Origin of the sequence: Streptomyces sp. NPDC049837 (genome assembly GCF_040674455.1) — a bacterium.
Taxonomy (GTDB): domain Bacteria; phylum Actinomycetota; class Actinomycetes; order Streptomycetales; family Streptomycetaceae; genus Streptomyces.
On the sequence record NZ_JBFAMP010000016.1, the window covers coordinates 110845 to 151542 of the forward strand.

A 40698-nucleotide genomic window follows, 5' to 3' on the forward strand; every position below is an offset into this window, starting at 1 on the left:
ATCCACAGCCGACCACAGCAGCGACCGGTAAGCATCTGAGGGAGCGTCAATTCCGGCTGTTAGACAACAAGGCGTACGCCGTCTTATACGAGCCGGTCTCCTCGCAATCGAACATCGAGGTAACGCTCCGCGACCGCTCCCCAAGATCTGTGCCAGAACCCACTACTACTCGGCAAAGCCACCACGGTCAGCTCCTCCGCGCGGCACGCCGCGCCCACCACGACAACCGCGGCGCAGTGGCCGCGTTGACAGCTCGACCGAGCGCCTCCAGGGTGGCCTCCAGGCGCGCGGTGTCCTCCAAGGCGCTCAGGGCATTCAGCAACTGCTCCGTGGCGGTAGCCACGGCAGCGCATGAGCGGGGCGGCGGCGGTGGCGGCCCGGGTGAGCGGCTCGCGTATGGCGGCCGCGGTCTGCTTGCTCGCCATCCGCTCCCGGCTCAGCAGCTCAGCCGCGCGTCCGAAGCCCACCAGGCCGCTTTGCATGTCCGTTCCGCCGGCGATCCGGGCCCGGACGGCGCCACCGGCGACGGCGAGCACCGTCAGCAGGAACGTCCGGCCGCGCTCGGCCGGCCCCTCCCACAGCAGCCGGTTGGCGGCCGCCGCGCCCTGCAGTTTCAGGACCGCCACCGTCATCGCATCCGCCTGCACCCGCAGCGCCCCGACCTCGGCCTGCTGCTCCTGGCGGTTGCGGGCACGATTGGTCAGCCACGATGCCAGGACGGCAATGACCGCCCCGGAGAAGAGCGTGCCGGCCAGCTCGATCAACTTGTCCATCCCCGCAGGCTGGCCGTGCACCCGGCTCCACCGCCCGCTCGTTGCGCACCTGACGCACAACGCAGACTCTCCTGTGGCCGAACGCATCCGGCTGCGGGATGAGGACGATATCGGCCATCACAAGCTGCGAATCGGGCAGTTCTGCCCATCAACGGCGTGTCCCCGAACCAGCACCGTGATGATCGGCGGCGCCGGTCCGGTTCAACCCCAACTTCTCGGAGGCAGCCGCCTGTGACCGAACCAATCACTCTCGCCGACGACCCTGACCTCGCCCACCTGATCGACCTGCTCGACATGCTCAGAGGGCCGGAGGTTACCTCCCTCTGGGTCGAGGGCGACCACAGCATCGGAAAGAAGTTCGCTTCCCGGCTCAGGCCCATCCTCAACGGCCAGGGCCGCGCGCAGGACGTGGACTACCTCGCGGTGTACGTTCTCAAGTACCTCGGCAAGGACAACCCGCATATCCCACAAGAGCAGATCACCAAATGGCTGCGCGGAGTGAACGGCCTCCCCGCTGCGGGGCACGCATGGGTGGAAGATGCCACTCGGACCGCGTGGACCCTGGTCACCCGGTACAGCCTGCCCCGCTGGCGTGGTCACCGCGGCACCCCGGGGAGCGCTGGTTGCCGGCCCCGTAGCTTGCGACGTACAGGCGAACCCCGAACCCGAACCGCGCGCCGGTTCGGGGCTCGTGACATGCTGACAGATCAGCCGGAAGCGGCTTTCCGTTCGGCCAGCATCTTCTTGGCCTGCCGGCCAGAGGTCCCGGGGGTCGCGCCGCAGCGTCGTGAGCGCCGTGCGGGACGACCGGGCAACTGCCGACCTCGGCATGTCGGGTGAATCACCCGACATGCCGGGCATTCTGTGCTGGCGTCAGCATATGTACAGGATAACCGTAATTATCCTGTGCATTTGTGCTCGGGGTCCGGACGGGTGGAGGTTTGTACGCGTACCGGTGCCGGTCCGCGCGGCCGACGGCGCCGTGACCGTCGTGGCGATGCCCGAGTGGGTCCGCTTGCACGAGGGCCGGTCAATCTGGGAACACACCGGCTGGCCGGTGGACGCGCCCGCCCGGATCGTCGACCCGCCGCAGCGGTTCTCGCCGGCACCCGGCCTTCTCTGGCAGATCACCGCCTGGCTCGACACGGCGCGCGACGGCAAGGTGCTGGGCGAGGACTACGGCGGCAAACCGGCGGATGGCAGACCGTCGGCTGGTGCACGAGCCGGACGACGCCCGCGCGTTCACCGCACACCGCGGCTCCTTCGCTCGCGTCGACATCATCGAGCACGGCACCGACAACGGCGTAGTCTCCCTCACCACGGACACATTCGTCATGGCCCCGGACGCCCCCGCCCCCAGCTCGCCGAAGGCCCGCGTCCGGCGTCCCCGGACAGATCCGGGGCGACGGCGCCCCCGTCCAGGGGTAACTACCAGGGCCGTTGATCGTTCGCGGGGGTATGGGCACTCGCAAGGTAATGGGTCCTGTCATTGTCACGGCAGCGCTGTCAGTGGCGACGGCAACACCCGCAGCGGCGGGTGGTGTCGGTGACTTCTTGTCTCCAGCGTTCGGGACCGCTTGCGTGAATCATCACGCTGCGGACACGCAAGGCAGCACCGCACACGGCACAGGAGCCGCCAACGGCAACCTTGCCGGACTCCCCCTCGGCAGCCCGGTCAACCAATGCGGCGGCGCGGATCTGCCCACGATCAACCAAACTCCCCCAGTCCACCGCCCGCAGATCATCCACCCATGTGATATCGGTATCGTTTCTGATATCAGTCAGTCCGATCTCAACCCGGATGCGATTCAGCTTCCTGACCACCTTCGCAACATGCTTAAGCAGGCGCTTGCTGACTGCCGTAAACGTGCTTGAAATCACGGCTCGTAGACACTGTTCTCCCGAAGCTACGGCGAAGTGACAAGTAGTCCTCGCCGCCGTCGAGCACCTGATGGACACCGACGCCACCGACGCTGAACGAGCCGCGGTCATCGGGCGCAAGGCGAACCTCCTGCAGCGGATCGCCGTGGAGGATGGAACCCCCGGGGTAGCCGAGCAAGCGGCGGAGGCCCGCGCATACGCTGCGCGGCATCCGCCGGATAGCCACCCGCCGGAATCCCGTCCCTCGACCACAACCGGACCCCGGAGCTCCGGGACTTCAGCGGCGTCAGTCCGCCTCGATCACGTCGGGGGCGTTGGTGGCAACGGGGATGTCGGCAAGCTTGAGGAGAGAGAAACCAGCAGTGGCGGTGGGCGACGCGTCGGCGCCGCCGCAATGGTTGAGCGGGCTGCCGATGGGAATGCCGGCGAGGTTGCCGCCTGCTGCGCCGGTGGCACTGGTTGCGGTTCCGTTGGCGTGGGCGCCGTTGTTGAGGTTGCCGCACAGGGTGCCGAAGGCAGGGGAGAGGAAGTCGCCGACGCCGCCGGCCGAAGCGGGGCTGGCGGTGGCGAGGCCCGCGCCCAGCACTGTGGCGGTCCGGGACAGGGCTGTAAGCCTCTGACGTGTGATCACGCCCGGAAAACGACCGATGCCGAGACCCGTCACACACCCGTGGTCCGTCCACGCCTCCCGGACGGTCTCAATAGCTGATTTCCGAACCCCTCCACCCTTGCGCCGCCCTCGATCGACCCAGTGCTAGTTGATCACTTGCGGATCTGATTGCACCGGAAGGTTCTGTCTTCATCGAGTACTTCAACGGTGAGGATATCGATGTCTTGGAGGGTGGGGCAGACATCCCGGATGATGTTGGTGTTGAGGTCTGCGCCGCCGCACTGATTGAGCGGTGAGCCGATGGGAATGCCGGCGAGGTTGCCGCCTGCTGCGCCGGTGGCACTGGTTGCGGTTCCGTTGGCGTGGGCGCCGTTGTTGAGGTTGCCGCACAGGGTGCCGAAGGCAGGGGAGAGGAAGTCGCCGATCCCGCCGGCGGCGGCGGGGCTGGCCGTGGTGAGCCCCGCCGCCATAGATGTCAGGGTGAAGGTGGCAGTTGCGACTGCCCGGCGCGTGATCACGTGTGGGGAACGACAGGCGGCGAACTGAGGTCACGCGAATCAGCGCCTGCCCGTTGGCGACAGTCGATCAAGTTCCAAGCAGTCAAGCTCCCAAACGGCCACTCAGGTTCAGAAGCCCCCGCTGGCAGATACGCCGACGGGGGCTTCGTGCCGATCCGGCAGGCTGATCAGGCGACGGACAGCCCAGGGACACCGTGGGCCGAGCCGGGGTGGAGGACGCCAGGGCCCTGCGCGCGTACAACTGCGCCCCGTCCGAGAAGTGCGCGTCCGGGCCGGTGGCCGGGTAGGCGTGCGTGAGGTCGACAACCCAGCCGGCGACCTCGCTGCGGCGCTCCAGCGCGTCCAGGGCCTGGCGCATCCGCAGCCGCTCATCCCCGTCCGCCGCCCGGCGCGCTGTGTTCAGGGCGCGGGCGACGCAGGCGGAACCGGCCTGGAGGAAGCTCCGGTAGGCGTCACCGCCGACCCGGAGCCGTTCGGTGACCTGCGCGGCGGTGAGGGCGCCCCGGCTGCGCTCGGCGAGCGCCGCGACGAGACGAGCTTCCCTCTCCTGGTGGCGAGCGTTGGAGCGGGCGGAGCGTTCCGCGTAGGGCATGTCCGGGTGGTAGTCGGTCAGCACGCGACCTTCCTGTGTCCAGTCGTGGGCCCAGGCGTCGGGGGTGGCGCGGTCCCCAAATCTCGGCGAACGCGTACGGGCCGCCGGTACCGACCCGCAGCAGCGTCGCCGCGAGGCTCCCGCCCGAGCGGCTGCCGGTGACCCAGGCGAACGAGGTCCACCCGGTGTCCTCGCGCCACACCTTCAGTTCGTAGGTCGGCGGGTGCTTCTCGCCCGGGAACCAGGCCGGTTCCGGCGTGGGCTGGGCCGACTGCGGCCGCCCGGGCGGCCACGTGTCGAACGGCAGCCGGGGCACCATCGGCCGGTCCCAGGCGGCGTCGGCCCGGTGGACCCGGGACGGCAGCACACCCAGGTCGGTGGTCACGTGCTCCCAGACCTCGGCCCGCTGGCGCCCGCAGTCTCCGCCGGCGGGCCGCTCGATGGCGCTCAGCCGGTAGGCGACCAGCGCGTCGGCGAGCTCCCGGGCCTTGTCGAGGTCTGTGCACCAGGCCCGCGTCCACCAGTCCGGTGCGCCGCCGAAGTGGTCCTCGCCCAGGACGCCGTCCGGGACGTCGTACGTACGCACCTCGTACGGCAGATCCGGGCTCGGACACATCGGGTCGAGGCCGTCCGGGAACTCGCCCGGCCGCTCGATGGACCAGCCGTTGCGCACGAACCGCCAAAACGGCTCGTCGCTGGACAGCCACACGACCGGCCACACCGCGGCGACCTCCACCCGGCCGTCGAGCAACCGGCGCGGCACGGGCACCCGCATGCCCTTCTCCACCGCCCTCATGCAGTCGGCGACTTCCCGGATGACGTAGCCGTCGACCGCAGCCTCGACCACGCCCCACCGCACGCCGCTGTCCCGCTGGGCCATGGTGCTGCGGACGCTCTCGTCCCAGATCTCCCTCACCGGCACGACACGCTGCTCGGCGACGATGGCCGACAGCGCGTCCACGGTGACCTGCGCCCACCCGTAGCGGGCCACGTCGGACTCCGGTGCGGGCTCGGCGGCCGCCAGCAGCAGCCGGCGGGCGGCGGTGTAGGAGATGCCTTTGGCTTCGGCGAGAGCGCGGCCGTCCTTCTTGAATTGCTTGTTGCTGGTCACGAAGGTCCCTTCGGCCGGTGGAGACCCCACGCATCCCCACCGTGGACGACGTGACCACAGGCAGATGGATGCGGCACGTGAGGCGCAGCCCCTTGTCCTCGGTCGCCGGTTCCCCCCCGGCGTGGGAAGGGACCTGGCTCGGAGTCAGGCCGACGCACGGCGGCCAACGTCAACGGTAGCGAGAACCACCGACAACGGTTCGAGAGATGAGGAGTGCACTGTTACGCGCGCTTGCCACATCCGGTCAATTTCGTGACCTCTGTGACGGCTGTGGCTGCGGGGCGCCGTGGCACCGCGCCATGGCGCGCAGCTCCCGACCGCTCGCCGAGGCGTGGGACTCTGGGGCCAGCGGCTGGACGCCAGCGCGGCGCCAGGCGTACGCCAACGACCTGGACGCCGAGCGCTCCCTGATCGCCGTCACGGCGAAGACCAACCGGTCGAAGGCGGACCAGGACCCGGCCCAGTGGATGCCGCCGGCCGCTGGCCAGCACTGCGCGTACGTCGCCGACTGGACCGCCACCAAACTGCGCTGGCAGCTCAGGCTGGACGACGCCGAGCGCCAGGCCCTGGCCACCGCGGCCGCTCGCTGCCCGGGCGCCACGGTCACCTACGAGCCGGCACCGTAACCGCCCACCGCGACTACCCTCGCTGGTGCGTGCCTTGTCACGCCCGCCACGTGCCCCGCATCCGCGCTCTGGAGCGGGGCACCGGCGCGCATGGCCGCACATCAGGGGTCAGGCGAGGGTCACGCAGGCCTGTGGCCGGTGGCCCTTGAACTGGATGCACACCTTCGTGCCCTTGGGGACCTGCGGGCCGGTGTGCCCGTCGCGTCCCCAGTGCGTTTCCACGAAGTCCCCCTTGGACACCGCCCGCTTCCACCCGGAGGCGGCCTTGACCGGCTTGCCCGGGGCCTTGTACGTCCAGCGGGCGCGGTACGTCGTCTTCTTGTTCACCGGGGACTTCGAGGCGTACACCCAGCCCACGCCCCGCTGGCTGGCTGCACCGGCGGGGTACCAGTACTTCACCACGATCCCCGTACCGCACCCGCCGCCCGCCTTCGCCACGCACATGTTGGCCCGCTTGTCGACGTACGTCGCACCGGCCGCCGGGGTGGCGGCCGCCGCGGCGGTCAGCGCGATCGTCAGGGCGAGAACCACGGACCGGCAGGCGGCACGGCCGGTCGCTGAAGGAGTCGTCATGCGGCGTTCAACGACGCCGCTCAGCCGAGGGGCACGCCTGGGCGGGCCCGGCGTTCAGCTCTGCTCCCCACGGCGGCACCACGGGGAACTGCTGGGACGACTCTTGCTGTCGAAATCCGATGATCACCGGGGGATCTCGGCGCGTTCCCTCCCGCCCATGGGCACCCAGTCGCCCGACGTCCGTACCGGGCGGGTTGTCCACCACTTCCCTCCGGGCGTGCGACGTAGGCAGACGCACCTCCAGTTCCACCGCCACTCTTGCCAGTCCAAGGACTCGACCTCAACACGCTCCCCGCACTCCCTATACGGACGCAGGCGGGTCCAAAAGATCTCGACGTAGACTTTCGACTCCGTCTTATCCGGAAGCCAGACATCGAAGACGATGGGCTCCGAACCAGCGCCCATGTACGCCTGGAACATGGTCGAGTCGGGCTCTGGCTGAACGCCCAGGGTTCCGGGAACCCTGACCTCCACGTTGTGCACGACGGCAGTCCCTACTGCGCGTACGGCGAAGGTCATCTTCAGCCTTTTGTAGGTTGCGCCCTTTTCGGTCTGCTCGTCCATCCCGGCGTCGCGTGTCCTGCGGACATTCCACCCGTGCTGAGGGCGATCGACCCAGCCCCAACGGGCCACGACAGTGGAAGCAACCGCTGCGATGGCAGCGAAGCCGAGAGTCCACCAATCCATCCGCAAACCGTAGTCGTAAGGCCACCGACCAGGCCGCCGACACTCCCGGTACCCCGCATTCGGCATGCCCCCGCCTTCCGTTGGAGGGTCGCGAAGCCTCAGCCCGAAGGACTTCGTACTCGCCGATCCCGCCGTGCAGGGCGGGCGAGCGCGGCTAAGGTCTCGTCATGAGCACCCGCGACTGGCACGTCCTGTGCGTCCCGCCCATCGACCGCTTCGAGGGCATGACACCGCTGACCAGCTACGTGTTCCCCGCGACGGCCGCGGGCGCCCTTGCCGATCCGTACGACGCCGAGTACCTCATCGGCGAGCGCAAGGAGCGCCTCGAGTGGGCTGGCGGTGCTCTGGACGCCCTCCGGCGCGCGGGCAGCAAGGTGCACTGGGACGGCGACTTCCGACATGAGCCGTACGTGGGGGCGCTCCTTTGGGGGAGCGACGGGGCCCTGTACCTCGTGGCGAAGCAGGAGAACAACGGTACGTGCTTCATCGTCAGCCAGGGCTTTGCCGTGCCCCTGCCGCCGACGGAAACCATCTTCTTCTCAACCGTCGTCAGGGAGTCCCGAGCCGAAGCCGCCGACCTCCGATTCTGACGGCTGCCACTCGCACCGACGAAGACGTTGTCACCCTGTCGAGCGTTCCGGCGCGGCCGGCGGTGACGCGAAGGCCGCCCGGCGGCTGTCGTGTCGCCAGGGGGCTTCGCGCTCCGGAACCGGGGTACGACAAAGGCCCGGGCCGATTGGCACAGGCCCTGGCCGTAGGCGGCCGGCAAGGGACTGCCGCGAGGTCATCAGCTATTGGCTAGTTCCGCTCCATCAAGGTCACTGCCCCGCTGGAGCGTTAAGGCGAAGTAGCTCACTGGGGGGTTTGCCACACCAACCACTCCGAGGTCCGAGGCCGCCATTTGCCTCCAGTCGGCGCCGCCGCACTCGTTGAGTGCGTTGCCGACAGGCAGGCCGGCAACGTTACCGCCTGCCGTGCCCGTGCCATGGCTGGTGACTTCCGCCGCGTGGGCACCATTGTTGTGGTTGGCACACAGGGTACCGAAGGCGGGAGAGAGGAAGTCGCCGACACCACCGGCCGGCAGCCGGTGCGGCTGTGACGACTCCCGCCCCCAGCACAGCAGCGGTGGCGGCCAGGGCGGTGATCGCGTAGCGCGTGGTCATGCCCAGCCAACGAGCCCACACGCCCTCAGTCACCGGGCCCCGGACGCCAGCGCGCTCCATGCTCCCGCCGGTGGTCCCCGGCCCACGCCGGGCGGGGCGGTGACCAGCCGTCGGCGCGCGCCGTGCCCTCCATAGAGTGGGGTCATGAGCGCTGCACCGGCCCCCAACCCGCACGCGATCTGATGTCACAGCAGCGCTGGCGCCCGTCCGTCCAGTTCGGCCACGCTGGGGCCTTGCTGTAGCGGGGGAGCCGCACGCACAGGTCGGACAGCGCGTCGGTGATCTTCACGGACTGGAGGCCCTCCATCACCGCCCCGCACACGGTCGAGATCAGCATCCGCCGCCGGTCCCATCAGCCATCGACCCTGTGACGCTCTGACAGCCGGGTACCGGGGGGTAAGTAGATCCGGCGGTCACTGGTGCAGCGGATGCGGATTGTCCGGGGTGGGGAGCACGATGCGGTTGGGGCCGAAGTAGGTACGGATCGACTCAGGTCGGACGGTGCGCATCCACAGCGGCGCGCCGATCAGGATCCGCTGGGCACCGTCCAGATCCGGTTCGGTCCGGAAGCTCCATCGGCTAGGGGTGAGGGTCACATCCCTGTAGACACGGACGACGTACTCGCAAGCCTCGAACCCGAGCACGGTGAACGCGCGGGTTTCGGGCCGCCCGCGGTGCTCGTCAGGGTGAGGCGTAGTTGCCCTGGCCCAGAGCGAGACGCAGCGCCTCCACGGCGAGCTCTTCAGCGTCGTACGCTTCGGTCCAGCTCGTGCCGACGCCGTGGCTGGCGACCAGTTCCTCGATGGCCGGGGCAGTAGACGAGATCCATCCGCCGACCGGCTCGTCAGGGACGCTGTAGCCCTGGAGGTTCTTCAGGCCGCCGAAGAGACACAGGTCGGCTCGGAGCCCCTGCGGGCTGCGCGTCTGGGTGTGGAGGACGGCGGTCCTCTGACGCAAACTGTGCTCTGGCCGTGCGCCCCACCGCTGGAACTCCGCCACCTCCACCCACCCCCGGCCGCGGACCATCTGTACCGGCCCGGGGGCTCCGTGCTCGGCGAGCCGACGGCCGAGCTTCTTCTTCAGCTTCTCGGCGACCTCGAAGCGGGTCCTCTGCCGGTTGGCTCCGCTGACATCGATACCGCTTCCGGCCAAGCCGAGCTTGAACGTCGGCTGTACCCGGGGGGCGAGCTGGATCCCGTTGTCCTCGATGACCTCGTTGACGAGCCTCTCCGACCAGTAGACGTATCGGCCGACCGGCTTCGCACGCATCTGACCTCCGTGAAGGGCGGGCTCGTCACGGTAGCGCGCCGTCTACCAGGAGACGGCGGAAACCGAGAAGGGCTCGCTGCCCGAGGCGACGGTGTCCAGCCGAGGTGGCTGGCCAGGGCCGCCGCTCGTGTGGCCTGCTTCAGTTCCGAGCGAGCCATGGCGACCTTCTCCGTCTCGACCTTTTCCCAGAAGGGATGGCGGCTGACCTCCACGGACAGCTCCAAGCACCGCGCGCGGAGCCGGTCGACGGCCTCCTTCTCCTCCTCGGCCCAGCCCGAGCTCGCCTCGCGGCCGCCGGTCACCTCACCGCACAGGCATGTTCGGGCTGCTGTGATGTCACAGCAGTGCTGCGGCTCGTCCGTCCAGTTCTGCCACGCCGGGGGCCTTGCTGTAGGGGGATAGCCGTATGCGGAGGTCGGTCAGCGCGTCGGTGATTTTCACGGACTGGACGCCTTCGGCGCAGTCGAGGAATTCGCCCCACGCGGCCACGGCACCGTCCAGGTCGCCCTGGCGAAGGTACACGTGGCTGTTCACCCCGGCCCGCCGGGTGGTCCGGTCTGCTGCAGTCCCGCCGTGGCAGCCGATCCAGCGGAACTTCCCCGATCTTGTGGCCGCCACGGGCCAGATGCCGCACGGCCTGTCCTGGACGGTGAGCTGGGCGTGTGGCAGGAAGGGCGGCTCTCCTGCGAGGCGCTGCAGCGCCGGACCGTGTCCGCCGGCCGAACTGTCCAGCAGCTCGCCGAGGCGGTGCCTGCGCACTTCATTGGAAGGGGGTGGCGCGGGGCGGCGCAAGCAGAATGGGGAACGTCGCGAAGCGTAGTACTGGCTGCTTGAGGTGACCCACTTGGGTGTGGACTCCATAGCCCCGGATGCGGTGTTCCGGGACTGCCTGGAGATGCTGGCCAGATACGTGCGCAGGAACGGTCCCGGGGCGGCCCGCCGACGGGGACCTCGAAATGGAAGTCGACCGCCTGGTGACGAAGGACTCCTGCATCATTGTCGGCGGCCCCGACTGGCGCCTGGCCGACCAGCTCCACGACTTCGCCAGCCGCTTCTTCCGCGGGGCGGCCCGACCTCGCCGGGCCGCCCTCGGACAACTGCTGCCCCGGTACCGGTTACAGCATCGGCACCGGCGCACGGCCACCCCGATATCTGCACTGGTAGTAGAGGCGTACTCGTCGACGTGCCCGAGGGAGCATTGTAACTGTTCCCAGTCCATCTGCTTCTTCCGGGCAGAGAATCCGGTACCAGCACCTCTTCGACGCGGTAGCCGGCAAACAGTGGAGCGGGTCGATAGTGCCGCGGGGCCACCGTACGGCCGCGGGCAGCATACGTGATCGGGTTACGGGTCTCAGCTCGTCGTGGTAAGGGAGACGTTGTCGAGGGTGATGGCGGTTTTGATGGGGTTGCCGCCAATCTCGAAGTTCAGCGAGCCGGCCGTGGTGTCGACAGTCGAGGTGAAGGTGTAGCTGTAACGCTTCAAGCCGGTGCCGAGGTCCACAACCTGGTCCAGCGTGGAGGTGTACGGTTCCCCGCTGAGTTGGACGATGGCCCTCATCTGCGCGGCGGCCGATGCCTTGGCATCAAAGGTGAGGGTGTACGTGGCGCCCTTGCGTAGGAGGAAGTCGCTTTGTCCGGCGATGGCTTCCCACGAGGAGGCAGCGTCGGCCTCGACAGTGGCGAGCAATGCGCCTTCGGCATGGCTGATCGAGGCGCGCTCGGTGACCCACCAGCCGTCGACGCTGGTGGTGAAGGTGCCGTTGCGGATCAGATCTACGTAGTGGACCGGGCCCGGAGTGACGATAGGTGTGCTGAAGCCGCCGGTGCCGTTGCCGGGGTAGGCGTAGATGGCTCCGCTGGTGTGGATGGCGATCAGGTCGCCCTTCTTGTCACCGTTGAAGTCGGCGCCAGAGACCAGGCGCATGTTCTGCCAGCCATCGCCGGTCTTCTTCGCACCGTGGAAGGTGCCGTCTCCCTTGCCGGCGTACATGTACAGGGCGCCGGTGTTGTGGACGGCGTAGATGTCTCCCTTGGCATCACCGTTGAAGTCTCCGGCGACGAGCAGACGCATGTTCGACCAGCCGGAGCTGGACACGGCCCCTGAGGCGAAGTTCTTGCCGTTGCCCGCGTAGAAGAAGAGGTTGCCGTTGGTGTGGATGGCGATCAGGTCGCCCTTGCTGTCGCCGTTGAAGTCGGCGGCCGCGAGCAGGCGTATCCCGCCCCACCCGCTTCCGGCGACGGAGGATCCTGTGACGCCGTTCTTACCGTTGCCCGGGTAGAGGTAGATGCTGCCGTTGGTGTTGGCGGCGAGGATGTCGGCCTTGCCGTCACCGGTGAAGTCTGTAGCGGCCAGCAGACGCATGCCGGCCCACTTGCCCTCGCTGACCTTGACGCGTTTGCCGAACTTGCCCTTGCCATCCCCCGGCTGGGCATACAGGTAGTCGTCGGCCGCGTCGATCGTCAGCAGGTCGGCCCTACCGTCACCGTTGAAGTCGGCGGCAGTCATCATCTGAGACCACGACCGCCCCACGGTGGTGGCGACCCAGTCGGCCACGTTGTCCGTGCGCGTGGCGATGGCGTCGGTGCGGGTCTCGGTCTCTCCCAGACAGCCGCCCTGGCGTGACCGGGTGGCCATAGCCACCAGTTCGAGGCGCCCCTCAGCCTCCCGCAGCAGTGGAGCACCGGTGTCGCCCTTGCAGAGGGCGTCGTTTTCAGTGGTCCCGGCCAGTGTGAGTTCGGTCTCGGAAAGGGCGCCGACCTTCATCGACGCGGTGTGGGCGGCGCCGGGAACCCATTCGGTCTTGGTGCGGCCGAACCCGATCGCCTGCAGGGTGTCGCCCTCGCCTGCGGGGGATGCGGCCAGTCCGAGGGGCGCCATACCGGCGGCTGGTGTCGCCAGGCGAGCCATGACCAGGTTGCGGCTGGGAGACGGGACGAGCTCGACGACATCGGCAGTGTGTCCGCCAGTTCCGGTCAGGGAGCTTCGGCCGACGGTGGCGGTGGTCTTGAGGGCGGGCTGGCCCGGAGCGATTTGCGTCGGGTTGACGGAATCTGCAGCGAAGCAGGCCGCAGCGGTCAGTACCCACTGGCCGTCGACCAGGGCACCGGAGCAGGAACGGGTGGTGTCGCCCTCGCCAATGTGGAGGCGGGCGACGGATGCCTGGGTGCTGGCGGGGGAGTCAGGACCGGTGGCGGCCGTGGCTGGGGTGCCGGTCAGCACGGTGGAACTGGCGGCAGCAGCCAGGAGTACGGCGAGCACGGCGGGACGAGTGCGTGTGCGGGACACGGTACGGATCTTCCTTGCTGTGAGACGGGAGGCGACTACGAGTTGGACGTCAGCCGGTGATGCGCAACTCGACGAGGACCGAGCGCTTCTCGCCGCCCTTGTCATCTGCCTCACCGATCGCGGTGACCTGGTCCTTCCCGGCCTCGTAGATCGCCTTCTCGCCGTCGGCCGTGACCGTGGCCCGTACCGCGCGGTCCTGGGTCCACAGTAGGAAGGAGTCCGGAATTTCCATCGCCAGGTAGCCGGTGGTTCCAGTGGCGACGAAGCAGTAGCCCCGCGCCTTGTCAACGCGGGATTCCACCCAGATATCCCGGGCTTCACTGCAGCCGGAAAGGCCGCCGACTCCATCATCCGGCTTGAGCATGATCCGGCCGTCGCCCCGCTTCAGCACGATCTTGCGGTCGTGCAGGATCTTCTCCGCGCCGGGGTGGGTGAAGTCCTCTACCGCGTAGGGAATGTTCTCTGCAGCGGCCGCCTGAGCGTCCCCAGGTGCCGCCGAGGCATTCGCCGCAGCCAAGCCAGTGACCGTCGCCCCCAGAGCAAGCAGGCCGAGTCCCCCGGCCAGCCCTGCCTTCATCGATCGAGATATCAAGGTTTAAACCTTCACGTTCTGCACTATGGTCATACTTCGCCTGCATGATGCGAAGCCAGAGCAAGCTATCAGTAAAGGTCTTGTAAGAAGATCATGTAGGGTCAGTGTGCCGCCTCCATGACCGAAGGCGTGTCGACCGCTACAACCAGTGCGTGATGCTCCGTCAAAAGCTCGCTCCTTCGGTCTGCATGCACGCTGACGCCTGCACCCAGGAGCAGTGCGAACTCCTTGCGGGGCCACGCAGGGGGAATGATGAAGCAACGATCTGACCGCAGGTCACCTTTCGCGCGGAAAGGTGCAGATGGTCGCATATCCGGAGTGGCTTCCTGGAGCCGCCGGCTCGGGGCCATCGCTCTGGCGACGTCTGTTCTGGCTGTCGGAGCAGGTGTCAATCCTGCCGCGGCCGACGATGTCGCCGTCGACCAGGTGGACCAGTGGGACCGTAGCTACGTAGTCAAGGCGTGGCGGGAAGGCGGCCCGGGGGTGAAGGAGGCCGCGGAGGCCGCCTTGACCGGGTCCGACGAGGACATTCTCACCTTCCTCAAGACGGAAGAGGGCTTGGCTCAGTACCACGATGAGCGGGTCGCCGCTGGTCGGATGGCCAGCGTCGGCGGCACAGGCGTGCGTGAGGCAGCCAGAAGGGCTCTGTCCGGCACTCAGGACGACCTCGAGGAATTCCTGATCAACGGCTGGCAGCAGCCGCAGGAGCAGGACAACCGGGTACGCGTCGGACAGATCATGAGCACCGGCGGCAACGGTGTGAAGGACGCGGCTAAGGCCGCCCTTCAGGGCTCCCCTGCAGACGTGCAGAAGTTTCTGGACGAGGGCCAGTACCAAGAACGCGAAACCGACCAGCGGGTCGAGGTCGGGCAGATCATGAGCGTGGGCGGGCCGGCCACCAAGGCCGCCGCCAAGCTCGCCCTGAAGGGCACTCCGCAGGATGTGGCCGAATTCCTGGCCACCGGGCAGTTCACCGCCCGCGCCCGCGATGGAGAGCATGCCACCATCACACAGTTGGCCAAGCAGGCGGAACAGGCCGGCCGTCTGGCCAAGCAAGAGACCGACAGGGCCGTCGAGTCCGCCCAGCAGGCCAAGGTGGCCTCCGAGCTGGCCAAGAAGGCTGCGGAGGTCGCGGCGGCGGAGACCAAGGCAGCAGGCAAGGATTCCGTCCGCGCCGCCAACGCGGCCGCGCGTGCCGCCGAGGCTGCCCGTGGCGCGGCGGCGGAAGCCCGTAACGCCATCGGCGCGGCCCGTGCCGCCAATTCCGCCGCCCGCATAGCGGCCGGTGCCGCGGCCGCAGCCGCGTCTGCGGCGACGAAGGCCGCTAATGCCGCCTCGCGCGCTCTCGGCGCCGCCGCTGACGCCGCTACGGATGCAAGCAAGGCGGATGCCGCGCGCAAGCTGGCGGCCGAGGCTCGCAAGGCCGCCGATCTCGCCACCCAGTCAGCCGCCGCTGCTGAGCAGGCCGGGAAGGCCTCCGAGGCAGCCGACAGTGCCGCCGTTGCCGCCCGCAGCGCGGCCGGCAATGCCAACGCCGCCGCTGATGCCGCGGCCGACGCGGGTACATGGGCCAGCCAGGCCGGTGCCAAGGCTGATGAGGCCAAGGAAGCGGCGGCCCGCGCTCGCCGGCACGCCAACGAGGCCGACCGTGCCGCCACTGCCTCCAGCAACCTGGCGCGTAAATCAGCCGCCGCGGCCTACGCCGCACGGGACAATGCCCGCTCCGCAGCGCAGCACGCCCGCAACGCCGCGGATGCTGCAGATGAGGCCGCTGCCCATGCCGGCGACGCCAGCAAGGCTGCAGCGCAGTCCGCGAAGCACGCCACCGGGGCGAAGAACGCCGCTGACACCGCCGAAAAGGCCGTCGTTACTGCTCAGCAGGTCTTCGCACTCGCCCGTGACGCCGAGGCCGAGGAACTCGCCGACCGTACGGCTGCCGGCGTAGAGGAGGCTGAGGCACGCAGGAAGAACCGCGAGGCGCTCAACGCCAAGATCGCCGAGGTCCTCCAGCAGACCTACTCGCTGGACGGCGAGGCCAGCCAGCTCGCGGCCGAGGCCGCCAAGCCCGGCGCCGACCCCAAGGAACTCGTGGCCAAGGGCCGCGCCCTGGCCGTCAAAGCGATGAAGAACGGCGACCATGGCCCCTGGACTCAGGAAGCCGCTGGGGCCGCCCTCGCTGGCGATGACACGGCCATTCTGGTCTACCTGCGCACCGGGCGCGACGAAGCCGCTGCCCGTGACACTCGCTTCCAGGTAGAACAGCTCGCCTCCGACAGCCCCTACCAAGTCGTGCGCGACGCGGCCGTCCAGGCACTCAAGGGCAGCAACAAGGACGTCGACACCTTCCTGCGTCAGGGCCAGCACCAGGTCGCGGTCACGGAGTACCGGATCAAGGTCGGCCAAGTGCACAGCACTGGTGGGCCCGGAGTGAAGGAAGCCTCCAAGGCGCTGCTCCAGGAGAATGACCCCAAGAAGCTCGCGGCATTCTTGCTGGCGGACCAGTACACCGCGCGTAACACCGACGAACGCGTCCGTGCCGGCCAGCTCCTTTCCAGCGGCGGCCCGGAAGTCCAGGCTGCTGCACGCATCGCCTTGACGGGCCCGGCGGACGAACTACACGAGTTCATCGAGTACGGGCAGTACCAGGCCGACAGCAAAGACCAGCTGACCACCGCCCACATCGCCCAGACCTCCCAGCTCATCGCCCAAGCCGCCCGCACCGCCGCCGATGCCCGCACCAATTCATGGCGGGCCGCCGCTGCTGCCGCCAACGCAGCCAAGGCAGTAACCGAGGCCAACAACGCCGCAACGGAGGCCAAGAAGTCAGAGGCGCAGGCGGCCATATACGCTGCCGATGCCGACAAGTCCGCCAGTGCCGCTGAGACCTCAGCAGTCCAGGCTGCCAAGTCCGCCGCCACCGCCCGCAAGGCAGCCGCCGACGCCAACCGCGACGCCGACAACGCCGAAGCCTCCGCCTTCCGGGCTCAGTTCTCCGCCAACTACGCCCGAGACTCCGCAGCCAAGGCCCGGAAAGCCGCAGACGAGGCCCGCGAAAGCGCCGAGCGGGCCGGTAAGAGCTCGGAGGCTGCGGCAGCCGACGAGAAGGCCGCCTGGACCAAGACCGAGCAGCTGCTGAAGGCAGAGCTCGAGGAAGCCAAGCGCCAGGCCGAGGCGGAACTCGAGCGGAAGCAGCAGGAAGAGGAAGACCGACGGAGCCGCACCTGCTATCAGCCCCTCACCGAAAGGGGCGACTACGCCTTCCTCCAGTGCGTCAAGAGGAACGGTGACAAGGCGATCATCGAGCCGCCCCAGGTCCCGGGCTTCCTGAAGGACCTGGCCCTGGAGTTGACGGGCATCAATGGCATCCTCGACTGCCTCGACGACCCGCAGTTCAAGAAGTGCACTCTCGCGCTCGCCGAGGTCATTCCCGCAGGGAAACTCCTCAAGTTCCGCAAGCTTGAAAAGCTCGGAGAGCTCGCGGAGAAAGTCCGCCTCCGGAAGCCGAACTGCCCCGCCTGCTTTCTCCCCGGCACCAAGGTGCTCATGGCGGGAGGCAGCACCAAGAACATTGAGGAAATCCGGCCCGGTGACCGGGTCCTCGCCACCGACCCCGCCACTGGCGTAACCAGTCCGCAACCGGTCGCCCGACAGATCATCACCAAGGATGACAAGTGGTTCAGTGAACTTACGGTCAGCACCCCCAGCGGCCCTGAGAAGCTGAACCCGACCTACGAGCACCTCTTCTGGTCCCCGTCCGAGAAGACCTGGGTTAGGGCCGCAGATCTCCGCAAGGGCATGACACTCCGCACCCCAGACGGTGCTGAGCACGTCACTGTCGAGAAGAACCGGCCATATTCCCTTCGTACGACTACGTACAACCTGTCGGTCTTCGGGGTCCACACTTACTACGTACTGGCCGGCACCACACCGGTCCTCGTCCACAACTGTTTCGAGTTCGACCCGAAGGCCATAGGTCACGGTCTCCCCGAATGGAAAAAGGGTGACCCGACCCTGGGACGCTTCATTGACGGTGAAGGTATCTCCCACGAAATGGTGAGTGGTCGGCCAGCAGAGGACCTAAGGCTGATCGACCTTGTCAACGAGAGGCTCCAGAAGAAGGGCCTTAAAGGCAAGAGCGGCAATGCGGACCATGTGGAGGTGAAGTTCGCCGCCCTCATGTGGGAGCAGGGGATCGATAGTGCCGAGATCGTCATCAATTACCCGACGGGGCCGTGCATGCTGCCACTGGGTTGTAACGACGTTCTCAATGCAGTGCTGGGAAACAAGACGCTCAAGGTACACTGGCCGGACGGAAAGGGCGGCTACCAGTCGCACACCTATGGCAACGGGCGCCCGAAGAGAAAGAGCTAGACGTGGCAATGCGCGGAATCAGAGCAATATACCAGCCCGAGCACTTCGAGAATCCGCGAATTCTCACTACCCTCGAAGACGTCGATGACATGTTCAACGTCCTCCTGGCAGAGGACATCCATGCGGTCCAGTTCTTCTCGCTGGACCGACCGGACACGCCCGACGGATGGCCCGATCACGAGCTCATCGCAGGCGTACGTAAGGACAGGGAGGCGGGAGTTCTGTCCTCGATGGATGCTAACTGCGAGCCGGTAGGTCACGTAGTATCCGTCGGCAATCCCGAACTTGGCCGAGGGCCCGTGTACTACACGTGTGTCGACTCGGTCCACGACTTCCCACTCTTCTCGGAAATCCCCATCGAGAAGGTACGCCAAGCCGTCAAGGAGTTCGTGATTTCAGGTGGGAAGCGGCCCGCGTGTGTTGAGTGGGATGACCCTGGCGTCTACGAAGAGTATTAAGATCTGGCCTTTCTGGTCGATTACGAGGCACTTCGCATAGCGGTGAGGGGGGAGAGGCGCATACGCCTCTCCCCCCTCACCGCTATGCGAAGTGCCGCAGATTGCCATCACTCATCCGGTACCCGCTGCTGGTCATTACCGTTGCTCGATGTTCATTCGACGCTCGGGACCACGGTGCGGCGGATGGTGGCGCGACCCACCCGTGGACCGGCTGAAACCGGCCCCCACCGCTACTCACCGACCTACGATCGACAGCGATGACCGCCGGCATGTGAAGGAGCGGATGTGGCGCATCTGATCAATCGGCAGCATCTGGATGCTGACGTGGGCTTTCATAGCTTCAGCTTCCAGGAGTCCGACGACGCCGTGCTTCCGGTTCCGTACCCCGATGATTTTGCCTTCGGTACCTTCTTGAGCGCTCATCCCGGCCGCGTCGACATCTACAGTGCCGGCCACACCCATACTGCCGCGGTCACGGTCGACGTATGGGACAGGCCGGCGCCCGACCCGTCGGACACGGTGTGGGATGAGCAAGCGGAGGTCGACTTCGACTCCACCGGCGGGCAAGTGGCGTTGTGGTCGATGAGCCTAGGCCGCACGGACAGCGTGATTCACCTTGCCGATGGTGGTGGGTCGTGGTGGGTGCGGGTCAGCTGTGCCGGCCGCGAGGAAGCCGAGCGGCAATCCGAGGAAACGGATACCGCCGACGGGGTGGAGCGGTACTTGGTCCAGTTCTGGCCCCGGTTGCCCTGACGCGGGACTGGGGCAGCGGCCATCCGGGCCGCCGCCCGCTCCGGTTCAGGAGGTGACCTGGACCAGAAACCCGTCCTCGAGCCCGTATTCAGGCGGTTCTTGGCGTAAAAGCCGAGGAGCAGGCTTCCTGCGGCGCCGTTGTCCGCCTTGTCGACCGGCTTGACGGAGAAGTTGAACTTCTTGGCGTCGGGGTCGTAGTCGGGCTGCGCGGCGCCCTCGTAGGTGGTGGCGAAGGGATACTCGTCACACTCGCGGGTCGCGCCCTGGCTGTAGTTGTCGCCCCAGTACCGCTTGCACTGCTTGACCGCGGCCTTCCGGTTGTCGTCCCTTCGGCGCGTTTGGACGAGCCGGTGCAGCGGTTCCTTGGCGACCTGCCCGGGCACCTTCTTCGCGGCCATCTCGGGCTTAGACGGTGTCCTATGTGGTGAGGCGGAGCAGTCGCTTGTAGCAGCACAGGGCTGCGGCGAGGCCGAGAAAGGCCAGGTAGTTGCGGGAATGGCGTTCGTAGCGGGGGCTGAGTCGGCGGTAGCCGGACAGCCACGAGATCGTCCGCTCGATCACCCAGCTGCGGCGGCCCAGCCGTTCGCTGGACTCGATGCCTTTGCGGGCGATGCGCACGCCGATGCGCTTGCCTCGTAACCATTTACGCAGCTGCGGGATGTCGTACGCCTTGTCGGCATGCAGGCGCTGAGGCTTGAGGTGGCGACCGCGCTGGGGGTCGTGTCTCCTTTGGTGACCCTCGACCATGGGCTTCAGTGCTTCGCTGTCGTGGGTGTTGGCGGCCGAGACGCCGACGACCAGGGGCAGTCCGTTCGCGTCCGACAGGACGTGCATCTTGGAACCCGGCTTGCCCCGGTCCACGGGGCTCGGACCTGTGAGTTCCCCCCCCTTTTTAGCCCGCACGTGAGCGGAGTCGAGGACCACGCGCGAGACGTCGATGAGCCCTGCGTCGTCGAGCTTGTGCAGGACGGCCTCGTGCAGCCGGCCCCACACCCCGGCACGCGACCAGATCAGGAACCGGCGGTGCGCGGTCGACTTCGATATCCCGAAACACGGCGGCAGAGCCCGCCAGGCGCAACCGCTGACCAGCACGTAGATGATCGCCGCGAACAGCGTCTCATCAGGCGTGTCCGGCGTTCCGCCGCCCTGTGGCCGCACCTTCGACGGCGGGATCAGCGGCTTCGCGATCTCCCACAGCCCGTCCGGAACAATCCAACTCCACGTACCCCGCCCCATACGCAGGCCAACGAGCGATCGCCACATAGGACACCGTCTAAGACGTCGTTTCTTCTGTCCATCCCCCAGCAAGGGACGCACCAGCGGCCAGACCCCCCCTGATCACTCGTGGTGGCCCCACCACAATGAGCCCCATGGACCTTCTGCTGCACCTGGACCGCACGCTCGATGAGCTGGACCCACCTCGCTGGGCACCTCCTGGCCTGGACGCGACCCGTTTGATGCGCAAGGTGCATGAGTTGCGGCAGGTCCCGCTGGGCGAACTGGGGCCAGCGGATCTGCGCACCCTCGTCTCTCAACAGGTGGCACTGCCCTACGTTCTTCCGCTCGCCGTGCGCTTGCTGCGCGAGGAACCGCTGCTTGACGCCTACTTCTACGACGGTGATCTGCTGCTTGCCGTGGTGAATGTCCCCGCTTCGGCCTGGGACCTGTACCCGCACCTCCGCACGCAGTTGCGCTCCGTGATCGCGGCCCTGCCGGAGGCAGAAGCAGCCGACCTGCCCGGCGGCGCTGCTGAGGACCTCGCCCATTTCGTCGCCCAGCCCGACATGCTTCGCTGACCGAAGGCACGGCTCAAAAAAGGGGGGAAGCCGGCGCGGACACCGGGGTGAACAAGCCGGCATCATCACCCGCCTGCGCCACTGGACGTGCGCGTTCCTGCCCTGCGTCCGTACGGTCCACTTGCCCGGCTCGACAGGACAGCAGGGCTTGGCGGTCCCGCGCTCCGTTCGCACGCCGCGCGGGATCGCCACCACAGCCCGACGCGCAGGGCCGCGAGTCCGCCGTGTCGGTTTCGCGGTGAGTGCGGCGGCCAGGCAACGAGACGTCAGCCGCAGCGCGGGAGCGGCCCGACGACCGTTGCCCGCCCACCCCGGCCCGCCGTCCAGCCGTCTTGACGCCGGCCGACCGCCGACTCGCCTCGCTTCCGTGTCGTGGAGGGGTCGTACGCCGTCGTCCGGCTGGGCTTTTGCCGTTCCGGTGCCGGGGAGGCGCCGCCCGCCGCTGTCGCGCCGTTGGGGGTGGGGTGGCTGCGCGGTCGGTACGGGCGCGGGCGGGCGGGGTCAGCAGCGCGGCGTGCGCGGGGACTGATGGCGGCAGGTGGCCGGCGGCCGCGGCCTCGCGCGCGGTCGTGCCGGGCCCGGAGTTCAGTCCATAGGCTCGACGAGCGCGGCGCGTGTTGGTTCCGGCGGAAAGGGCCGCCCATAGTACCGGGTGTCGTGCAGGATCCGGCCCTCCTGGTCGAGTTCGAGGACCGCGACCACGTACCAGATCTCGCCTCCGTAGTCGTTGACGCCCTCCAGCACCCACACCGGCCCTGAGCCGGTCACCCGGTGCACCTGGATCGTCGGCGGAGCCGGGTACTCCTCCTGCATCCGCCGCATCGCCTCGCGGCCCCGGATCCGCTCACCGGACTGCGGCATCTCCATCACGTAGTCGGGGTGGCGCACCTCGTACTCCGCCTCCGGCGAGAGTGCCGCCGGGCCGGGTCCGAACAGCCGTCCCACGGCCTCGCGCATGGCGGTCGCGTCATGGCCTGTCACCGCGGCCCGCATGAGTTCACGGACCTCGGTGCTCTCGTGCTTAGACATGTCCACCTCCGCAGACGCCCTTCTTCACCGTACGGGCGCGGTCACCGCTCCGCCTGGCGTACGGCGGCCTGCCGTTCGGCGGCGGCTGCGGCCTCGGCGGCGAGCTCGGCTTGGACGACGTCGTGGGCGAGCCGACGGAATTTGCTGACCTGCTGGAACCCGGCCTTCCCGGCGTAGAGGTCCCATGAAGGACTGCGCAGAGCCCCGGCGGACCGCCGTACGGCGATGTCGTCGGTCTGGGACGTAAAGCTGGTTGGTTCCCAGCGTTCCCAGAGGACGTCCGGGAGGGACTCAGAAAATTGCGACGGGGTTATTGAAACCCGCGGCGAGCAAGAAGGACCCCTGGTCGGGGCAACCCGACCCGGGCCCGCTGTCTCCCCAGCAGTCTCACGCCCCTCGGCGGACCGACTGGGCTCCCGCACCCGGCCGCACACCGTCGGCGTACCTGCCGCTCCGACGTCCCGCCTGCGGCCGTCCTGCCCAAACCGGAAACCCTGCCGCGGCCCAGGAGCCGATGACCGACGTCGTCGGCTGTCGCGCGTCGCGTCGGGCTCAGCCGCCCTGGAGCCGGAGCCGGAAAGCGGGGCAGACGTCCGGGTCGTCCTCCGCGTAGAGGTAGGTGCGTCCGTCGTCCTCGGCGATCGACAGGGAGTCGAGGGTGTCCCCATCCAGGAAGCGCTCCGGTGTGGTGAAGGAGAGGGACAGGTGCGCGAACTCGGTGGCTGAGGTGCCGCCCTGCACCACGGACCAGGTGCCGGACCCGTCGAAGGACTCGCCGAGTTCCCTCCGGTACCAGTCACCGGTCGGCCAGTCGTGCACGGTGACCGTGCCGCTGCCCGGCTCGCTCTCCGACGCCTTCAGGGTGAGCGTCACGCCCTCCGCGTCGCTCTCGCCCCGGTAGGTGCCGGCAAGTTCCCCGGAGGTCGCGCCGACCGCCTGCTTCCCCATGCAGTGCTCGACAGCGGTGGACGCCGACGAACAGCCCGGCAGGCAGGTCAGCAGAGCCAGCACGGCGGCGGCCGTCGGCAGACCTGCTCGGGACATCGACTCACTTCTCCTTCGCCGGAATGCGCTCGGTCCAGACGATCTTCTGGTCCACGGACGAGAAGACGCCCTCCTCGCGGTTGAACTTCTCCAGCCAGTCGTAGTGGCCGAAGTAGTGCAGGAACGACTCATTGCTGGTGTTGTTTTTCATGGTGTACTCGACCACCAGGGCTCCCGCTGTCGGCGTACACGTGAACGTGCCCAGTCACGTACGGATGAACGTGCTCAGTTTGTGAGGTGCGGGAAGCCGTTGATGGGCAATCTGCTGCTTGATCTGTTGGGGCAGCAGAGGGCGGCTGGTCATGGTTTTGGACCCTCATCGGTGGTTGGAGCTTCGCCGGTTCCGCGGTCTGTATGAGTCCGGCGCGGTCAGCCTGTCGTAGATCGTGAAGAAGACCGGGCTGAACCGCCGGACGGTCCGGAAGTACCTGTCGGCCCAGGCCACGGTGGTGCCGCCGCGACGGGCGACCAGTGGTCAGCCATGGTAGCGGCGTCCATCACCGGATGACCGAAATCTCCGGCAGTGGCTGCTGCCATTCACCCAGCTCGGCAACGAGTACCCGGCGGGCCAGCCGTCGGGTATGACTCCACCCCTCATCGACGGACAACGCGCCCCTCGTCCATCGATCAGCGTTCTCCGTACCGCTCATCTTGCTGAGGACAGCGTCGATCTCCCGCAGGTCAGGCAGAACGCCGCAACCGAGTTGCCCTTCGTCCACCAGGGCTTCTGCCATGCCAAAGGCATGATCGAAGTCCAGGGCGATCTCATCCGTCACCACGTCGTGCTGGGCCAACCAGGCAACCTGGGACGGGGCATCAGCGGACAGCACGGCCAGCGACTCAAGCAACAAGTGCCGACGGAACAAAGGACCAGGACTCTCCATAACACGATCGTCGCACGCGTCCACCTGCCCGAGCCCACGAACGAACACCTGGCTGAGCACATTCATCCGTACTTCGTTGAGCACTTTCACAAGTACGCCGACACCCACGTCCGCTTCGCCACCGCCGGCGGACTGAAGGAATACGCGGGCGCGGCCCCATCACCCGGGCCTCCGGCAAACGCAAGTACGCCGGCCGCCGGTTCGTGAAGAACAACCGGCTCAACCACGCCGGACACTTCGATGAGCCGACGGCCTTCCCGACCCCAGCGCCCGGCTGATCCCGCTGCGGATCACTCTGGGATGGTTAGACCAGCTTCCCTCAGCCGGGGAAGACAGATGGCCAAGCAGTCCGCTACGGACTTCGCGTCGGTGCGGACGAGCAAGCCCTCCCGGAACGGAGCCCCACTGGCCACGAACGTCCAAGGCTTGGTGCCGACACGCATGCGCTCGGCATCTGCCTTGAAGATGACCGTTACGCCCTGCTCGGCCAGCACTTCCATGATCCGTACGACGTCCATTGTTCCCCCGGTTCGATCAAGCGAGGAGCCACGCTACATGGGGACATGACCGGCTCCCTTGACGGGTTAGGCGCATGAGGTGTCTTCTCCACGCGATAGCCGTGGGGAAGGGGACGGGCTCGAGTTCTTGGCGGCTGGGTCGCTGAGCTTTTTCTTTAACGTCCGGCCGCCCTGTGACGTCGGAGGTTGAGCGATGTCATCGAAGATTGATGGCCGGGGGCGTGCCACCGAAGTTTCAGCGGTCGCTAGTCTGTGTCGGTGACACCCACGAATGATCGGCAGTTCCCTGAGGCACTCGCCGCCGCCATGGTGACCCCATTCGACTATGACGACGGACGCGGGGTGGACTTCGAGCCCTTCCTGGCGTTCCTGTCTGCCGAGGAGACCACCGACTGGTTCCGCGCCTGGCTCGGGAACCCCGATCTGAACGGTGACGACTTCCGCGTGTTCGGGCAGGACGGCTCCGGCGGGTACGCGGCGCTCTGGCTGGCCCGGCCTGATCGGTCGCTGGTTGAGCAGCCTGTGGTCTTCCTCGGATCCGAGGGAGAGACCGGCGTTGTCGCCCGCGATCTGGGGGACTTCTTGTGGCTGCTGGCTGACGGCGTAGGCCCCTGGGAAGCGGCCACCCCGTACGAGAGCGAGCGGATCCCGCGTCCCATTCCCGAGCTGACAGCCGTCGCAGAACGGTTCGCGCCGACTCGGCGCCGCCCAGCCGCTGAGGTGATTGCGTTGGCTATGCAAGAGTTCCCGGACTTCGATGACATCATCATGAAACTCTGCCGCTGAGCCTGCGATCCGCTGGCCCGGTGCTCAAACTTCCCTACGTTGTCTGACGGGACAGGGCGAGCCCTTCGTATGGTTCTCCCATCCAGGGGAGAGGCGGTCGATGACCGTCCTTGAGTCTGTGACTGGTGCCGGTCCGGGATTCCGGCCCGGATGCGTCCTGGCCGTCTACGCGGTATGGACCGTTGGGTTGGTCGTCATGCCGTACACGGTGCCACGATCCCGAACAGTGCCTTGAACGTTTTCGCTCTCCTGTGGATTCGCCGGACGTGGGGTCGGCCCATCATGTGCTCCGACCAAGGCGCACACGTAACCACGACGAAGGCCGTGAGGGTGAGTCTGACGCTATCCGGGGGGAAGCGTTCGCGAAGGCGTCTCGTTTCCGGGGCGAGTTCTATGAGTGTCTGACAGCCCGGCGTGACGGACTGTTCGAGCTGACAGATGCCCTGCTGTGCGTCGACGGCCCGGGTGGTCCCGCCGGTGGATCTGACGCTGGTGCCCGAGCACCGTCGTGGGCACGGAGCGTTGTACGGAGCCCTCAACCACGGCCGCATCGACATCGAGCGGCTGCGGATGGTGCTGGCCGGGCTGCCGCTGCCCCACCCCGAAAGTCCGTACTCCCCCAGCGGACCGCTGGAGCTGGCTTCTGGTCGTCGCCCACACCCAGCTCCGCCTCGCCCGGCCACTGGCTGCCGATCTCCGCTGGTCCTGGGAGAAGCCGGCCAGGCCCGAAGGCCTCACGTCGGCCCGGGTCCGCCGCGGGTTCAGGAACATCCGTGCGCACCTGCTCTGCCCGGCCCGTGTTCCTCAACCGACCGGAACTGGTCCCGGACGACCCCTCGGCTCGAAGAACCGGCGGCCCGCCATCCGCTATGACGTCGGCAAAACCGTCAAACGCCCCGAGACCCTCAAGGCCATCGGCAGACCAGGTCGGTCCTGGTCTTGTAGAAGAAGCTCAGCTTGTTCTTTAACCTTCGTCCGGCTCCTGACAGGGTGGCTGGCGGGCCTGGGAGTGACCGGCCGAATCGGGATGCGCTGGTCTGCGGGACAGATGCATACTGACCGGATGGTCTTGTTCTCTGGTCGGTTCCAGGATCCGCGCAGTAGCCAGTACGACTTCATCGGCTCGATCATTGTGCGATGCCCCGGCTGCGCGAGGGCCGCTCGTGTCGTTCTAACGCCCGCGGACTCCGATCCAGGGGGTCGGATGCTGTTCAGGCCGCGACGTCTGGTCTGTTGTGGCTGCGGACTGTCACGGGTGTGGAGCGGTCGTCTTGTCACGCTCTCCCGTGGCACAGCTCAACCCGCGACGGATCCGTACCTCGGTATGCCGCTGTGGCTCCAGATTGAGACCCGTCGTGGGTGGTTGTGGGCGTACAACCTCGAACACCTCGACTTGATCCGCCGTTTCGTCCAAGCGCCGCTGCGAGAACGAGCGTCCTGGTACGACACCGGGCAGAAGATGACTTTGGTGGCCCGCCTTCCGGCATGGATCAAGCGAGCGAAGAACCGAGACGAGGTCCTGCGTGCCATCAGCCGGATCCATGCGTCACTGGCTGCCGCCTGAGCTGTTCATAAGGCGCGCGAACGCCGCTCAGACTTGATCACGGCTTGTGCTATTCGGCTGACGTGCGGGCGGCCTCCGCCTGAGCATGGGCTCCGACCAAGGTGCACGTGACAGCGACGAGGGCCGTGAGAGCGAGTCTGCTGCCCGATGCCGTCCGGGGAGGGGCATTCGCGGAAGCGTCACGCTTCTGGGACGAGTTGTTATGCGTGTCTGACCGTTCGGGGCGATGAGCTGTTCGAGCTGGCGGACGCGGTGCTGTGCGCGCCTGGCGCGGTGCACTCGGCAGTCGAGCTGACCCACCTTCCTGACCACCGGCGGGGGCACGGAGCGATGTACGACGGCCTCAACCAGGACCGGAGCGACACCGGGCGGCCGCGATAGGTGCTGGCCGTTGTCGGGCCGACACCGTCTGCCGGGGCCGCCCGTCCTCGTCCTCGGGTAGCGGATGATCGCGTACGCTGCGCTTTCGCAGTATTCGAGGGGGGACCATGCGTAAGATCCACAAGTTGTTGCTCGCTGCTCTGGCGGCTGTCATCGTCGTGGGCGCGGTGGTGTTCGTCGTGCAGGACCGCAAGGAGGCGGAGCGTGCGGCGGAGCGGGAATCGCTTCGCCTGGCCGCCGAGAGCATCTTCCAGGCCAGGGCTGACAAGAAGGATGCGCTGTGGCGACAGTACGCCGCTCCAGCGGGGCGTGTGTGGAGTGAGGCGCGGGCGAGGGCCACGCTGAACCGGGTGGAGATCCAGGGGAAGCGGGCGAAGGTGTGGATTCAGGAGATCACGACGCCCTACACGACCAATAGCTCCGGCACCGATCCGCAGCCGGACATTCCCTACGTAGGGCAGTACGTCTACGTCTTCGAGCCGGCCGGAGAGGGTTGGACGTTCGTCAAGGACGTGACGAAGCAGGAGTTCGGCATCTGAGCGGGTACCCAGCCAGTGTTGCCAGTGACAGGGCGCCGTGGTGGCCGCGGTCGTTCTGCCGCCAGCCTGTTGCGCGCCAGGCCGGGCAAGATACTCGGCCGGAGAACTCCGGCGGAGCGCCCATCTACACTGCTCAAGGCCCAGTAGAGCCGGTCGTCGGCTTTCCGTCGACATACGGCACAACCGCGGTAGGGGGAGCGGTGAAAGTACCCGTGGAGCTGGTCGGCACTCGTGTCACGCGCACGGCCTTCGACCACCAGGTCCGGATCAGCTTCACCGATCAGGCCCCAGGCGGCCGGACCCGCATCGAAGGTGAGCTCGTCATCGAGACACCGTTCACCCTCACAGACGCCTCGGGCCACCAGGCCCTCATGACGCCGGGCACCGGACCGTCCTTGGCGCCGCTACTCGGCTTGTTCGCCAAGGTCGTCACCGAAACCGAGGTCACTGGGCATGGCACCCTGTCGCTCGGCTTCGATGACGGCACTCGGCTCAGCGTCGATCCAGACCCCCACTACGAGTCGTGGAACCTCACCGGCTCAGGAATCGATCCCGTCCTGGTAGGCCCAGGCGGCGAAACCGACTGGCAACACTGATCACCGCCGCAACTCGACACCATTGCGGCACTCAACCTGTGTTGCGACAACCGCTGGAATCCGCCCCCGGGGTGGAGGGGCGTCGGATGTCCGCATACACCCGCACCCCGACCCCGGGCTCGCCGGGGGCGCGCCACACCGGGCTGATCCCGGAGGTCGCCCACTTGTGCTGGAGGCCCTCCATCACCGCGGCGAGGGTGTCCTCGTCCGCGGCGAGGGCGTCCAGGACCACGAGCCACGGCTCGGCGATGTGCTGTTCATCGATCTGCATGCTCCCACCGACGGCTCCGCCCAATTCCCGGTTCGCCGGCCGCTGGGGAAGCTCCGGCACGAGGGGCTGCGGACCATCGACTGGCCCCGCGTCGGTCGCGCGGTCCGTGCCTGGGCCGTAGACATGAAGGGGCAGCCGCGGTCTGCTGACAGGGCTGGAGCGGGCTGCGCCCTCATCGTCGGGGAGCCGTGCCAACCACCCCCGAGCGGCACGGCTCCCTGCCAGGAGCGAGGACCCGGTCGTGCTTCGTCCTCCGGTGGAGCCGATGCTCGCCCAGGCCCGGGAGACCCCCCCGGCCCCAGGCGTCCTGCCGGGTGGGCTCGCGTTCCAGGCGAAGTCTCGTCGGCTACCGGTCCCCAATGTCCACGCGTCGCGGCCGACGGGCCGGTGCTCCGTCAGTCCCGGCGCGGCAGCCTGATCCAGCGGCTCTTCCCCGACCTCTGGACCCGCGAATGGCTGACGGCCGGGCAACGCCCGGTCACGATTTGCGGCGGCGTGTGCTTCGACTTCTCCGGGCCGATCCCCCTGGGCCCGACACGCGATGCCGGGCCGGCGTGACGGTCAGCGGGGTCGCGCAGCGCGCCGGTGGGGCGTTTGGCCTTGTTGGTGAGTTACGGGTTCTGGCACAGATTTTGGGGAGCGATCACGGATTGCGACGATGCAAGAGCTGATGTCAGTGGGCCCACGTAGCTTTCGGTTGACCGCCCGGCCGGGTGGCGAGGAGGGAGTGAGACATGGAGTGGGTCAAGGACGCGCGGCTGGCAGCCGGGCCTGAGGCCACCTGGTACTTGGAGGCGGCTTTCACGCCCGGTGCTCACCTTGGGACGGTGTACGACGATCCGACGACGCCGGTAGTCGTGACGGGCATCGAGGAGCTGACGACGATCCGCGTACCGAGCGGCCGGCTCGTCGTCGATGCGCCATGGCACGACGACCAGGTCTGGGAGTACCAGAGAGGGCTGCCCACCAGGCCCCCGCGGGAGCTGGCGGTGCGCATTCCCCCGGGCGTCTACCGGGTAGAGATCGCGTGGACGGCGGGCCCGTACGAGTTCATGGGCGAGCACGTCGACGGCGTTGAGTGCGCCGCGACGCGCCTGTGCATCAGCGACGACCCTGTCGTCGGATGGGAGATGGGCCTGAGTGTCGAGGACGACATCGCCCGGCTTCAGCCGGGCGAGGAGCCCCGCTTCTTCTCCGATGCCAATGTCGGCTGCTTCGCCGACGCAGGCGCGTGGACGACCTTGTCCGCACCGTTTCGCACGTTCATAGACGGGATCCCCGCCCCGCGCGATACCGAGCAGTTGGCCGACGGGTGCGAACGGGTGCGCGACGAGTCACAGCAAGCCGATCTGGTCACGTTCGGGGCCGAGTCGGGCGGCGTCGTCTGGTTGGGCCGCACGAAGACCGGCGACGTGGCGGCGATCGTCGTCACCAGCGGCATGCCCGACGCCAAAGCATGACGTCGCTGCCGCCTCCCTCTGTCCTGCAAGTCGCACAGCCGGACGTGGCTGCTCGCCTTCACTAGGAGGAGCAGTCTGAGGAGAGGTATCGGGAGTCGCACCCCGAGTAACCACGGCGAGGCGCTACTGCAGCAGGATCATCTTCCGGAGCAGGTGGAAGCCGGCTCGGCCGTAGAGCTGTCTCTTGATCTTCTTGATGCGGTTCACGGCTCCCTCGATGCTGCCCGAGTTCCAGTCCAGGGTGAGGCCGGCGGTCACGGCGTCGAGGTCCCGCAGCAGGTGGCGTGCGAAGCCGGCAAGGCCGGGTAGCTGGCTGGCTTCGACGGTGCTGATCCAGGCAGGGAGCGTGGTGCCGAGGCGGCCGCTGAGCATCTCGCCGAAATCACGGACGTGTCCGGCGGCTATGTCCAGTTCGGGACAACGGGCCAGGACGTCTTTCAGGCCGACGCGGTCTTCCTGGGTCAGAGCGGTGGGGTGGCGGGTGAGCCAGCCGGTCACCTGCCGTACCGTCGGCGGTCGTGGCGGTGCTACGGACGGAGCCCCGTGCAAGGTGGCGATGTGGGCTCGGACCATGCCGTAGGTGACGGGTGCTTGCTCGGCAACCAGCTCGTCGTGGAGCTGGGTGACGCTGGTGCATCCTTCTGTGAATCGTCGTTCCAGGTAGGACTTGTAGGGGTCCAGTCTGCTGGGCCGAGGTCGGTTCTCGCGGAGGGTCTCCTGCCAGTGTGCGGCGTTCGCGTACCGGAGGACGGTGTTGAGGCCCCAGCCCAGGTGCCGGGCGATCGCCCGACGCGAGTGACCCTGGGCGAGCATTTCGTGGACCAGTGCGTGTGCAGCCTTCTTCCGCTCGGCCCGCCGGCCGACCGGCTCCGCGTCGTCCTGCGGCCTATCGGAAGGCGGATGGGTGTCGTGCGGCAGCACGCCGCTGGGTGTCGGGGTACGCAGGCAGTCGCGGTGAGCGGCGACGCAGGTCTCGACGGCCCGACCGAGGCCCTGCCACAGATGGAACCGGTCAGCGACCTGCAGAGCATCGGGGGCACCGCGTCGGGCGCCCTCGGCGTAGGCGCCTGCCCGGTCCCGGCAGATGATCTCCACGCCGCGGTGGCGGTCCAGCCAGTCGGCCAGTGGCCCGGCTTCACGGGTGGGGAGCACATCGACCACGCGGCGGTCTTCGACGCTGGTCAGCACGGTGGAGTAGGTCTGGCCGCGACGGAGCGCGAAGTCGTCCACGCCCAGTACCCGCGGAGTACTGAACCGCGGGTCGGGCAGTGCTATGACCCTGCGTAACAAGGTCATCCGTCCCGCACCGAAGCCCAGCTGGGTCGCCAGCCGAGCGCCAGCCCGCCCCGCCAGGGCGAGCCCCACCCGTTCCAGGGCGCGGTTGAGCCGCGTGGTGAACCGCGCATGTGGGACAGTCAGCCGGGAGAACGGCTCGGCGAACGTCCGGCGTGGGCAGTCCGTCGACTCGCAGATGAAGCGTCGGACCGTCAGCCGGATCACAAGGCCCTGATCAGCCAGCGGAAGGTCCCTCAGCCTGCGCTGGTAACGGTCGTGGACTCGGTCCGAGAAGCGGCCGCAGCCCGGGCATGAAGCGCCGCCTGCGTGACCTCTCGCCACTACTTCGATCGTGCCGAAGGCGGCCGTGACCGCCTCGACCTCCACATCGGCGATCTCCTCGAACACCAGCGGGCTCCAGAGCAGTGCGTTGGTCTGCATGACCAGCACCATCACCGTCCACTCCCGACCATAGCGGCGAACGGGAGGAACCTGAGGGAGCGTCACTTCCGGCTGTCGGCGACATGGCGTACGCCGTCTCGCACGAGCCAGACTCCTCGCAATCGGATACCGAGGTAACGCTCTGCGACGGCTCCCCAAGATCTGTGCCAGAACCCAGTAATGACGTCACTTGCCGATGGGTTTGGTAGGCACACCGATCCGCGGTCGGGTGATGTTGATGAGCTCGGGAGGCACCAGGTCTCTTGCCGGGGCGGCATCAGGTTGCTCTTGGTGAAGGGTGCTGGTCATACGGCAGATGTCGAAGGTTGAGCTGTACATGGCAATCCGGCGTGACCGGGGCGGCGGCATGCCGATGCGAGGGACCGGCAAAGCTGGCTGAAAGACCCCTGCTGGACTCCGAATCCTGGACTCCGAATGGGGGAGTATCAGGGGGAGTCACGGCAGGGTCCTTGGCCGGTCACGGAATCCAGCGGGCCTCCACTCGTTCGGCCACCGAGAAGTCAGTCCCGCAGTCCGGGCAGTCGGCTCGCCCGAACAAGTAGCGGACGCCGTGGGCCAGGCTCCGATGCCCGTCCGCCAGTGCCCGCGTGCTCAACCTGTGCGGCAACGCCTCCAAGTCTTGGGTTCGTGCCGGTCGAAGAGGCGACTTGTGCACCTCTCGCAACGCGTAGTCGTCGCTGCAGCAGAACGACTCGTCCTGTCCGATGACGACGAACAGGTCGACCCCGCAGTGCGGACAGTCGACCTCGTACTCCCCGGTCTGCAGACCCTCCAGGCAGCGATCCCAGATCTCAACGCCCTCGAAGGAGAGCAGGGCCTGCAGCAGGTTCACGTACTCCTCGGCTTCGACGCCCTGGCTCAAGCGGCGATCGGTGAGACGGTGCAGCACCCCGATCGGGGCCGAGAAGACCGTCAGAGGGCTGTCGGGCTCCGACAGCCCAGGCGAACAGGCAGCTATCGCTCCGGCTGACAGCAGCACCCAGGCCAGATCCTCCGGGCTGCAGGCGATCGCGATCTCGGCCAGCCGTGGAAGAGCTGCGTAGCTGGCGGGGAAAGCTATGTCCATCTGCGGACATAGATGGTCCATCAACTCTGACCACACACCGCTCGGGTCGGCCTTGAACCGGTCCAGGAGACCAGGCACGTGTTCCGCGGAACCGCACACGTCGATGAGCGTCGACCAATCCGTCATGCGTTCATCCAACCAGGTGGCTCCCGGCGGACTGCACCGGATGGACCGACTCCGAGATCCTTCACAGAACTGCGGTCAGAACCTGGATCTCCCCACCCGACGCTCGGGGCTGGGACAGACTGCTCACCGAGGTTCCCCCGGAACCGCTGAGCTCACCCGGTTGGGGGAGGGAGATCGTTCCGGCGGCCGACGCCACGCTGCCGCAGTTGATGCGACGTTCAGAGCATGACCAGGGATGAACGGACGATGAAGGTACTCTGGAGCGACTGGTGGCAGCGATGGCCGCGCTGGGTGGCCAGGGTAACGGTGCTGTGGGCGGTCCTGTATGCCGGCTTCGGCCTGGCGTGCGTGCTGAGCGGGACCTCGTTGCTGTACCACGGCACTGACTCGGGGGCCTCCGGGCTGGGTTGGGTGGTCGTGGCGGTGGGTGCGCTGGCCGCTTTGGTCAGTGGAGCGGTGGTGCTGTAGGGGCTGCGGCCGGCGTTGCGGGTGCTGCTCTGGGTGGTCTGCGCCCTGGCCGGGATCACCGCGTTCAGCCTGCTGATGGATGTGATCACGTTGATGCTCGGTCAGGGAGTGGACAGCCGGGCCTCTCCGCTGCGAACAAGGCCCTGTCGGCCGTCGGGGCGGTCCTGCTCGCGGCCACGGCCCGGTCCGACTGCCGGTTGGCCGGTAGTGCCGTACGAGCACCGTCCGCTGCACCGCAGCTCGTCCGACTCGCCGCTTGGGCAGGGACGCTGGCCTTTGTCCCGTACGCGGCGATGAAGCTGGTCTGGGCGTCCGGCGGGACATTCGCTGGGATCACCGGTGAGGAGATGCTCGCGGTCTCGGAGCGCAACGGCGCCTCCGGGGTCTTCCTCACCCTGGAGTCCTGGGGGCTGGACCCGACCGCGCTGCTGGCCGTGCTCGGCATCTTTCTGCTCTGGGGCCTGGTCCGCCCGTGGGGTCAGGTCTTCCCGCGCTGGACGCTGCTCCTGCACGGCCGACGGGTGCCGCGCTGGCCCCCGCTCGCCCCGGCTCTGCTTGGCGCTGCCACGCTCGCCCCGTCGGCGTTGTGGGGGTCGGATACTTGGCCCTGGCCACGGCCGACGTAGTGACGATGAGGCGCGGCGATTTCCACTCCTCGGGCGACGCGCTGCTGGTCGGCTGGATCGGGATGGTCGCCTTCGCCGTCTACGGCATCGCCCTGATCATCGCGGCCCGCTCATTACTGGCTTCGGACGCGCCCCGCTCACCAGACGACGGTCGTCACAGACTGACCGTCCATGGCCAGCCAGATACCGCCAACTGGCCACGGAGGGTTTCAACTCGTCACTGACGCCAAGGACGAGCCGAGCAGTCCAGGATGAGCGAAACACCACCGCAATCGCCCTGAGCTGCTCGGCACGGGCCGCACACTCCGAGGCGGGCCGCCCAGACCCCAGTTGCCGAAGCAGCCGGCTGGGGAACGAAGAAGCAGCGCTGGGAAAATCGGAGATCCGCATCAACCCGAGCTCCTGACCTGCCTCCCGGCTCTCGGCCTGGAACATCCACGAATGCTGTCGCAGATGATGAAACTACCCGGGACAACGGCTGGCTGTCCGTGGCGCGTCGTGAAGGCAGGACGGGGCCGCGGTCACGTCTGCGGTTCACCGTGACGCGGGAGGTGCGGGATCTTCTCGCGCTATGGGGCGGGAACGTCTCCGCGGTTTACCGGGAGCTCGTCGCCCGTGCGGCGAAGGCATCTTCGCCGGGTTCGGCCCGCTGGGCAGTACTGGTCTGCCGTCCCTGACTTCCTAGCCGAGGGCTGCAAGCTGCGCTCGCCCCAGCCACCTCGCCCTGAACGATGCAGGCCCTGGAAAGGAACGGCACCAGGGCTGAAGCAGCCCGAGAAGACCATCTGGCCTGCGTGTACCGCCCACTACGGGCCCTCCTGGGCCGTGACTGAACCCGATCTGATGCAGGGCTGCCCGTTCCCCCCTACCCACACCCAGAAGACCATCGACAGACGGAAGAAGGGCTGGCTGCCACCGGACTACGGTCTGCGCGAGCTCCAGCATCCACTGTCGGTGCTGATCACGGCGGGGCAGCAAGGCGACTCGCCGCAGTTCGAGTCGGGCCTCGACGCTATTCGGGTGCCGCGGATCGGTTCTGGTCGGCCCCGTAGGCGACCGGACCGGGTGCGGGCCGACAAGGCGTACGACTTCCGCCGTAACCGGGCCTACCTGCGCAGACGCGGTATCAAGGCGACCATTCGGGTCCCGGCGGACCGAGTCCGCAACCGCCAGAAACTCGGCTCCCGAGGCGGTCGGCCGCCGAAGTTCGACAGGACCGACTACCGCGAGCGCCACGCGGTCGAGTGCGGGATCAACCGCCTCAAGCGTCACCGATCCGTGGCCACGAGATACGACAAGCTTGCGTCCGCTACGGGGCGACCGTGCTGGTGACAGTCCTCAACGAGTGGCTGTGACCAGTGGGTTTGCCGTCGACCTCAGTCTGTCGGTGTCGGCACGGCGCAGGCATCGGCGATAGCCCGCGTGTCCCAGTAGAACGGACGGACCTCGGTGATCCGCCCGTCCTTGACCGTGATCGCTTGCAGAATCGGGAAGCTGAGTTCACGGCCGGTCGCACGAGCACGAGCACGGACCTGTGTGAGCACGACCGCAGTCTCACCGGTGGCAAGAAACTCCTGCTCCACCATGTCGAACGACTCCCACACCTCTCCCATCATGAGAAAGAACTGCGCCATGCCGTTGTGCCCACGCCAAGTGCCTCCATAGGGCAGAGCATCTGCTTGATGCAGCTCGACATCCGGCGCAAAGAATGGGGCGAGCAGGTCGAACGAAGCCTCGCCCGGGCCTCCTGCCGCCAAGTACTCCGCCTCAGCCGCATACATGCCGGTGAGGACTGTTACTGACTCCGTAGTGGATGACATCGTCATGCCGCCAGCATGATCACAGCAGGAAAATCTTGCTGGCGGCAATCAGACATCGTTGTGCGGCGCGGCCGGCACTTCGCAACACTGCGGGGCTTGGCCGCGCTCGGCCTGATGGACGGGGACGTGGTGACCGAGCGGCAGGCCGAACTGCTCCTGGGGGAGGGCCGGCACCCGGACGCCGACCGGATCGAGCGCGAGCTCCTGGCGCAGGGCAAGAGCCCGGCGCAGGCCGGCGGGCGACCGTGCTGGGCAGGCCCATCGAGCACAACTGCTCACCCAAGACCGACAAGGCCAAGGAGCGCCCCCTGGCTGGCCTTCGACTTGGTGTTCCGGCCCCCGCCGACGGCCCACCTCGCGTGGGCCCTGATGGACGACGAGCACCGCCGGGTGCTGGAGCTGTGCGGCGATGTCGCCCGCGACAAGACGCTGGGGTGGCTGTAGGAGTCGGTCGCGGAGATCCGCTCGAAGGCCGGCGGGAAGCAGCGGGCCCGGGTCAAGGACGGGCTGATCGTCGCGGTCTTCCGGCACTACGAGTCCAGGGCCACGGAATGGAGACCGCTGCTCCACGCGCACGCGGTCGTGTCGATCCGTGCCCGGCGGCCGCACGACGGGAAGTGGGGCAACCTGTCGGCGGACTCGCTGATGGCCCACATCGTCGCGGCCGACACCCTCTACGTCCTGTGCTTCATGGAGGAGGTGTCCGCCCGGCTCCGGTGGGCGTGGGAGCCGCGCGAGGTGACGCCCGGCCGCCGGCCCGTGATGGACATCGCCGGGATCGAGCGGCGGCTCATCGGCTGGCAGTCGACCCGCCGCCAGCAGATCGAGGACGCGCTGCCCGTCCTGACGGCCAAGTACGAGGAACGGCAGGGGCACGCGCCGGGGGAGCGGGCCGCCTACGCGCTGGCCTGCCAGGCCGCCGACCAGACACGCCCGCCCAAGCGCACGGAGCTGCTGTCGCTGACCGAGCTGCGGACGCGATGGCGCACCTCGGCGATCCGGTCGTTCGGGGCCTGCACCGTCTACCGGCTGGCGGAGCGGGCGCGGGCGGCGGCCGCGGCCGTGTGGGCACGGGTGCGGCCGGTGGTCGATATCGCCCTGGCGGCCGTCGACGTCGTCGCCGTGGTGTACGTGATGCGCGGCGCCTTCGCGCGCCACCACCTGCTCGCCGGAGCCCGCCGCCACCTCTCCTACGTCCTGCGCGGTCGGCCCCACCAGCCGGGCCTGGACGTACAGATCGTGCAGACGGTCGTCGACGACTACACCCGCCCGGCGAGTCGGCGGATGATGACCGCTGACCTGCGTGCCCTGTACCCGCGCGACACCGAGGACCAGGCCGTGCTGCGCCCGCTGACCCGCAAGCGCACCGCCCCGCCGTACGAGCGAGCCCGCCTCGCCGCCGACGCCCTGGCCGCTCGGGTCCATGCGGTGTGCCGTGCGGAGCGACTGGGCTCCCGTACCCGGCTGCGCACCATCGCCGTGCCCGCCGCCTCGAGGCCGTACCCGCGGCCGTTCCGCACCGGCCCGAAGGACGGCCGCCTCCTGGGGCCGGAGACAGCCGTCGACATGGTGGAACAGACGCGCCAGACCTTGGAAGCCGCCGCCGCGCAGGTGGCCGCCACGCTCCAGGACAGTCGGCGGGCGCGCGAAGCCGCCCATGGCCCCCGCCCGTAGCCCACCCCGGCGACGGCCCCGCCGCCGCACACCCAGCAGCCCGGCACCCAGCACACGCCTGGCCGGACCACAGGAGGAGTCACGTGAACACCCTGGAAGAACGCCTCAACCCCGACGAAGCCCGCGCCCGCGCCCGTGCCGCCCGCTTGGAGATGGCCGCCGCGCTCAACGAGGACCGGGAGCCCGACCCCGACGAGCCCCTGTGATGGCAGCCGATCTGGAAGCGCCCCCGGAAGCCGAAGTCGAAGGCGGCGAAGAAGGCAGGACTGCGCAAGCAGCGGAAGCGACTCCAGGAAGCCGGGAAGCGCCGCCTCGCCGCCGCGCAGTCGCGCCGGCCCCGCTCCCGGCAGAACCGGATCGGCAACGCCGCCGCGCGCCGCGACGCCCGCGCCCTGTCCCGAGTCCGGCACTCCACCGCCTGGCTGTGGTGACGATGCCGGACATCGTCCACCGAGTGGAGTCCACCGAGTGAGCCTCCGCCAAGCTAAATTCGCAGGTCAAATGGCTTGTGTGGTCGGTCCTCGGGGTGCTCGTGCTGGTCGTGGGCGGGAGCCCACGGAGAAGATCACCCGTCAGCGGTTGATCTCGAGGTTCGTCAGAACGAGCAGAGCCCGCAGAAGTCGGGTGGGCGGGCGGGGTCGGTGCGGGGCTTGGTGAGGATCCGCCAGTTCTTGAGGTGGGCGAAGCCGTGCTCGACGGGTGCGCGTCCGACGGCCAGGACTCGGTTGGCTTCCTTCTGACCCGGGCTGAGCTTGTGGGTGCGGCTGGTGGTGTAGCCGGTGACGATCACGGGGGCGAGGATGTCGTTGTCCAGGCCTCGGAAGCCAAGGTCGGCCAGCGCCCCGAGGCCGGCGGCCTGCAGGTGGGCCAGGATGTGGTCGTGGCGGGCAGCAGTGTTGTCGTGGGTGCAGCCGGGCCGGGCAGCGGATATCCAGATCAAGCGCCCGTTCTCATCGGTCAGGGCAAGAAAGTGCAGGCCGTGGCTGCGGTGCTTGCCGGAGTAATTTCGCCGGTCGGCCTTGCTGGTGCGGCGCTGGGTGCGGATGAGGGTGCCGTCGATCAGGACCACTTCCCCGCCCTGCTTGGCGACCTTCTTCAGGGCGCGGTCCAGGCGGGGCGCCTGGGCGGCGAGCAGTCCGACCAGCTCGTCGCGCCAGCGGCGGACGGTGGATTCGGACACGTTGTTGCCGCCGGCCATGTCGGCCAGGCGCTGGTCGTGGCGTAGTACGGCCAGGACGATCACCGCGATCTTCCCCGGCGGCAGGATTCGCCACCGGGACCGGATTGCCTTCAGACGGCGTCGCAGCAGGTCAGTGAGGTGGTTGACGGTGCGCGTGGACAGTGGCAGACGGCACTGGTAGACAAGAGGACAGGTGTCCTCGGTGCGCTCTTTGGTATTCGTCACACAATTCCAACGGCCGTCGGGGGCACCTTCGTTACGCCCGTGCCGGTCCGCTCCGAGTAGTGGCTTTCCTGGTCACAGGCGGGTGGTGAACCGGCCGTCGGGCAGTTTGCGGAGCGAGCCGCGATCGACGAGTCTGACGAGCTTGCTGCGTAGCGGTTCCAGCTTGGCCTTCACGCTGACGTTCACCCCCACCACCTCGCCGACCTCGCGGGCCATGACCGGTCCGCCGGCCTGCCGCACGGCGGCGATGATGCGCTGATAGTCCCACGGCAGCGTGTCCTCCTTCACGCCCGATTCGCGGTGCGGGATCAGCATCACCGCCCGGCCGCCCACCTGCCTGGGCACCGGACCGGCGGAGGCGCGTTCCTCGGCGAGCTGCCCGGTCATCCGTTCAAGCACGCGCTCGGCGACTGCGAGTTCGTCCCGCTCGGCTCGCACTTCCGCCAGATGTTTGGCCAACTGCTCTTCGAGTTCGTCCAGTTCCGCGCGCCGCGCGGTGATCCGTTCCAGCAGTTCGGGATCCAGTGCACCGGATCGTAGAGGGGCACCCGACCCCCAGCAGGTAGGAATCGGTTGTCCGGGGAGTGCCGGGTGGCTGGGTCAGCGGGGCGGGAGGGAAGCCAGAGAGAGGTCCCACTCGTCAGCCGCGTGCAGCAGCGCTGCGGCGTCCAACCTGACCTCCACCACGTACTGGTAGATGTCAGCCCCATCATCGCCCTGTTGCCACGGAGGTGCCGCCTCCAGAGACAGATGAACGCGGATCACCGCGGTCCCGCCCTCGATTCGATGGGCGAGGCTGAAAGCCACGACCGGCTCGATGAACCACGTGTCCGGCGACAGCTCGCCTTCGGCATCAGGTTCGGTGACGTCCACCGTACCTGCGGCCACCGCGCGCAGCCACGCGGACACCTGGCGGGCCTCATCGGTGAGCAAACACGGATCGGCGAAGGACCACTTTCCCTCAGGAGTCGCCACCGTGCCCTCAATGACCAGCCAGTTGTCGTCGTACGAGTCGCCCCGAACGGTGGCGAACTGATAGCGCACTGGGCGGAGGTCGACACTGCTGGAGAGATCGTTCAGGAGCACTGGGCCAGGATGTCATGCGCTGGCCAGCAGCGGACTGCGCCCCCAGCCCAGGTGCACGGGCCAGAGCGCCGCCCCTGACTCCGTTTCGGAGACAATCCCGACCCCTGCCCGACGATCTTCTCGATGGGCTCCCGCCCACGACCAGCACGAGCACCCCAAGGATCGACCACACCAGCCCTTTGAATTCAGGTTGGCAGCAGCTCACTCTGGTGCGCACCGGATGACGATGGACGCCACCGAGGTGCGCACCGCGATGTCCACTGCACCCGGTGCGCGCACCGGCACCCCCTCCTCCAGGTGCCCGAGTTCGCGCGTGACCCCTTGTCCACCTCTGCTGCCCGGCCCATGCCTCCTTGCCACAGCGCCTTTCGGCCGCCGATCAGACTGCGGTCAAGGGGGTGCGTGATACGCGGCCCCGGCCGGGCTCCCGGCCGGGCTACCCGGCCACGTTCTCGGGGTCAGTTTCCTCGGCGTCGCGGTATCGCGGAGCTGGTCTCCGGCATCGGGATCGGCGAGCTGAACCAGGTCGAGGCGCCGGGCAAGGAAGTCGTGATCGTCC

At 68.0% G+C, this 40698-nt stretch carries 39 protein-coding genes and 9 pseudogenes (1 of these 48 only partly in view); 21 read left to right on the plus strand and 27 right to left on the minus strand.

The genetic code is table 11. The features are described from left to right. Positions 1-35, minus strand: partial view of an ISL3 family transposase gene (locus AB0J57_RS32405; protein WP_366131957.1) — the start only. The gene continues 1096 nt to the left of window position 1, outside the view; only the first 35 of its 1131 coding nucleotides appear in the window; its start codon is at positions 33-35; its stop codon lies off the left edge, out of view. Positions 36-83: 48 nt separating this feature from the next. Further along, complete coding sequence (locus AB0J57_RS32410; RefSeq protein WP_366131958.1) at positions 84-773, minus strand: hypothetical protein; 690 nt, start codon at positions 771-773, stop codon at positions 84-86. A gap of 231 nt (positions 774-1004) precedes the next feature. On the opposite strand from AB0J57_RS32410, the gene AB0J57_RS32415 reads away from it, so the two are divergent. Beyond that, positions 1005-1613, plus strand: coding sequence for a hypothetical protein (locus AB0J57_RS32415; protein ID WP_366131959.1), 609 nt, complete (start codon positions 1005-1007; stop codon positions 1611-1613). A gap of 666 nt (positions 1614-2279) precedes the next feature. Here AB0J57_RS32415 and AB0J57_RS32420 read toward each other — a convergent pair. From AB0J57_RS32420 to AB0J57_RS32435, 4 genes are all read right to left on the minus strand, one after another. Then, positions 2280-2654, minus strand: a complete 375-nt coding sequence (locus tag AB0J57_RS32420; protein WP_366131960.1) for a hypothetical protein — start codon at positions 2652-2654, stop codon at positions 2280-2282. Between the two features lie 286 nt (positions 2655-2940). Beyond that, positions 2941-3318 carry a chaplin family protein gene (locus AB0J57_RS32425; protein ID WP_366131961.1) on the minus strand — a complete coding sequence of 126 codons (378 nt, stop codon included), beginning with the start codon at positions 3316-3318 and terminating at the stop codon, positions 2941-2943. Between the two features lie 98 nt (positions 3319-3416). Then, positions 3417-3734 carry a chaplin family protein gene (locus AB0J57_RS32430; RefSeq protein WP_366131963.1) on the minus strand — a complete coding sequence of 106 codons (318 nt, stop codon included), beginning with the start codon at positions 3732-3734 and terminating at the stop codon, positions 3417-3419. A 500-nt stretch (positions 3735-4234) separates the two neighbouring features. After that, the gene (locus AB0J57_RS32435) at positions 4235-5485 is read right to left on the minus strand and encodes a hypothetical protein (RefSeq protein ID WP_366131964.1); all 1251 of its coding nucleotides are present in this window, start codon (positions 5483-5485) and stop codon (positions 4235-4237) included. A 317-nt stretch (positions 5486-5802) separates the two neighbouring features. Here AB0J57_RS32435 and AB0J57_RS32440 point away from each other — a divergent pair. Beyond that, a pseudogene (locus tag AB0J57_RS32440) lies at positions 5803-6111 on the plus strand (DUF1524 domain-containing protein); the annotation flags it as partial. A 108-nt stretch (positions 6112-6219) separates the two neighbouring features. Here the strand turns inward: AB0J57_RS32440 and AB0J57_RS32445 are convergent. Next, entirely contained in the window at positions 6220-6684 is a 465-nt protein-coding gene (locus AB0J57_RS32445; RefSeq protein ID WP_366131965.1) for a hypothetical protein, read from the minus strand. A 123-nt stretch (positions 6685-6807) separates the two neighbouring features. Further along, the gene (locus AB0J57_RS32450; RefSeq protein WP_366131967.1) at positions 6808-7248 is read right to left on the minus strand and encodes a hypothetical protein; all 441 of its coding nucleotides are present in this window, start codon (positions 7246-7248) and stop codon (positions 6808-6810) included. Positions 7249-7538: 290 nt separating this feature from the next. Between AB0J57_RS32450 and AB0J57_RS32455 the strand changes: the two genes are divergently transcribed. Further along, positions 7539-7961 carry a hypothetical protein gene (locus tag AB0J57_RS32455; RefSeq protein WP_366131968.1) on the plus strand — a complete coding sequence of 141 codons (423 nt, stop codon included), beginning with the start codon at positions 7539-7541 and terminating at the stop codon, positions 7959-7961. A 986-nt stretch (positions 7962-8947) separates the two neighbouring features. On the opposite strand, the gene AB0J57_RS32460 is transcribed toward AB0J57_RS32455, so the two are convergent. The 5 genes from AB0J57_RS32460 to AB0J57_RS32480 all read right to left on the minus strand — a co-directional run bounded on the left by AB0J57_RS32460 (position 8948) and on the right by AB0J57_RS32480 (position 13666). Next, complete coding sequence (locus tag AB0J57_RS32460; RefSeq protein ID WP_366131969.1) at positions 8948-9130, minus strand: hypothetical protein; 183 nt, start codon at positions 9128-9130, stop codon at positions 8948-8950. Positions 9131-9215: 85 nt separating this feature from the next. Next, positions 9216-9803: a hypothetical protein gene (locus tag AB0J57_RS32465; protein WP_366131970.1), complete on the minus strand. Its 588-nt coding sequence runs from the start codon at positions 9801-9803 to the stop codon at positions 9216-9218. A gap of 336 nt (positions 9804-10139) precedes the next feature. Continuing rightward, entirely contained in the window at positions 10140-10562 is a 423-nt protein-coding gene (locus AB0J57_RS32470) for a hypothetical protein (RefSeq protein WP_366131971.1), read from the minus strand. Between the two features lie 592 nt (positions 10563-11154). Continuing rightward, positions 11155-13089, minus strand: coding sequence for an FG-GAP-like repeat-containing protein (locus tag AB0J57_RS32475; protein ID WP_366131972.1), 1935 nt, complete (start codon positions 13087-13089; stop codon positions 11155-11157). Positions 13090-13138: 49 nt separating this feature from the next. Then, positions 13139-13666 (minus strand): hypothetical protein, encoded by a 528-nt coding sequence (locus AB0J57_RS32480; RefSeq protein WP_366131973.1) that lies wholly within the window; start codon positions 13664-13666, stop codon positions 13139-13141. Positions 13667-13999: 333 nt separating this feature from the next. Between AB0J57_RS32480 and AB0J57_RS32485 the strand changes: the two genes are divergently transcribed. From AB0J57_RS32485 to AB0J57_RS32495, 3 genes are all read left to right on the plus strand, one after another. Further along, a complete protein-coding gene (locus tag AB0J57_RS32485) occupies positions 14000-18052 on the plus strand; it encodes a DddA-like double-stranded DNA deaminase toxin (protein ID WP_366131974.1) in 4053 nt (1350 codons plus the stop codon). 8 nt (positions 18053-18060) lie between these two features. Beyond that, positions 18061-18510: an Imm1 family immunity protein gene (locus AB0J57_RS32490; protein ID WP_366132000.1), complete on the plus strand. Its 450-nt coding sequence runs from the start codon at positions 18061-18063 to the stop codon at positions 18508-18510. A 285-nt stretch (positions 18511-18795) separates the two neighbouring features. Beyond that, positions 18796-19263 (plus strand): hypothetical protein, encoded by a 468-nt coding sequence (locus AB0J57_RS32495; RefSeq protein ID WP_366131975.1) that lies wholly within the window; start codon positions 18796-18798, stop codon positions 19261-19263. A gap of 131 nt (positions 19264-19394) precedes the next feature. On the opposite strand, the pseudogene AB0J57_RS32500 reads toward AB0J57_RS32495, so the two are convergent. Together AB0J57_RS32500 and AB0J57_RS32505 are read right to left on the minus strand one after the other, a co-directional pair. Beyond that, positions 19395-19661 (minus strand): annotated as a pseudogene (locus AB0J57_RS32500) (hypothetical protein); the annotation flags it as partial. Positions 19662-19680: 19 nt separating this feature from the next. After that, positions 19681-20499 (minus strand): IS5 family transposase, encoded by an 819-nt coding sequence (locus tag AB0J57_RS32505; RefSeq protein WP_366132001.1) that lies wholly within the window; start codon positions 20497-20499, stop codon positions 19681-19683. A gap of 134 nt (positions 20500-20633) precedes the next feature. Here AB0J57_RS32505 and AB0J57_RS32510 point away from each other — a divergent pair, with 134 nt between their 5' ends. Continuing rightward, on the plus strand, positions 20634-21059 hold the full coding sequence (locus AB0J57_RS32510) for a contact-dependent growth inhibition system immunity protein (protein WP_366131976.1): 426 nt from the start codon (positions 20634-20636) through the stop codon (positions 21057-21059). A gap of 585 nt (positions 21060-21644) precedes the next feature. Here AB0J57_RS32510 and AB0J57_RS32515 read toward each other — a convergent pair. The 3 genes from AB0J57_RS32515 to AB0J57_RS32525 form a co-directional block, all read right to left on the minus strand. Further along, on the minus strand, positions 21645-22088 hold the full coding sequence (locus AB0J57_RS32515) for a nuclear transport factor 2 family protein (protein ID WP_366131977.1): 444 nt from the start codon (positions 22086-22088) through the stop codon (positions 21645-21647). Between the two features lie 552 nt (positions 22089-22640). After that, positions 22641-23132, minus strand: a complete 492-nt coding sequence (locus AB0J57_RS32520; RefSeq protein WP_366131978.1) for a hypothetical protein — start codon at positions 23130-23132, stop codon at positions 22641-22643. A 4-nt stretch (positions 23133-23136) separates the two neighbouring features. Then, on the minus strand, positions 23137-23283 hold the full coding sequence (locus AB0J57_RS32525; RefSeq protein WP_366131979.1) for a hypothetical protein: 147 nt from the start codon (positions 23281-23283) through the stop codon (positions 23137-23139). A gap of 151 nt (positions 23284-23434) precedes the next feature. On the opposite strand from AB0J57_RS32525, the pseudogene AB0J57_RS32530 reads away from it, so the two are divergent. After that, positions 23435-23611: pseudogene (locus AB0J57_RS32530) on the plus strand (IS21 family transposase); the annotation flags it as partial. 18 nt (positions 23612-23629) lie between these two features. Here AB0J57_RS32530 and AB0J57_RS32535 read toward each other — a convergent pair. Then, the gene (locus AB0J57_RS32535; RefSeq protein WP_366132006.1) at positions 23630-24124 is read right to left on the minus strand and encodes a hypothetical protein; all 495 of its coding nucleotides are present in this window, start codon (positions 24122-24124) and stop codon (positions 23630-23632) included. A 182-nt stretch (positions 24125-24306) separates the two neighbouring features. After that, positions 24307-24534, minus strand: a complete 228-nt coding sequence (locus tag AB0J57_RS32540; RefSeq protein ID WP_366131980.1) for a hypothetical protein — start codon at positions 24532-24534, stop codon at positions 24307-24309. Positions 24535-24840: 306 nt separating this feature from the next. Here AB0J57_RS32540 and AB0J57_RS32545 point away from each other — a divergent pair, with 306 nt between their 5' ends. The 6 genes and pseudogenes from AB0J57_RS32545 (at position 24841) to AB0J57_RS32570 (ending at position 28400) form a co-directional block, all read left to right on the plus strand. Continuing rightward, a complete protein-coding gene (locus AB0J57_RS32545; protein WP_366132002.1) occupies positions 24841-25320 on the plus strand; it encodes an SMI1/KNR4 family protein in 480 nt (159 codons plus the stop codon). A 344-nt stretch (positions 25321-25664) separates the two neighbouring features. After that, positions 25665-26257, plus strand: a pseudogene (locus AB0J57_RS32550) (transposase); the annotation flags it as partial. Positions 26258-26383: 126 nt separating this feature from the next. Beyond that, positions 26384-26884 (plus strand): hypothetical protein, encoded by a 501-nt coding sequence (locus AB0J57_RS32555; RefSeq protein WP_366132003.1) that lies wholly within the window; start codon positions 26384-26386, stop codon positions 26882-26884. A gap of 125 nt (positions 26885-27009) precedes the next feature. Then, a pseudogene (locus AB0J57_RS32560) lies at positions 27010-27232 on the plus strand (transposase); the annotation flags it as partial. Positions 27233-27372: 140 nt separating this feature from the next. Continuing rightward, positions 27373-27804, plus strand: a complete 432-nt coding sequence (locus AB0J57_RS32565) for a hypothetical protein (RefSeq protein WP_366131981.1) — start codon at positions 27373-27375, stop codon at positions 27802-27804. A 212-nt stretch (positions 27805-28016) separates the two neighbouring features. Then, positions 28017-28400: a DUF6188 family protein gene (locus AB0J57_RS32570; RefSeq protein WP_366131982.1), complete on the plus strand. Its 384-nt coding sequence runs from the start codon at positions 28017-28019 to the stop codon at positions 28398-28400. Positions 28401-28431: 31 nt separating this feature from the next. On the opposite strand, the gene AB0J57_RS32575 is transcribed toward AB0J57_RS32570, so the two are convergent. Then, positions 28432-28671: a DUF6207 family protein gene (locus tag AB0J57_RS32575; protein WP_366131983.1), complete on the minus strand. Its 240-nt coding sequence runs from the start codon at positions 28669-28671 to the stop codon at positions 28432-28434. A 734-nt stretch (positions 28672-29405) separates the two neighbouring features. On the opposite strand from AB0J57_RS32575, the gene AB0J57_RS32580 reads away from it, so the two are divergent. Then, positions 29406-30131 (plus strand): DUF4241 domain-containing protein, encoded by a 726-nt coding sequence (locus AB0J57_RS32580; protein ID WP_366131984.1) that lies wholly within the window; start codon positions 29406-29408, stop codon positions 30129-30131. Between the two features lie 123 nt (positions 30132-30254). On the opposite strand, the gene AB0J57_RS32585 is transcribed toward AB0J57_RS32580, so the two are convergent. Further along, positions 30255-31847 carry an ISL3 family transposase gene (locus AB0J57_RS32585; protein ID WP_366131985.1) on the minus strand — a complete coding sequence of 531 codons (1593 nt, stop codon included), beginning with the start codon at positions 31845-31847 and terminating at the stop codon, positions 30255-30257. A gap of 478 nt (positions 31848-32325) precedes the next feature. Further along, positions 32326-33072 carry a hypothetical protein gene (locus tag AB0J57_RS32590; RefSeq protein ID WP_366131986.1) on the minus strand — a complete coding sequence of 249 codons (747 nt, stop codon included), beginning with the start codon at positions 33070-33072 and terminating at the stop codon, positions 32326-32328. A gap of 213 nt (positions 33073-33285) precedes the next feature. Here AB0J57_RS32590 and AB0J57_RS32595 point away from each other — a divergent pair, with 213 nt between their 5' ends. From AB0J57_RS32595 to AB0J57_RS32610, 4 genes and pseudogenes are all read left to right on the plus strand, one after another. Continuing rightward, entirely contained in the window at positions 33286-33528 is a 243-nt protein-coding gene (locus AB0J57_RS32595; RefSeq protein WP_366131987.1) for a hypothetical protein, read from the plus strand. A gap of 293 nt (positions 33529-33821) precedes the next feature. Further along, the gene (locus AB0J57_RS32600) at positions 33822-34154 is read left to right on the plus strand and encodes a hypothetical protein (RefSeq protein WP_366131988.1); all 333 of its coding nucleotides are present in this window, start codon (positions 33822-33824) and stop codon (positions 34152-34154) included. A gap of 479 nt (positions 34155-34633) precedes the next feature. After that, a pseudogene (locus AB0J57_RS32605) lies at positions 34634-34780 on the plus strand (ATP-binding protein); the annotation flags it as partial. 319 nt (positions 34781-35099) lie between these two features. Further along, a pseudogene (locus AB0J57_RS32610) lies at positions 35100-35486 on the plus strand (transposase); the annotation flags it as partial. Between the two features lie 44 nt (positions 35487-35530). Here AB0J57_RS32610 and AB0J57_RS32615 read toward each other — a convergent pair. Then, a complete protein-coding gene (locus AB0J57_RS32615; protein WP_366131990.1) occupies positions 35531-35980 on the minus strand; it encodes a nuclear transport factor 2 family protein in 450 nt (149 codons plus the stop codon). A 90-nt stretch (positions 35981-36070) separates the two neighbouring features. Here AB0J57_RS32615 and mobF point away from each other — a divergent pair. Beyond that, positions 36071-37648 (plus strand): annotated as a pseudogene (gene mobF / locus AB0J57_RS32620) (MobF family relaxase). Between the two features lie 83 nt (positions 37649-37731). After that, a pseudogene (locus AB0J57_RS32625) lies at positions 37732-38079 on the plus strand (hypothetical protein). A 164-nt stretch (positions 38080-38243) separates the two neighbouring features. On the opposite strand, the gene AB0J57_RS32630 reads toward AB0J57_RS32625, so the two are convergent. The 3 genes from AB0J57_RS32630 to AB0J57_RS32640 all read right to left on the minus strand — a co-directional run bounded on the left by AB0J57_RS32630 (position 38244) and on the right by AB0J57_RS32640 (position 40139). Continuing rightward, positions 38244-39053 (minus strand): transposase family protein, encoded by an 810-nt coding sequence (locus AB0J57_RS32630; RefSeq protein ID WP_366131991.1) that lies wholly within the window; start codon positions 39051-39053, stop codon positions 38244-38246. A 72-nt stretch (positions 39054-39125) separates the two neighbouring features. Beyond that, the gene (locus AB0J57_RS32635; RefSeq protein ID WP_366131992.1) at positions 39126-39512 is read right to left on the minus strand and encodes a hypothetical protein; all 387 of its coding nucleotides are present in this window, start codon (positions 39510-39512) and stop codon (positions 39126-39128) included. Positions 39513-39653: 141 nt separating this feature from the next. Further along, positions 39654-40139, minus strand: coding sequence for a hypothetical protein (locus AB0J57_RS32640; RefSeq protein ID WP_366131993.1), 486 nt, complete (start codon positions 40137-40139; stop codon positions 39654-39656). Between the last annotated feature and the right edge of the window lie 559 nt (positions 40140-40698).

Bases quoted from the DNA above. Each gene is read 5' to 3' on its own strand.
- AB0J57_RS32585 (WP_366131985.1), bottom strand. From the start codon at position 31,847: ATGCAGACCAACGCACTGCTCTGGAGCCCGCTGGTGTTCGAGGAGATC.
- AB0J57_RS32545 (WP_366132002.1), top strand. From the start codon at position 24,841: ATGGTGACCCCATTCGACTATGACGACGGACGCGGGGTGGACTTCGAG.
- AB0J57_RS32490 (WP_366132000.1), top strand. From the start codon at position 18,061: ATGCGCGGAATCAGAGCAATATACCAGCCCGAGCACTTCGAGAATCCG.
- AB0J57_RS32555 (WP_366132003.1), top strand. From the start codon at position 26,384: ATGGTCTTGTTCTCTGGTCGGTTCCAGGATCCGCGCAGTAGCCAGTAC.
- AB0J57_RS32450 (WP_366131967.1), bottom strand. From the start codon at position 7,248: ATGGACGAGCAGACCGAAAAGGGCGCAACCTACAAAAGGCTGAAGATG.
- AB0J57_RS32445 (WP_366131965.1), bottom strand. From the start codon at position 6,684: ATGACGACTCCTTCAGCGACCGGCCGTGCCGCCTGCCGGTCCGTGGTT.
- AB0J57_RS32480 (WP_366131973.1), bottom strand. From the start codon at position 13,666: ATGAAGGCAGGGCTGGCCGGGGGACTCGGCCTGCTTGCTCTGGGGGCG.
- AB0J57_RS32465 (WP_366131970.1), bottom strand. From the start codon at position 9,803: ATGCGTGCGAAGCCGGTCGGCCGATACGTCTACTGGTCGGAGAGGCTC.
- AB0J57_RS32615 (WP_366131990.1), bottom strand. From the start codon at position 35,980: ATGACGATGTCATCCACTACGGAGTCAGTAACAGTCCTCACCGGCATG.
- AB0J57_RS32595 (WP_366131987.1), top strand. From the start codon at position 33,286: ATGACCAGGGATGAACGGACGATGAAGGTACTCTGGAGCGACTGGTGG.
- AB0J57_RS32575 (WP_366131983.1), bottom strand. From the start codon at position 28,671: ATGCAGATCGATGAACAGCACATCGCCGAGCCGTGGCTCGTGGTCCTG.
- AB0J57_RS32430 (WP_366131963.1), bottom strand. From the start codon at position 3,734: ATGGCGGCGGGGCTCACCACGGCCAGCCCCGCCGCCGCCGGCGGGATC.
- AB0J57_RS32455 (WP_366131968.1), top strand. From the start codon at position 7,539: ATGAGCACCCGCGACTGGCACGTCCTGTGCGTCCCGCCCATCGACCGC.
- AB0J57_RS32505 (WP_366132001.1), bottom strand. From the start codon at position 20,499: ATGGGGCGGGGTACGTGGAGTTGGATTGTTCCGGACGGGCTGTGGGAG.
- AB0J57_RS32525 (WP_366131979.1), bottom strand. From the start codon at position 23,283: ATGAAAAACAACACCAGCAATGAGTCGTTCCTGCACTACTTCGGCCAC.
- AB0J57_RS32510 (WP_366131976.1), top strand. From the start codon at position 20,634: ATGGACCTTCTGCTGCACCTGGACCGCACGCTCGATGAGCTGGACCCA.
- AB0J57_RS32515 (WP_366131977.1), bottom strand. From the start codon at position 22,088: ATGTCTAAGCACGAGAGCACCGAGGTCCGTGAACTCATGCGGGCCGCG.
- AB0J57_RS32540 (WP_366131980.1), bottom strand. From the start codon at position 24,534: ATGGACGTCGTACGGATCATGGAAGTGCTGGCCGAGCAGGGCGTAACG.
- AB0J57_RS32410 (WP_366131958.1), bottom strand. From the start codon at position 773: ATGGACAAGTTGATCGAGCTGGCCGGCACGCTCTTCTCCGGGGCGGTC.
- AB0J57_RS32520 (WP_366131978.1), bottom strand. From the start codon at position 23,132: ATGTCCCGAGCAGGTCTGCCGACGGCCGCCGCCGTGCTGGCTCTGCTG.
- AB0J57_RS32580 (WP_366131984.1), top strand. From the start codon at position 29,406: ATGGAGTGGGTCAAGGACGCGCGGCTGGCAGCCGGGCCTGAGGCCACC.
- AB0J57_RS32565 (WP_366131981.1), top strand. From the start codon at position 27,373: ATGCGTAAGATCCACAAGTTGTTGCTCGCTGCTCTGGCGGCTGTCATC.
- AB0J57_RS32600 (WP_366131988.1), top strand. From the start codon at position 33,822: ATGAAGCTGGTCTGGGCGTCCGGCGGGACATTCGCTGGGATCACCGGT.